Source organism: Lachnospiraceae bacterium JLR.KK008 (assembly GCA_037015955.1).
Taxonomy (GTDB): domain Bacteria; phylum Bacillota; class Clostridia; order Lachnospirales; family Lachnospiraceae; genus VSOB01.
On sequence record CP143548.1, the window covers coordinates 2,337,990 to 2,395,239 of the forward strand.

At 48.9% G+C, this 57,250-nt stretch carries 59 protein-coding genes, 1 tRNA gene and 6 pseudogenes (1 of these 66 running past the window's edge); 23 read left to right on the forward strand and 43 right to left on the reverse strand.

All coding sequences use genetic code 11. The features are described from left to right. From addB to V1224_11670, 3 genes are all read right to left on the reverse strand, one after another. Window positions 1–2,244, reverse strand: the 5' portion of a protein-coding gene (addB, locus tag V1224_11660; protein WWR15133.1) for a helicase-exonuclease AddAB subunit AddB. It extends 1,164 nt beyond the left edge of the window; only the first 2,244 of its 3,408 coding nucleotides appear in the window; the start codon lies at window positions 2,242–2,244; its stop codon lies beyond the left edge, outside the window. Between the two features lie 100 nt (window positions 2,245–2,344). After that, window positions 2,345–3,691 carry an MATE family efflux transporter gene (locus V1224_11665; GenBank protein WWR15134.1) on the reverse strand — a complete coding sequence of 449 codons (1,347 nt, stop codon included), beginning with the start codon at window positions 3,689–3,691 and terminating at the stop codon, window positions 2,345–2,347. A gap of 70 nt (window positions 3,692–3,761) precedes the next feature. Next, window positions 3,762–4,361 carry a TetR/AcrR family transcriptional regulator gene (locus V1224_11670; protein ID WWR15135.1) on the reverse strand — a complete coding sequence of 200 codons (600 nt, stop codon included), beginning with the start codon at window positions 4,359–4,361 and terminating at the stop codon, window positions 3,762–3,764. Window positions 4,362–4,636: 275 nt separating this feature from the next. Between V1224_11670 and V1224_11675 the strand changes: the two genes are divergently transcribed. Continuing rightward, entirely contained in the window at window positions 4,637–4,921 is a 285-nt protein-coding gene (locus V1224_11675) for a hypothetical protein (protein ID WWR15136.1), read from the forward strand. Here V1224_11675 and V1224_11680 read toward each other — a convergent pair. Genes V1224_11680 through V1224_11690 form a run of 3 tightly spaced genes read right to left on the reverse strand, consistent with a single transcriptional unit; the run spans window position 4,907 to window position 8,766 of the window. After that, entirely contained in the window at window positions 4,907–6,304 is a 1,398-nt protein-coding gene (locus tag V1224_11680) for a PLP-dependent aminotransferase family protein (GenBank protein WWR15137.1), read from the reverse strand. The genes V1224_11675 and V1224_11680 overlap by 15 nt on opposite strands. Window positions 6,305–6,309: 5 nt before the next feature. Continuing rightward, window positions 6,310–7,065, reverse strand: coding sequence for a DUF2225 domain-containing protein (locus tag V1224_11685; protein WWR15138.1), 756 nt, complete (start codon window positions 7,063–7,065; stop codon window positions 6,310–6,312). Window positions 7,066–7,074: 9 nt separating this feature from the next. Continuing rightward, the gene (locus V1224_11690) at window positions 7,075–8,766 is read right to left on the reverse strand and encodes a glutamine--tRNA ligase/YqeY domain fusion protein (protein ID WWR15139.1); all 1,692 of its coding nucleotides are present in this window, start codon (window positions 8,764–8,766) and stop codon (window positions 7,075–7,077) included. A gap of 119 nt (window positions 8,767–8,885) precedes the next feature. Here V1224_11690 and V1224_11695 point away from each other — a divergent pair, with 119 nt between their 5' ends. From V1224_11695 to V1224_11705, 3 genes are read left to right on the forward strand one after another with little or no spacing between them, the layout of a single operon-like run. After that, window positions 8,886–9,743, forward strand: coding sequence for an EcoRV family type II restriction endonuclease (locus tag V1224_11695; GenBank protein ID WWR15140.1), 858 nt, complete (start codon window positions 8,886–8,888; stop codon window positions 9,741–9,743). Further along, entirely contained in the window at window positions 9,730–10,677 is a 948-nt protein-coding gene (locus V1224_11700; protein ID WWR15141.1) for a Dam family site-specific DNA-(adenine-N6)-methyltransferase, read from the forward strand. The genes V1224_11695 and V1224_11700 overlap by 14 nt, the downstream gene beginning before the upstream one ends. A 22-nt stretch (window positions 10,678–10,699) precedes the next feature. Then, window positions 10,700–12,163, forward strand: a complete 1,464-nt coding sequence (locus V1224_11705) for a hypothetical protein (protein ID WWR15142.1) — start codon at window positions 10,700–10,702, stop codon at window positions 12,161–12,163. 28 nt (window positions 12,164–12,191) lie between these two features. On the opposite strand, the gene V1224_11710 is transcribed toward V1224_11705, so the two are convergent. From V1224_11710 to V1224_11725, 4 genes are all read right to left on the reverse strand, one after another. Further along, on the reverse strand, window positions 12,192–12,530 hold the full coding sequence (locus V1224_11710; protein ID WWR15143.1) for a hypothetical protein: 339 nt from the start codon (window positions 12,528–12,530) through the stop codon (window positions 12,192–12,194). A gap of 268 nt (window positions 12,531–12,798) precedes the next feature. Further along, window positions 12,799–12,872: transfer RNA gene (locus V1224_11715), tRNA-Arg, on the reverse strand. A gap of 130 nt (window positions 12,873–13,002) precedes the next feature. Then, window positions 13,003–13,866, reverse strand: a complete 864-nt coding sequence (locus V1224_11720) for a hypothetical protein (GenBank protein ID WWR15144.1) — start codon at window positions 13,864–13,866, stop codon at window positions 13,003–13,005. A gap of 99 nt (window positions 13,867–13,965) precedes the next feature. Further along, complete coding sequence (locus V1224_11725; protein WWR15145.1) at window positions 13,966–14,874, reverse strand: MATE family efflux transporter; 909 nt, start codon at window positions 14,872–14,874, stop codon at window positions 13,966–13,968. Window positions 14,875–15,200: 326 nt separating this feature from the next. Here V1224_11725 and V1224_11730 point away from each other — a divergent pair. The 8 genes and pseudogenes from V1224_11730 to mobQ (V1224_11765) all read left to right on the forward strand — a co-directional run bounded on the left by V1224_11730 (window position 15,201) and on the right by mobQ (V1224_11765) (window position 21,422). Further along, window positions 15,201–16,184 (forward strand): annotated as a pseudogene (locus V1224_11730) (DUF6017 domain-containing protein). A gap of 22 nt (window positions 16,185–16,206) precedes the next feature. After that, window positions 16,207–16,425 (forward strand): DUF5348 domain-containing protein, encoded by a 219-nt coding sequence (locus V1224_11735; GenBank protein WWR15146.1) that lies wholly within the window; start codon window positions 16,207–16,209, stop codon window positions 16,423–16,425. A gap of 42 nt (window positions 16,426–16,467) precedes the next feature. Further along, entirely contained in the window at window positions 16,468–16,944 is a 477-nt protein-coding gene (locus V1224_11740) for a PcfB family protein (GenBank protein ID WWR15147.1), read from the forward strand. Next, window positions 16,941–17,237, forward strand: a pseudogene (locus V1224_11745) (type IV secretory system conjugative DNA transfer family protein). Before V1224_11740 ends, V1224_11745 begins: the two are co-directional and overlap by 4 nt. Before the next feature lie 54 nt (window positions 17,238–17,291). Next, window positions 17,292–19,136 (forward strand): recombinase family protein, encoded by a 1,845-nt coding sequence (locus V1224_11750; protein ID WWR15148.1) that lies wholly within the window; start codon window positions 17,292–17,294, stop codon window positions 19,134–19,136. Between the two features lie 87 nt (window positions 19,137–19,223). After that, complete coding sequence (locus V1224_11755) at window positions 19,224–19,391, forward strand: transposon-encoded TnpW family protein (protein WWR15149.1); 168 nt, start codon at window positions 19,224–19,226, stop codon at window positions 19,389–19,391. Between the two features lie 83 nt (window positions 19,392–19,474). Next, window positions 19,475–19,870, forward strand: coding sequence for a DUF3847 domain-containing protein (locus V1224_11760; GenBank protein ID WWR15150.1), 396 nt, complete (start codon window positions 19,475–19,477; stop codon window positions 19,868–19,870). A gap of 55 nt (window positions 19,871–19,925) precedes the next feature. Continuing rightward, entirely contained in the window at window positions 19,926–21,422 is a 1,497-nt protein-coding gene (gene mobQ, locus V1224_11765; GenBank protein ID WWR15151.1) for a MobQ family relaxase, read from the forward strand. A gap of 77 nt (window positions 21,423–21,499) precedes the next feature. On the opposite strand, the gene V1224_11770 is transcribed toward mobQ (V1224_11765), so the two are convergent. Further along, window positions 21,500–21,877, reverse strand: a complete 378-nt coding sequence (locus tag V1224_11770) for an SdpI family protein (protein WWR15152.1) — start codon at window positions 21,875–21,877, stop codon at window positions 21,500–21,502. A 563-nt stretch (window positions 21,878–22,440) separates the two neighbouring features. Here V1224_11770 and V1224_11775 point away from each other — a divergent pair. Continuing rightward, window positions 22,441–22,551 (forward strand): annotated as a pseudogene (locus tag V1224_11775) (type IV secretory system conjugative DNA transfer family protein). Between the two features lie 8 nt (window positions 22,552–22,559). On the opposite strand, the gene mobC reads toward V1224_11775, so the two are convergent. Both mobC and V1224_11785 read right to left on the reverse strand, forming a co-directional pair. Further along, on the reverse strand, window positions 22,560–22,889 hold the full coding sequence (gene mobC, locus V1224_11780) for a plasmid mobilization relaxosome protein MobC (GenBank protein WWR15153.1): 330 nt from the start codon (window positions 22,887–22,889) through the stop codon (window positions 22,560–22,562). A gap of 268 nt (window positions 22,890–23,157) precedes the next feature. Next, complete coding sequence (locus V1224_11785; protein ID WWR15154.1) at window positions 23,158–23,511, reverse strand: helix-turn-helix transcriptional regulator; 354 nt, start codon at window positions 23,509–23,511, stop codon at window positions 23,158–23,160. 189 nt (window positions 23,512–23,700) lie between these two features. On the opposite strand from V1224_11785, the gene V1224_11790 reads away from it, so the two are divergent. The 8 genes from V1224_11790 (at window position 23,701) to V1224_11825 (ending at window position 30,020) form a co-directional block, all read left to right on the forward strand. After that, entirely contained in the window at window positions 23,701–24,348 is a 648-nt protein-coding gene (locus V1224_11790) for a TetR/AcrR family transcriptional regulator (protein WWR15155.1), read from the forward strand. A gap of 108 nt (window positions 24,349–24,456) precedes the next feature. Next, on the forward strand, window positions 24,457–24,696 hold the full coding sequence (locus tag V1224_11795; GenBank protein ID WWR15156.1) for a hypothetical protein: 240 nt from the start codon (window positions 24,457–24,459) through the stop codon (window positions 24,694–24,696). Between the two features lie 14 nt (window positions 24,697–24,710). Then, window positions 24,711–26,396: an ABC transporter ATP-binding protein gene (locus V1224_11800; GenBank protein ID WWR15157.1), complete on the forward strand. Its 1,686-nt coding sequence runs from the start codon at window positions 24,711–24,713 to the stop codon at window positions 26,394–26,396. Between the two features lie 233 nt (window positions 26,397–26,629). After that, window positions 26,630–26,815: a hypothetical protein gene (locus V1224_11805; protein ID WWR15158.1), complete on the forward strand. Its 186-nt coding sequence runs from the start codon at window positions 26,630–26,632 to the stop codon at window positions 26,813–26,815. 101 nt (window positions 26,816–26,916) lie between these two features. Further along, entirely contained in the window at window positions 26,917–27,357 is a 441-nt protein-coding gene (locus tag V1224_11810; protein WWR15159.1) for a sigma-70 family RNA polymerase sigma factor, read from the forward strand. Beyond that, complete coding sequence (locus tag V1224_11815) at window positions 27,338–27,598, forward strand: helix-turn-helix domain-containing protein (GenBank protein ID WWR15160.1); 261 nt, start codon at window positions 27,338–27,340, stop codon at window positions 27,596–27,598. Before V1224_11810 ends, V1224_11815 begins: the two co-directional genes overlap by 20 nt. A gap of 417 nt (window positions 27,599–28,015) precedes the next feature. Next, window positions 28,016–28,243, forward strand: a complete 228-nt coding sequence (locus V1224_11820; GenBank protein ID WWR15161.1) for a transposon-encoded TnpW family protein — start codon at window positions 28,016–28,018, stop codon at window positions 28,241–28,243. A 100-nt stretch (window positions 28,244–28,343) separates the two neighbouring features. Then, window positions 28,344–30,020 (forward strand): recombinase family protein, encoded by a 1,677-nt coding sequence (locus tag V1224_11825; protein ID WWR15162.1) that lies wholly within the window; start codon window positions 28,344–28,346, stop codon window positions 30,018–30,020. 53 nt (window positions 30,021–30,073) lie between these two features. Here the strand turns inward: V1224_11825 and V1224_11830 are convergent, their stop codons facing one another. The 21 genes and pseudogenes from V1224_11830 to V1224_11930 all read right to left on the reverse strand — a co-directional run bounded on the left by V1224_11830 (window position 30,074) and on the right by V1224_11930 (window position 47,430). Continuing rightward, window positions 30,074–30,499 (reverse strand): MATE family efflux transporter, encoded by a 426-nt coding sequence (locus tag V1224_11830; GenBank protein ID WWR15163.1) that lies wholly within the window; start codon window positions 30,497–30,499, stop codon window positions 30,074–30,076. A gap of 105 nt (window positions 30,500–30,604) precedes the next feature. Next, entirely contained in the window at window positions 30,605–32,353 is a 1,749-nt protein-coding gene (locus V1224_11835) for an ammonium transporter (GenBank protein WWR15164.1), read from the reverse strand. Between the two features lie 179 nt (window positions 32,354–32,532). Further along, window positions 32,533–33,333 (reverse strand): tryptophan synthase subunit alpha, encoded by an 801-nt coding sequence (gene trpA / locus V1224_11840; protein ID WWR15165.1) that lies wholly within the window; start codon window positions 33,331–33,333, stop codon window positions 32,533–32,535. Beyond that, window positions 33,326–34,510 carry a tryptophan synthase subunit beta gene (gene trpB / locus V1224_11845; protein WWR15166.1) on the reverse strand — a complete coding sequence of 395 codons (1,185 nt, stop codon included), beginning with the start codon at window positions 34,508–34,510 and terminating at the stop codon, window positions 33,326–33,328. Before trpB ends, trpA begins: the two co-directional genes overlap by 8 nt. Window positions 34,511–34,563: 53 nt before the next feature. After that, window positions 34,564–35,271: a phosphoribosylanthranilate isomerase gene (locus V1224_11850; GenBank protein ID WWR15167.1), complete on the reverse strand. Its 708-nt coding sequence runs from the start codon at window positions 35,269–35,271 to the stop codon at window positions 34,564–34,566. Then, window positions 35,268–36,083, reverse strand: a complete 816-nt coding sequence (trpC, locus tag V1224_11855) for an indole-3-glycerol phosphate synthase TrpC (protein WWR15168.1) — start codon at window positions 36,081–36,083, stop codon at window positions 35,268–35,270. Before trpC ends, V1224_11850 begins: the two co-directional genes overlap by 4 nt. Beyond that, complete coding sequence (gene trpD, locus V1224_11860; GenBank protein ID WWR17478.1) at window positions 36,080–37,108, reverse strand: anthranilate phosphoribosyltransferase; 1,029 nt, start codon at window positions 37,106–37,108, stop codon at window positions 36,080–36,082. Before trpD ends, trpC begins: the two co-directional genes overlap by 4 nt. A gap of 278 nt (window positions 37,109–37,386) precedes the next feature. Next, window positions 37,387–38,154 (reverse strand): ATP-binding protein, encoded by a 768-nt coding sequence (locus V1224_11865; GenBank protein WWR15169.1) that lies wholly within the window; start codon window positions 38,152–38,154, stop codon window positions 37,387–37,389. Continuing rightward, window positions 38,151–39,707, reverse strand: coding sequence for an IS21 family transposase (gene istA, locus V1224_11870; GenBank protein ID WWR15170.1), 1,557 nt, complete (start codon window positions 39,705–39,707; stop codon window positions 38,151–38,153). Before istA ends, V1224_11865 begins: the two co-directional genes overlap by 4 nt. Before the next feature lie 292 nt (window positions 39,708–39,999). Continuing rightward, window positions 40,000–40,842 carry a PD-(D/E)XK nuclease family transposase gene (locus V1224_11875; GenBank protein WWR15171.1) on the reverse strand — a complete coding sequence of 281 codons (843 nt, stop codon included), beginning with the start codon at window positions 40,840–40,842 and terminating at the stop codon, window positions 40,000–40,002. Window positions 40,843–40,918: 76 nt separating this feature from the next. Next, the gene (locus tag V1224_11880) at window positions 40,919–41,101 is read right to left on the reverse strand and encodes a transposon-encoded TnpW family protein (GenBank protein ID WWR15172.1); all 183 of its coding nucleotides are present in this window, start codon (window positions 41,099–41,101) and stop codon (window positions 40,919–40,921) included. A 30-nt stretch (window positions 41,102–41,131) separates the two neighbouring features. Further along, window positions 41,132–41,989: an ATP-binding protein gene (locus V1224_11885; protein WWR15173.1), complete on the reverse strand. Its 858-nt coding sequence runs from the start codon at window positions 41,987–41,989 to the stop codon at window positions 41,132–41,134. Further along, window positions 41,986–42,767, reverse strand: a pseudogene (locus V1224_11890) (phage replisome organizer N-terminal domain-containing protein). The gene V1224_11885 and the pseudogene V1224_11890 overlap by 4 nt, the downstream one beginning before the upstream one ends. A 123-nt stretch (window positions 42,768–42,890) precedes the next feature. Further along, the gene (locus tag V1224_11895) at window positions 42,891–43,289 is read right to left on the reverse strand and encodes a cysteine-rich VLP domain-containing protein (GenBank protein ID WWR15174.1); all 399 of its coding nucleotides are present in this window, start codon (window positions 43,287–43,289) and stop codon (window positions 42,891–42,893) included. Beyond that, entirely contained in the window at window positions 43,270–43,440 is a 171-nt protein-coding gene (locus tag V1224_11900; protein ID WWR15175.1) for a hypothetical protein, read from the reverse strand. Before V1224_11900 ends, V1224_11895 begins: the two co-directional genes overlap by 20 nt. 161 nt (window positions 43,441–43,601) lie before the next feature. Continuing rightward, on the reverse strand, window positions 43,602–44,993 hold the full coding sequence (mobQ, locus tag V1224_11905) for a MobQ family relaxase (protein ID WWR15176.1): 1,392 nt from the start codon (window positions 44,991–44,993) through the stop codon (window positions 43,602–43,604). Window positions 44,994–45,105: 112 nt separating this feature from the next. Then, window positions 45,106–45,375, reverse strand: coding sequence for a DUF3847 domain-containing protein (locus tag V1224_11910; GenBank protein ID WWR15177.1), 270 nt, complete (start codon window positions 45,373–45,375; stop codon window positions 45,106–45,108). Window positions 45,376–45,453: 78 nt separating this feature from the next. Further along, on the reverse strand, window positions 45,454–45,987 hold the full coding sequence (locus V1224_11915; GenBank protein ID WWR15178.1) for a DUF5720 family protein: 534 nt from the start codon (window positions 45,985–45,987) through the stop codon (window positions 45,454–45,456). Window positions 45,988–45,992: 5 nt separating this feature from the next. Next, window positions 45,993–46,451, reverse strand: a complete 459-nt coding sequence (locus tag V1224_11920) for a sigma-70 family RNA polymerase sigma factor (protein ID WWR15179.1) — start codon at window positions 46,449–46,451, stop codon at window positions 45,993–45,995. A 10-nt stretch (window positions 46,452–46,461) separates the two neighbouring features. Next, window positions 46,462–46,911 carry an RNA polymerase subunit sigma-24 gene (locus V1224_11925; protein WWR15180.1) on the reverse strand — a complete coding sequence of 150 codons (450 nt, stop codon included), beginning with the start codon at window positions 46,909–46,911 and terminating at the stop codon, window positions 46,462–46,464. A 123-nt stretch (window positions 46,912–47,034) separates the two neighbouring features. Beyond that, a complete protein-coding gene (locus tag V1224_11930) occupies window positions 47,035–47,430 on the reverse strand; it encodes a sigma factor-like helix-turn-helix DNA-binding protein (GenBank protein WWR15181.1) in 396 nt (131 codons plus the stop codon). Between the two features lie 355 nt (window positions 47,431–47,785). Between V1224_11930 and V1224_11935 the strand changes: the two genes are divergently transcribed. Next, window positions 47,786–48,145, forward strand: a complete 360-nt coding sequence (locus V1224_11935) for a helix-turn-helix transcriptional regulator (GenBank protein ID WWR15182.1) — start codon at window positions 47,786–47,788, stop codon at window positions 48,143–48,145. Between the two features lie 49 nt (window positions 48,146–48,194). Here the strand turns inward: V1224_11935 and V1224_11940 are convergent, their stop codons facing one another. After that, window positions 48,195–48,371, reverse strand: coding sequence for a cysteine-rich KTR domain-containing protein (locus tag V1224_11940; protein ID WWR15183.1), 177 nt, complete (start codon window positions 48,369–48,371; stop codon window positions 48,195–48,197). A gap of 88 nt (window positions 48,372–48,459) precedes the next feature. After that, window positions 48,460–49,845, reverse strand: coding sequence for an MATE family efflux transporter (locus V1224_11945; GenBank protein WWR15184.1), 1,386 nt, complete (start codon window positions 49,843–49,845; stop codon window positions 48,460–48,462). A gap of 123 nt (window positions 49,846–49,968) precedes the next feature. Between V1224_11945 and V1224_11950 the strand changes: the two genes are divergently transcribed. Next, window positions 49,969–50,523, forward strand: a complete 555-nt coding sequence (locus V1224_11950; protein WWR15185.1) for a PadR family transcriptional regulator — start codon at window positions 49,969–49,971, stop codon at window positions 50,521–50,523. Window positions 50,524–50,591: 68 nt separating this feature from the next. Here the strand turns inward: V1224_11950 and V1224_11955 are convergent, their stop codons facing one another. From V1224_11955 to V1224_11985, 7 genes and pseudogenes are all read right to left on the reverse strand, one after another. Continuing rightward, window positions 50,592–50,945 (reverse strand): TnpV protein, encoded by a 354-nt coding sequence (locus tag V1224_11955; protein ID WWR15186.1) that lies wholly within the window; start codon window positions 50,943–50,945, stop codon window positions 50,592–50,594. 39 nt (window positions 50,946–50,984) lie between these two features. Beyond that, window positions 50,985–52,865 (reverse strand): annotated as a pseudogene (locus tag V1224_11960) (DUF4368 domain-containing protein). Window positions 52,866–52,959: 94 nt separating this feature from the next. Further along, a pseudogene (locus tag V1224_11965) lies at window positions 52,960–53,916 on the reverse strand (type IV secretory system conjugative DNA transfer family protein). Beyond that, the gene (locus tag V1224_11970) at window positions 53,903–54,298 is read right to left on the reverse strand and encodes a PcfB family protein (protein ID WWR15187.1); all 396 of its coding nucleotides are present in this window, start codon (window positions 54,296–54,298) and stop codon (window positions 53,903–53,905) included. The pseudogene V1224_11965 and the gene V1224_11970 overlap by 14 nt, the downstream one beginning before the upstream one ends. A 136-nt stretch (window positions 54,299–54,434) precedes the next feature. Next, window positions 54,435–55,139 (reverse strand): antirestriction protein ArdA, encoded by a 705-nt coding sequence (locus V1224_11975; GenBank protein ID WWR15188.1) that lies wholly within the window; start codon window positions 55,137–55,139, stop codon window positions 54,435–54,437. Next, a complete protein-coding gene (locus tag V1224_11980) occupies window positions 55,139–55,480 on the reverse strand; it encodes a hypothetical protein (protein ID WWR15189.1) in 342 nt (113 codons plus the stop codon). The genes V1224_11975 and V1224_11980 overlap by 1 nt, the downstream gene beginning before the upstream one ends. A gap of 202 nt (window positions 55,481–55,682) precedes the next feature. After that, a complete protein-coding gene (locus tag V1224_11985) occupies window positions 55,683–57,095 on the reverse strand; it encodes a ParB/RepB/Spo0J family partition protein (GenBank protein ID WWR15190.1) in 1,413 nt (470 codons plus the stop codon). Between the last annotated feature and the right edge of the window lie 155 nt (window positions 57,096–57,250).

A 57,250-nucleotide genomic window follows, 5' to 3' on the forward strand; every position in this document is an offset into this window, starting at 1 on the left:
CAGCGTGCTCTCCTCATAGCGAAAGAACGCTGTCTCCACAAGCATCTGCAATGTCCGTTTATATAACGGATGCGAGGCATATGTCCGGTATAAGGTAAAGAAAAAAGGCTCGTCCACCGGGTTGCCTTTGGCATATTCCCGGAGCTGCCGCGCCAATACGCCAAATCCGTCGTCTAAAACCTGAATCTGTTCCTGTGGGCTTCGCATCTGTGCCCCTTCCACCTGCAGATCCGGAAACATTTTTTTCACCGTCCCGATCAAATACGCCGGGCGCACCGCTTTCCCCTCCCCATTCACTCTCGTATAAGACAGATAGAGCCGCTCACTCGGTTTCGTCATATTCATATAGAGATACAGGCGCTGGATATACATCTGCTGTCTGGGCGATGGCGCCATCTCCCACTGCCCCTGCGCAAGAAACTCACGGTCCGTGTCGGAGATAATGCCGCCTCTGGCGCCGCTCTTTGGGATGTTGCCGTCATTGACCCCGAGAAAAAACAGCACCTTGATCTCTTTCAGCCGCGTTCGTTCCATATCTCCCACTACAATCCGGTCAACATTCTGTGGAATGGTACCTACCTGAATCTCTCCGAATCCTGCATCGAGAATATCCGCAAACTCCTGCAGCGCCATCTCTTCCTCCCCGATCAGATCATAAATCTGCTCCAACAGTTCCATGACCAGCCGATAGATCTGTCCGTATTCTTTCGCTTTCACAAGATCGCCTTCCGCCGAGAATTTCTCTTCAAAATGCGCCAGCTTCTCGTAAGCCCCGCTCTCCACAAGAAACGTATACAAATGTGTGACATAATCTCTGACAGTCTTCCCCATCCCGAGCAGAGGCGCAAGCCTGTCTGCCAACCGCTGCCTGACAGCGTTGATCTGCGCCAGTTCTTGCGACTCCTCTTCCGTAAGGCTTCTTCTGACGAACAGTTCCTGCCACCGTTTCCTGCCCCGGATCCCATAGCGCAGCACATAGTTTTCCAGTCTGTCGGTCTCTTCCATTGAAATATCCGCAAGCCCGCTACGCAGGAAATGAAAGACCGTTTCATAAGAAAAATCATGCAGCACTATTTTCAATGCGCTGCGGATATATTCAATAAACGGATTATGCCCGATCCCCTTTGTCGTGTCCACATAACAGGGAATCGAAAACCGCCCAAAGATTTCTTCCACATAATCCGCATAGGCTGACAGATCCCCGGCTACCACGGCAATGTCCCGGTATTGATAACTTTCCTCCCGCACCAGTCTTCTGATCTGCAGGCAAGTCTGGCGCACTTCCTCTCCGGGCGTTGCAGCCTCCGTCAGATGGATGGCCCCCTGTTCTCCGGTATAAACCCGGTTGCGATAGCGAAACAATTCCTGCTCCAGATGTGCCATACTCGGATTATCCCGGAAACGGGGAACCGGCCGACCGGTGAGCACAATATCCGCTTTACGCGGCGTCCCTGTCTCCTGCGCCAACCGGATCAGAGAACGCATCATCTTCCTGCTGAATGCAAAAAGCTGCTGCTCCCCTGTCTCCTGCTGCAAGTCTTCCCTGCCATCCATGATTACGGCCACTCTCACCTCTCTGGCAAGAGACAGCAGCTTCTTTATAATCTGATTCTGCACAGGCGTAAATCCGGTAAAGCCGTCAAATACGACGACACTGTCCCTGATCATAGCCGACCGCTCCAGTGCCTGTGCCAGAAGCCCGAGCTGCCCCTCCGTCGTCACAAACCGGTCGCCGATGGCATCCAGAAATGATTCGTAGAGCACAGCCAAATCCTGGAGCTTATAATACAGACTGCCCCGGGACCTGGCATACTCCGTCAGCTCCTGAAGCTGCACTTTACCAATGCCATACTGCATAAACTCTGAAATCGCTGACTTGACTTCGTGGATATAACCGATCTTTCTCATATGAGAACCGATCACCGTCAGCTTCTCCTCACAGTCCGCCGCAATCTTACGCAGAATCAGGCTCTTTCCCGTATCGTCCAGTACCGGGCGTCCCCCTTCTCCGGTCTCCTCAAAGATTCTGTGTGTCAGCCGCCCGAAACTGAGCACCTCGATATTCATAATGCCTCGATTCGGGTGTCTCGTCACCAGCTCCTTCTGCGTCTGCATCGTGAACTGATCGGGCACGATAATAAAAAAACGGGTGTTTTCTTCTTCCATGGACTGCCGGATAATATCCGCATACAGCCTCTCGCTCTTTCCCGCCCCTGAGCTGCCGATACAAAACTGTAATGCCATAACTGCTCCTTTATGATCCCTTCGTGCTTTTCTCCGCCTTTTGTACCCAACCGTTATTTATACAGACCCCATGCCCTCAGCGCATCAAATATAACGCACGTTATCTTGTCACGTTCCGCAGCCATTTCTTCTTTCTATAGCGGAAATAACAGAACGGAATCTTCACCAGCTCATCGCTCATGAGAATAAAATAGACTGCCTTAACCGGGAGCTCCCACACGAACGCCGCCAGAAACCCGAGCAGGATCGCCCAGCCCCACAGGATGCCCGCGTCGACAAACATCCCGAATCTCGTATCTCCGCCGCCCCGGAAGACACCAACAATACAAGTACAGGTTGCCGACTGGGCGACCACATAGTAGGACATCATAAACAGAAAACTATGTAAATAGTCTGCCGTAAGGCCGGAAAAGCCAAGTCCGTGCAGAATCAGAGGCCGCATCGAAAAGATGACGATTCCTCCGATGAGACCAAAGCAGACTGCCAGGCGGATAAAACGACCGCCGTAGACCTGCGCTTCCTCCTTTTTATTCTCGCCGATCGCCTTGCCGATCATAATCGCCGTGGCATTGCCGATACCGAACGCAACGACGGTGGCAAGCTGGCGCATTACATGCGAGATCGAATTGGCTGCCACAGCGCTGCTGCCAAGATGTCCGATAATAGCCGCCATCGCCGAATATCCGGCTCCCCACATAAACTCATTGACGACAACCGGACTGGCATATCTGATAAAATCCCGCAGCAGCCCTCTGTCTGTGTGCAGGAAACAGGATAACCGCAAGCGGATGACGTGATTGTGATAATAAGCATATACGAGCATCATCACAAGTTCCAGCATTCTCGCACAGAGCGTACCGACCGCCGCACCGACGATGCCGAGCTCCGGAGCGCCAAACAGACCAAAGATCAACACCGCATTGACGACAAAATTGAGCACCAGGGAACAGCCATAGACGACGGTGGAAATCAGCACTTTTTCGATGCTGCGGATCAGGTTCAGATAAGTCATACTGACCGCTACCATCGGATAGGTAAAAGCCACGATCTTCAGGTACTTAACGCCCTCCGCGATTACCTCTGGCTCGTCTGTAAAAATAAGCATCAACTGCTCCGGGAAGAAAAAACTGCCTAACATAAAAATAAGGCCTACGGCCAGTGCTAATTTCACAACGATACCCAGCAGCTTTTCGATTGAGGCCGTATCCCGCTTACCCCAATACTGCGCTGTCAGCACGGATACCCCCGACGCCGTTCCAAACAAAAAAAGATTAAAGATAAAAAACACCTGCCCGCCAAGAGAACAGCCAGACAGCACCTCTTCTCCCACCTTGCCGAGCATGATGACATCCGTTGCCGACACTCCTACATTGATCAGGTTTTGCAGCGCCATCGGCACGACAAGCGCAAATACTTTTTTATAAAATGTTTTCTTTTCCATTTCCATGTCTGCCTTTCCTCCCCTTTTTTGTCTTTTTATCTGTATGATCATTCACCGGTCATGACGCTCCTGTCCGTCACCGCATACACAGGTCTTCCAGTTCCTGCAGATACGCAATCGCCTCTTTATAATAGGCGTCCGGCTTGAAATGTGCTTCCTGTACCATCTCGGACAGCAGTCCGTTCAGTGTAAATTCCACGATCTTTACGATCTTTTCCCAGGAAACGCCCTCCACTTCCTGAAACACTACCCGGTTGTAAATATTATCGTATGCCTCCAGCAGCGTTTCCGCCGATTCCCTTGTCGCCTCGACCGCCTCCTGTGCATCTTCTCTCTCTGCCCGCAGCAAAAACATCTGCATATAAGGAAAATTTTTCATCGCCTCGGTCCTGGCACGCTGAATCTGCCTGCACAGATTGAAATAGTCTGTCTCCGTATTGTTGACCGAGGAAGTCATTTCCATCATCACATATTTTACACTATAGTCATAGATAAACCCGTACAGCCCCGTCTTACTCACAAAATAGTGAAACAACAGTCCCTTGCTGATTCCCGCCTCCTTCACCATCTCGTCAGTGCTGGCTCTGCGAAACCCGTTCTCTGCAAACACTTTCAGTGCTGCGTTGATCATCCTGTCCTGTTTTTCCTTTTTCAGATCAAAAAATTTCTCATTCACGACAATATGTGCGCTCCTCTTCCGTAAATTGACTGTTTGGGTCGATTTCTATCTTAACACAGTCAGTAACGACTTGCAAGGAAAATATAGGAAGGCTGCCGGCAAACACAGGAAGAAAAACGAAAAGTCATCTTTGCGGGCAGGAAGAAGAATAAAAAGTCACCTTTGCGATTGTCGCAAGAAATGTAACGGTTTCCTCGTATAATCTCTTTTCATTTTCATAAAATAATATTATAATAGGGATAAGTCATACAAAAGTGAAAGGAGTAAATCTTATGGCCAAAAAATTTGGAAAATTCCTTCTTCTTATTTCTACAATCGGGGCCGCATTAGCCGGCGCTTATTATTTTATGAAGAGTAAAAACAGCTCTCCCGCAGAAGAGGACGACGATTACGAAGATCTGGATGACGATTCCGATGAAGATGACGGTCAGAATGGCGGGGAGCGTTCCTATGTTTCCCTGAATTCCGGTGATAAGGCAAATGCAGAGAACGCTGATGACTCAACGGTAGAAGAATTTTTCGACGATGACGACGACGGTTCTTTAGATGCAATCTGACAAGATCCGGACTCCGCTCTCTATCTCATCTTCGTGAAGTCCGGCATACCCTAATATCAATGTAGGCTGCCAGTCCTCTGGCAGTCTTCCGATATAGGTATCTGACATTCCATATAATTTCATGTCTCTCTCTGCTGCCAGGCGCAGCAATTCCTGTTCTGTTTTTCCCCCATGGCAATGGAGAAGCAGATGCAGACCGGCATTTTCTCCCGATACCGTCACATGGTTTAAATATTTTTTGCAGCACAAAAGCAGTCTGTCATGTCTGCTCTTATATATTTTGCGCATTTTATTCAAATGCCGTTCAAAAGCCCCGTCGCGAATAAATTCATGCAGCACAGACTGATCAAGGCGGGATACGGTGGAAGAAAAGAACATGCACTGACTCCGGTAACGCTCCAGCAGACTCTCCGGCAATACCATATAGCTGACACGGATCGCAGGAGCGATAGCCTTGGAAAAAGTCCCGATATAGATCACCCTGCCTGCCTTGTCGGACGCCTGCAGTGAGGGGACAGGCTTGCCCCGGTAACGAAATTCACTGTCGTAATCATCCTCAATCAGATAGCGCTCCGCTCCCGACGAAGCCCATCGAAGCAACTCCAGACGCCTGCCGATCGGCATGACAATCCCCATCGGAAACTGGTGGGAAGGCATCACATAGGCCAGATCCGCGCCGCTCTCCTCGAGCAGATCCACCCGCATCCCCGACTCATCCATGGGCACCATCTTCACCTCATAGGCAAACGAACAAAAGATCCGGTATGCCCGCTTATAAGTTGGATTTTCAAGAGCAACTTTCCTCCTGCCACCCAGTATCTTCTCCAAAAGCAGGAGCAGATAATCATTTCCCGCGCCGATTATAATCTGCTGCGGCCTGCAGTTGACTCCCCTGGATGTATGGAGGTAATGGCAGATCGTGCTGCGCAGCTCCCTGTCTCCCTGCGGATGTCCCAGTGCAAACAATTCCTTCCGGTCATCAGTCAGCATCTCTTTCGTAATTTTCTTCCATGTGCCAAAAGGAAAACTGCCAAGTTCCACCACATTCGGAGAAAAGTCGTACCGAAACCGGGGCTGCTCTGCCTCGTCGCTCTCGCTCCTTCTCTCCATCCGACACTCCAGATCATACAGTTCTTCGATTTTACATACAAAAAAGCCTTTATACGGACGGGACTCAATATATCCCTCCGATAAAAGCTGTCCATAGGCAAGATCCACCGTACTTCTTGATACCTGCAGATATTCTGCCAGAAAACGAGTAGAAGGGAGCTTTTCCTGATACCGCAGCTTCCCTTCCCTGATCTCCTGTCTGATATGGTCGTAAATCTGCTCGTACAAGTGTCTGCCACTGCGGCTGTCCAGTTCCATAACCAGATCATTCATATTTATTATTGTCCTTTTGTACTTTTTACGATCTCATCTTTCAGATCACGGGCCCTGTCTTTGATCCTCGCGCCAGCTTCCCGGGAGGCAATAATGCCGGACACGAGCTTCATCGCCGCGTCATATTCCCCGTAGCGCAGAGAGAGTGCTGCGATCAGATAGTCCACCGTGCTCTCATCCATACCGCAGAGCGGGTAGTCTTCCTTCAGGTTGGCCTGTTCAAACCCTCCCTTGGCGCTTCGCAGATATTCATCTTCCTGTTTTGCCAGTTCTTCCCGCTTCGCTTCCTGCCCTTCTTCCCCCTCCAGACTCTGCCTCCATGCCCGCAGCAGCCAGCCGCATCGCAGACAGATAAATGCCTTTTCGCTGTCATCCGCGTTCTTCGCCATACTGTTAATCAGCGCCATTTTATAGCGAAAGAAAGCATCCTCATAAGAATAAGTTGTTTTTGCCTCTCTCGGCTTATAAGCAGTACAGACCTTTTCCAGGATCTGGCGCTTCTGCACTTGCGTGACCGTATCAAAGTAACGTTCCAGGGCGGTATACCCACACTGAGGACACAGTACCACATCGTACTTCAACGTATTGACCGTTTCATAGATCGGACGCAGATCAATATCCGAACCGATCATCCTTGCTTTGGATGACTTCACCGTGGGATTTTTAAACTCTAACTCACAGATAGGGCAAGTGTGATTTTTCCCAAACACATACTGCTCGTCAGACGGACACCCGCCTGCATTTCCTGATACTTCTGACATTTTTCCCTCCTATTTTGGTAAAACATATGAACTCTTTAATGATACGATCCTGTTAAACACCGGTGCACCCTCCCTGGAATCTTTGTAATCCACGCAGAAAAATCCCTGCCGTACAAACTGGAAGCTCTCTTCCGGCTTTGCCTCCCGCAGCGCCGGCTCCAGATAACAGTCATGCAGCACCGTCAGCGAGTTGGGATTCAGATTGAGGCTCCCGTCCTCATTGTATACCCCCTTCTCCTCATCGATAATGTTTTCATACAGACGAACCTCCGCCTGCACAGCCTCAGACGCAGGCACCCAGTGAATGGTTCCCTTGACCTTTCTCCCTGTAAAACCGCTTCCGCACTTCGTCTCCGGGTCATAGGTGCAGTGCACTTCCGTGATCCTGCCGTTCTCGTCTTTGACACAGCCAGTACATGTCACAAAATAAGCGTGCATCAGCCTGACTTCGTTGCCCGGATACATACGGAAATATTTTCTCGGCGGCTCTTCCATAAAGTCATCTCGCTCAATATAAAGCTCTCTTCCAAACGGTACCTGACGGCTGCCAAGCGCCTCATTCTCCAGATTGTTGGCAACCTCCAGAAGCTCACTCTCTCCCTGAGGATAATTGTCAATGATCAGTTTTACCGGGTCCAGAACCGCCATCATCCGCGGACGCTTCATCTTCAGGTCTTCCCGGATACAGTATTCGAGCGCCGGGTACTCCGCGATTGAATTTGCCTTTGAGACACCGCACAGCTCGACGAACCGCTGGATAGATTCCGGCGTAAACCCTCTTCTGCGCAGGGCAGCGATCGACACCAGCCGGGGATCATCCCAGCCGTCCACGATCCCGTCTTCCACGAGCTTTTTGATATACCGTTTGCCGGTGACAACATTTTTCAGATATAATTTGGCAAACTCGATCTGCTTCGGCGGCTGCGGATACTCCAGTTCCCGCACCACCCAGTCGTACAATGGTCTGTGATCTTCAAACTCAAGCGTACAGATCGAATGTGTGATTCCTTCTATGGCATCCTCGATTGGATGTGCGAAATCATACATTGGATAGATGCACCATTTATCGCCCGTATTATGGTGTGCCATATGCGCCACGCGGTAGATGACCGGATCCCGCATATTCATATTGGGAGAGGCCATGTCAATCCTGGCACGGAGCACCTTTTCTCCATCCGCATAGACACCGTTTCTCATATTTTCAAACAGTTGCAGATTTTCTTCCACACTGCGGCCGCTCCCCGGATCTTCTCTGCCTGGCTCCGTCAATGTCCCCCGATATTCCCGGATCTCATCCGCAGACAAGTCGGAAACATAAGCCTTTCCTTTTCTGATCAACTTCACGGCTGCCTCATACATCTGGTCAAAATAATCGGAGGCAAAAAACAGCCGGTCCTCCCAGTCCGCTCCCAGCCACTGAATATCCGCCTTGATCGACTCCACAAATTCCACTCTCTCCTTGGTGGGATTCGTATCGTCAAACCGCATATTAAACTTGCCCTGATATTTCTGTGCCAGTCCGTAATTCAGGAGAATGCTCTTGGCATGTCCGATATGAAGATAACCGTTCGGCTCCGGCGGGAAACGGGTATGCACCGTATCGTACACTCCTTCCGCCAAATCTTTGTCTATTATCTGCTCAATAAAGTTTTTGGAAACAGGTTCCTTCTCTTTATTTTCCTTTTTTTCTGCTTCTGCCATTTCCTACACTCCTCATGATTATTTATTCAAAGACTTGATAAGTAGTATAACATATTTTTTCCATCTGTCATAGATGCAAGTGTCTGTGATATAATAAAAAATGAAAGGATTCCATCATAATGAAAAACGAACAGGAAAAACGTATCTTTATCAAAGAATTAAAAAGTTTTGCAGCGTCACTGAACGCTCAGATCACGCGAAACAATGAATGGACGATTCGCGGCTTTATTGATATTTTCAAAAACATCTATACGCTTTCTTCCGATACAAAGATCATCTCAAAAGTTCTCGAATTACATCTGTTCCCATACTTTTTGGCATTTGCACATAATATCGGATATGAAATAGAATTAGCTGCTCATCAAAACTGGTATCCGGATCTGACCTTTGTACATAAATGTAAGCCGGAAGTTAAATTCGCTGTTGATCTGAAAACAACTTACCGTGACGAAGAATATCCCGGATTTTGTAACGGCTTCACACTTGGCTCACATGGGAAATATTTTGTCAGCCGGACAAGTACTAAAAATATTCAATATCCGTACAGCGATTATCATGGCCACTTTTGTGTGGGTATTATCTACACAAGATCTGTCATTGATAAATTGGAAGAAACCAGACTCTATACGATTGACGACGTGGAAAATATCCCTGCAGTCATCCATAGCTTTACTTTCTTTGCAGAAGAAAAATGGCGCATCGCAAGCGACAAAAGCGGCAGTGGCAATACTGCGAATATCGGCAGCATCCAAAAAATTGATGATATTCTTGCCGGAAATGGTGTCTTCGCCAAAGCAGGCGAAGAATTGTTTGACGATTACTGGGCAAATTTCGGAAAAATGGAAATTCCTGATGCCGCAGGCGGGCACAAAAAATTATCCTCGTTTGCGGAATATTTGAATTACCGGAGATTACCCGCAAGTTTAAATAATCCCAAAGCTCCAAAAAGGAAAGGCATAGCGCATGACAACAGATAAAATATACGTCCCGCCAATCAAAATACAGGGTATCAAAACCAAGCTGGTACCTTTCATCAAAGATAACGTTTCTCTCTCAGAAAAAACAATATGGATTGAACCATTTATGGGATCAGGAGTCGTCGGCTTTAATATCGCTCCGGCCACCGCAGTTTTCGCAGATACAAATCCACATATTATAGAATTTTACAATCAGATCAAAACTGGAAAAATTACTGCTTATATTGTCAGGCAGTTTCTGGAAGAAGAAGGCCGGATTCTTTCCCAAAAAGACGATCGCTATTATTATGAAGTCCGCGACCGCTTTAATGAAACGCATAATTCACTGGACTTTCTCTTTTTAAATCGTTCCTGTTTTAATGGTATGATACGATTCAACAGAAATCTTGCATTTAATGTCCCTTACGGACACAAACCGCAGCGTTTTTCAAAAGCATACATTACCAAAATAGTAAATCAGATCGCTCATGTTGAAGAATTATTGAAAAACAACGACTGGACTTTTCTATGTCAGTCTTTTGAACAGACAATACAGGCCGCGGACCCCGGTTCCTTTATTTATTGTGATCCTCCCTATATTGGCAGGCATGTCGACTATTATGACAGTTGGAATGAACAGTCGGAACTGTCCCTGTGTCAAGAACTTCTGGCCTCAAAAGCCCGTTTCATGTTGTCCACATGGGATCATAATGCGTACAGGCAAAACGAATATATAGAAAAAGTCTGGCATTTTTGCCATAAAAATACCCAAAAACATTTTTATCATGTTGGAGCAAAGGAGACCAACCGAAATCCTATGACGGAAGCTCTGCTGACCAATTATGCCACAGCAGAAAATAAAAACCTCCTTTTATCCGGTTACCGGCAATTATCATTATTTGATTCTGTCGATACTACTATCGTAAAATCAAAAGATATTTTATCATATAAATAAACACCATAAAGGATACCCTGCTATGAACAAATTAAAAAAATGGCTCAGTCCCGATCTGTTATTTTATATCATTGTCTTTGTTTCGATCATTATTTTCGTCCTGCTCCAGCCGTTCGGCGATCCGCCGGATGAGGTAAATCGTTTTAAAGTTGCCCAGTTCATCTGCCGTTACGGCAAACTGCCTACCGGAGAAGAGTTTGAAGTCGCAATCGGAGGCTACGGCGGTTCCTACGCCTTCCAGCCCATCCTTCCCTATATCATACAGGGGCTTTTTATGCGTTTTCTGACTCTCTTTACCCGTGAAAACCTGATGCTCCTGCTGGGCGCCCGTCTCGTAAATGCGGTCTTTGGTCTGACCATGGCAGTCTATGTGCGCAGACTCTCCCTTATGCTCTTTACGGACAGGCTGACCGGATGGCTGTTTTGTTTTCTCACCATGTTCCTGCCACAAAATCTCTTCCTGCATTCCTATGTGAACACAGACTCCATGGCATTGATGTCCGGCGCCATGATTTTATATGCCTGTGCCTGCGGCTGGCAGTATGATTGGCGGCGGCGGGATTGTCTCACACTGTCCGCAGGGATTATCTTCTGCGCTCTTTCATACTATAACGCTTATGGACTGATCGTGGCTGCGATTCTGCTCTTTTGTTTTTCTTATATGAAAAGTGTCAAAGGGCAAAAAAAACGCCGTCCCTCTGTGAACTGGCGCTCCCTCATACAAAAAGGACTCTTTATTTCCGTCATTGTGCTGCTCGGTATCGGCTGGTGGTTTGTGCGCAACTATCTCATACACGACGGCGACCTGCTGGGACTGAATGCCCGGATGGAAAATGCCATGCGCACCGCCCTGCCCGAATACAATCCGGCACTGCGAACTACAATCGCAGACACTGGTATGCCTGTCTGGGATATGGTCTTCCACACAGACTTCCTGCACTTCCTCTGGAACAGTTTTGTCGCCAGATTTGGTCCGATGACGCTGCCGACACTGCCCTTCCTGTATATCTGGTATTACCGGATCTTTGGCTTTGGCTGGCTCTTCAGCCTGATCCCGCGCAGATGGAGTAACGGCTTTGCCCGAACCGGCGGTTACTTCCACAGCGGTATGCAAAGCGGCTTACCGATCGAAAAAAACAGGGCCTTCCCGACCCTGTTCCATCTTCCTCTGCTGCTCTCGATACTGATTACGGCAGGACTTTGTATCTATTACTCTTACACGAACGATTATCAGCCCCAGGGGCGTTATATCATGCCCATGCTTTTGCCGTTCATGTACTTTATTTCTCTCGGCTTCCACAAACTCGTAAGTTTTCTGGAAGTCTGCCTGCCTTTTGCCGTATTACAGAAATGGTGCCGTCCCATTATTCTCGGGGGACTGATGATATTTCTGACAGGCGCACTCATACTCACACTTGGCTGCATCGTCATCCCCCATTATCTGACAACTGTCAATTTCTGGAACGCAGAGTGGATCGCGCTGTAAAAGTCAGGACAAACAATAAATCCTCTCATTACTGCCAGTGATATGCGCAGCAGCCTTCATATGCGCTGTGAGGCAGGCAGACATAGCCGTCATGGACATGTTCCGTGATCTCCGTACAACCTGCTACATTACACACCGCATGACAATGACCGTCTCCTACCGTATGCGCGCAGTAATAAACACCGTCATGCTCATGGATTCCTGCGATAGAGCAGCCTTCCACCTCGCATCTCGCATAAGCAGGCGCAGCCTGTGTCCTGTAATAGCCACAGCCATGCCCGTGTCCACGCCCATGATGCGCCATGACAACCATCGGCGCCTGCAGCGCAGCGAGAATGACCAAGGCAGTCAAAATTACTTTCTTCATACGAATACCTCCGACCTTTTCAACAAATCTGTTACTGAGTTCTCTTTCCTTCAGTGTAACACAAATTTATAGAAAAGCAATGAGATTTCTGAAGAAAGCCAAAAAGAATCGCGCATCCGCAATTCACCGCGCACAAGAGACCGCCTCAGTAGTAGTTTCCACTCCGCAAACTGCGCAATTAGATTTTTATCGTATAAGAAGAACTTCCGAATACAATAAAAAATAACGGAAATACTGTCTGACCAGCATTTCCGTCATCTTCTCACTACGTGCGTTAGAGGATTCGAACCCCCGACCTTTTGGTCCGTAGCCAAACGCTCTATCCAGCTGAGCTAAACGCACATTGTCGCTTATCGGTCGCGACAGTGATATTTTATATGTTTATCCAACATTTGTCAAGTAGTTATTTGAATTTTTCCAAATCCTGCTTTTGTTCCTGCCCTGCGCCAGGAACGTATAGACTGTCCTGTCGTCAAAGCTGCGTATTGACGACCAGTCCTTTCAGATCCTCATCCATCAGTTCCGCTTCTTTCTGTATTTTTCGAAGCTGCTTGTCGATGTCGCTGCTCTCTGTCACCACATCGTTGACCTCACTGGTCGTTTTTTCCTGCTCCTTCATGGCCTCTGCTTTCGCCGCCTCGACCTGATCCATGATCTGCGCCTTGTTCTCTTTGAGCTCGTCAAGTTTCTCCTGCTCTTTTTCTTTCTCTTCTTTCTGTTCCTGAGCATTCTCGATATTTTCGTCGTACTTCTCCTCGATCTGCTCCATCGCCGCTTTCACAGCCATGCCAACGATCTCATCGGAACCGGCAGCAAGCACTTTTTCCTCCTGATCGACGGCCCATGACATACTTCCTTCATATCTCTGCGCCAGATCTGCCTTTTTCGCACTGCGGATACTCGCGTTCTCTGACATCTCCCGGCGCTGGGCATCGGCAAGATCCCCCTGCGCAGTCTGTACCCCTTCCCGGTAAGTGCGCAGCGTATCCTCATCCAGATCTTCCGGCGCTTCTTCAATGTATTCTTTCAGCTCATTGATCCTCTCCAGCGCTTCTTTCTGATCGGCCCGCGCGGTCTCGATCTTTGACTGACTCTCTTTCAGCATGTCATCCTGCTCCAGATCCCGCGCAAACTTATCTTTTAACACCTGCGCCGCTTTATCGCGGATCTCTTTTTTCTTCTTTTCAATGGCATTCTCACCGTTATCACGCCCGAGGTCTCCGGCAAAGATCGTCACATCTCCTCCCTTTGTCTTCGTCACCCTGTCGTCTCTCTCCCCGTTGTTCTCAATGCCAAAGGACACAGTAAACATACCGTTATTGTTCTCAATCTTCATGGCAATCCTCCTCCCCGGATATAAACACAAATACCTATTATTTTTTATATCGTCATTCTGGAAAAATTTATGAGAGGTTATCAGACTTTTATCTGCGTTTCATTCTTGTTTCACTATTCCTGTCCGTCGCCATTTCCCGGTGCGGTACTGGGCGTAAGAGATGGCCCAGTTCACAAACCAGCCGACAGGAATGGCATACCAGACCATGGCAATGCCAAAGACCGGGGCCATCGTCACAGCGATCACCACCCGCAAAGCCAGATTCGCCAGGTTGGCAACCGTAAACATTTTCATGTCACCCGCCCCTCGCAGCAGTCCGTCCACCGCCATCTTAAATCCGATCAGACAGAAAAACCAGCCGATAAAGATCAGATAATTTTCTCCCGTGGAGATTGCCGTCTCTGTTCCGCCCTCTCCCAAAAACAGTTCGATCAGCGGTCTGTGAAAACATTCCAGCCACAGACAGAGCAAGACCGCAAAAAATACGACCATCCGGTTGGCAGCCCGATACCCTTCCACAACGCGTTCCTGCTTCTGTGCTCCCATATTTTGCGCTGTGTAAGAAGACAGTGCATTGCCGATACCGCTCATCGGCACGATACAGATTGACTCGATCCGCATTCCGGCTGAAAATCCGGCCAGAGCCTGAGAGCCAAAACTGTTGACGACCGACTGCACAAGCATCATTCCAATGGAAATGGTAGACTGCTGGAAGATCGACGGCAGAGCGATTTTCGTCATTGCCGCCAACTCCTGCCTGTCATAGAAGCGCCCTGACACATTTCCGCCAAGACGCCGGATCTCACGGAGAAATACAAGCAGCGACAAGACCGCGGAAATCCCCTGTGCGATCAGCGTCGCCCAGGCCACTCCCGCCACGCCCATCTGCAGTTCCGTCACCGTATAAAAGTCAAGCGCGATATTAAACAGCGAAGAAAAGATCAGAAAAAAAAGAGGAATCCTCGATTTGCCAAGCGCGTTAAACAAAGAAGAAAACACGTTATACATGAATAGAAAAGGCAGGCCCATAAAAAGCTGACGTTAGATAACGATACTTTTGAAAACACTGAAAAATCAAGGTTTTTCGAGCGACGGACAAGCAGGGTATTGTACTAAAAACTGAATGCGACGCAGAAGCGGCGTTTCTTACTCTCTATACGGGAGAACAGGAACGCCGCTTTTTTCATGCCCTTTGTTACGCAGTAGGGGCAGAAAAAGCCTTGCTACAAGCGGTTTTCCGGGCGCGTATCCGGCGCGGCAAGGGATTTATACCTTATCCCCCGAAACCGCGCTTCTACTGCGTAACAAATCCACAGCAAAAGGAGTGATTTACTATGGCAGTTTTCCGGGTGGAACGAAACAAGGGCTATACCGTAATGAGCAACCACCACCTACGCAATAAGGAGCTTTCCTTAAAGGCAAAGGGGCTGTTGTCGCAAATGCTGTCACTCCCCGAAGATTAGGACTACACCTTGAAAGGCTTATCCCTTATCAACCGGGAGAAGATAGACGCTATCCGCGAAGCCATTAAGGAGCTTGAACGCGCCGGGTATATCGTCCGTTCAAGGGAGCGCGACGAGAAAGGACGTTTGCGGGGCGCGGACTATGTGATATTCGAGCAGCCGCAGCCGCCTACGCCGGATTTACCTACATTGGATAATCCAACATTGGATAATCCAACACAGGAAAAACCAACATTGGAAAAACCTACGTTGGAAAATCCAACGCAATTAAATAAAGATATACAAAGAACTGACTTACCAAAAAAAGAAAAATCAAATACGGATTTATCAAGTACCCATTCCATTCCTATCCTTTCCCCTAACCCCTCACCTTGCGGGGAAGCGGCTACGCCGCCGGAACGGAAAAGAACGGAAGCGGCAGCACAGAGCGCAGTAGAGATATACCGGGAAATCATCAAGGACAATATCGACTACGACATTCTCAAACAGGACATGAGATTTGACGGTGACAGGCTTGACGAGATTGTAGACCTCATGCTTGAAACGGTATGCACCGCAAGGAAGCGGGTACGGATTGCGGGGGACGACTACCCGGCAGAGCTTGTGAAGTCAAAGTTTATGAAACTGGACGGCGAGCATATCCGCTTTGTGCTTGACTGTATGCGGGAGAACACAACCAAAATCCGCAACATCAAGCAATATCTGAAAGCAGCCCTTTTCAATGCCCCGTCCACTATCGGCAACTACTACACTTCCCTTGTCGCCCATGACATGGCAAGCGGCGCACTGTCACCGAAGAAGCCGCAGTACGGCGACCCGGACTATTATTCATTCAAACCGGGCGAAAGCCTGTAAACAGCAAAAGGAGGATTTTATTATGGCACAGAGAACAGGAGCATTGGTATTTGACGAGCGCACCGACCGTTACGACATTCGTTTTGACCTCAATACTTACTACGGGGGCTTGCATTGCGGCGAGTGCTTTGACGTGTTCGTGCGGGGCAAGTGGAAGCCTACCCGGATTGAGTACGGCGACAACTGGTATCTTGTGGGTATCAGAGCCGAGGACTTGAACGGGCTGCGGGTGCGTATCTGACCGCCCCCCCCATAAAGAAACGCGAAAGGAGGACGCGAGAAATTGCAGGACGAAGTAAACAAAAAGACCATAGCCCTTTACATCAAGACCGGGAAGCTGACCGCGCAGGCGCTCCAAAAGGCAATGAAAGCTATTCTCTCAAAGGGCAAGAAAGAGCTTTCCAAACCGCCACAGGGCAAGCAGAGCTTAAAGCAGCTTATGAAGCAGAACGCGGGCGTTTCCAACATTGAGATTACAAAAGACAATATCAAGGCTTTTGAGAGTACCGCAAAAAAGTACGGTATCGACTTTGCGCTGAAAAAGGACACGACGGAAAGCCCGCCCCGTTACCTTGTTTTCTTCAAGGGGCGGGACGCGGACGCGCTGACCGCAGCCTTTAAGGAGTTTTCCGCAAAGAAGCTGACACAAGATAGAAAGCCCTCAATCCGAAAGCTGCTCTCAACCCTCAAAGAAGCTGCACAGGGCAGAAACGCGGAACGGGCGAAAGTCAAGAACAAGGACAGGGAGGTATCGCTATGAAGCCGGAAATCAAGAAGTTGCTTATCCTCAATCTCCCGTATCTGCTCTTTGTGTGGCTCTTTGATAAAGTGGGCGCGGCTGTCCGGCTCTCCCCCGGTGCGGACGCGAGCGCAAAGCTGCTACATCTTGGGGACGGTTTTAGTGCCGCCTTTTCCAGTATTGCGCCGAGCTTCCACCCGGCAGATTTACTTATCGGCATTGCGGGGGCGGTCATTGTCCGGCTGATTATCTACGTCAAGGGCAAGAACGCGAAGAAGTACAGGAAAGGCATGGAATACGGTAGCGCACGTTGGAGTGCATAATCTTAACTGTAAGCAACACCTATATTGACGCAGGAGGATATGCACATGAATGATTACAGCAAAATCACAGCCCTTTACTCCCGCTTATCCGTGGGGGACGAGGACAGGGACGGCGGCGAGAGCAACAGCATACAGAACCAGAAGAAATTTCTGGAAAGCTATGCCAGACAGTTAAAACTGACCAATATCCGGCACTACATTGACGATGACGAAAGCGGCAGGTTTTTTGACCGTTCTGCCTACTCCCGTATGATAGAGGACGTGGAAAACGGCAAAGTCGGCGTGTGCATTATGAAAGACATGACCCGTTGGGGGCGCGACTATCTCCAAGTGGGAAACGCTATGGAGATTTTCAGACGGAACAACGTGCGCTTTATCGCGGTAAACAACGGGATAGACAGCGAAAAGCCCGACACATTGGAGTTTGCGCCGTTCATCAATATCATGTCAGAGTGGTACGCAAAGGACATCAGCAAGAAAGTGAAAACGGGCATTAAGACCAAAGGCATGAGTGGCAAGCCAATCGCAACCGAAGCCCCCTATGGTTATGTGAAAGACCCCGACAACAAGGATTTTTGGTTGATTGACGAAGAAGCCGCCGAAGTTGTCCGCCTTATTTTCCGCCTGTTTCTGGACGGGAAAAACCGAAACCAAATCGCCGTATATCTGAAAAATGAGCAAATCCCGACACCCACATTCTACATGAAAGACCGTGGGCGGGGAACGGCAAAAAGCAGGACGCTGAACGAGGAAAACCGCTACAAATGGAATAAGGCGACCTTGACCCGTATCCTCACAAGGCAGGAGTATTGCGGAGATGTAGTCAACTTCAAGACCACAAAGCATTTCCGCGACAAACGAAACCACTATGTAGACAGAAGCCAGTGGCAGATTACCGAAAATGTCCATGCGCCGGTTATCGACCGCACCGATTTTGAAAACGTACAGCGGATTTTGGAAAACGCCCCCGTCAGGCGACCAAACGGGGACGGGGAAATCCACCCTTTGTCGGGATTGCTTTTCTGTAAGGACTGCGGCGCAAAAATGCACATACGGATAGATTACAGGAACGGCGGCAAACGGCACGTTGCCTTTTGCAGTGAATACCACAAGGGGAAAGCCAGAAACCCGAAGTGCCATTCCCCGCATATCATGGACGCGGATTTACTCATGCAGACCGTTTCGGAAGTGCTGAAAAAAATCGCGGAATACTCCATCAGCAACAGGGCGGATTTTGAAGCCTTAGTGAAAAAGAGCCTTGACGTACAGCAGACCGACCGGACGAAGAAACAGCAGAAGCGCGTACCACAAATCACAACACGGCTTGAACAAATCGAAAAGGTTCTGGATAAGCTGTACGAGGATAACGCCCTCGGCACTATCCCACAAGACCGTTATGAGCAGATGTCGCAGAAGTATTCAGAAGAATACTATACACTGAAAGCGGAGCTTGCGGAAATCAAAGACCAGTTGTCCGCTTTTGAAAACGCGGGAGGACGGGCGCAGAGGTTTATGAAGCTGACAGAACGGTATGCCGACTTTGCCGAACTCACCCCCGCCATTCTAAACGAGTTTATCAGCAGGATTGAAGTGCATGAGCGCGACCAGAAGCGGGCGAGATACGCCATACAGCATATCGGGATATACTTCAACCATATCGGAAAATTTGAGAACGAACTGACACAGCTTGCAGAGCCGACAGAGCAGGAAATCAGACAAATGCGGGAGGAAATCGAAGAAGCGAAAAAGGAAAAGAGCCGCGCCTACCACCGTGAATATTCCAGAGCCTACCGCGCCAGAAACCGCGAACAGCAACGGGAGTACAACCGTATCAAAGCGCGGGAATATCGGGCAAGGAAAAAGGCGCAAGCCGCCGCAACCGCACAGTAAAACAGCTAAACCGAATAACTGACAGCAGAGAGGGATTTTCCAATTACGGGAAATCCCTTTTTCACGCCTAAAGAAAGGAGCGACCTATTGACAGAAAAGAACAAAACCCCCACCCCGCCCCGAAAGCCGGACGGTATCATCACAACGCAGAGGAACGGGCAGACCATTGTTGCGGAGTTGTTTTTCAACCACAGCGGCACAGAAACATTCCGCGACAAGCTGCTGAAAATGATACTAGCCGATAAGCAGGAATAAAACGGGAAACCGATTGTCTGTAAAAATCCATTCCATTCCTATCCTATCCATTCCACACAAAAATCGAAAGGAGCGATTGACGCATGGCAAAGACCAAAGCCGAAAAAATCACGAGCATTGAGGAAGAAATCCGACAGCTTGAAAACAGGCGCAGACAGCTTGTGCAGGAGCAAAAGGCGCAGGAGCGCAAGGACAGGACAAAACGCCTATGCCGCCGCATGGGGCTTTTTGAAAGCCTTGTCCCCGACAGCATACCGCTGACAGAGGAACAATTCAAGACCTTTCTTGAAAAGACCGTAGCCGCCGACCACGCCCGCCGCATACTGGACGAATTGACCGCCCAGTATGCCCCCACAGCCCCCGCACAGGGCGCGGAAACGGCGGCACAGGGTAACACGCCGTCCGCCGCCAGAACCACCCATACAGCCCGCGAGGGCGGCGCAGACGCGGACGCGGACGGGGGCGCGGCACAAGGGTAACGGCTTACGCCCCTACCCTTGCCAAAAAGCAAGGGCGCACTTATATACCACATAAATGTGGTATGTGCGGTCTTGCAGACGGCGTTTTGTGCCTGTCGGCACAAAAGGAAACGGCGGGAGTTACCCGCAGAAAGGAGCGCGGCGCGTGGCAATCTACCATTGCAGTATCAAAGTCATATCCCGCGGCAAGGGCAAGTCCGCTGTTGCCGCCGCCGCTTACCGGGCGGGGGAAAAAATCACAAATGAGTTTGACGGAATGACCCACGACTACACCCACAAGGGCGGTGTCGTCCACACTGAGATTTTATTACCCGACCACGCCCCCGCTGAATATACGGACAGGGCGGTTTTATGGAACGAAGTGGAGAAAATCGAGAAAGCGAAGAACGCCCAACTTGCACGGGAGATTGAAATTGCCTTGCCCCGCGAACTGACGAGGGAGCAAGGCATTTCCCTTGTCCGCGAGTATGTGGAACGGCATTTTGTGGCGGCGGGAATGTGCGCCGACGTATGCCTACACGACACAGGCGGCGGCAACCCCCACGCCCATATCATGCTGACAATGCGCCCTTTTGACGAGCGCGGCGAGTGGGGAGCGAAGCAGAAAAAGGAGTACATTCTTGACAGGGACGGGAATAAAATCTATGACCCCAAAAAGCGGCAGTACAAATGCAAATCCATTCCCGCTACCGACTGGAACGAACAGACCAAAGCGGAGGAATGGCGGGCGGCATGGGCGGAACTCTGCAATCAGGCATTGGAGCAGAACGGACACGCGGAGCGCGTAGACCATCGCAGTTATGAACGGCAGGGGATAGACCAGATACCCACCGTCCATTTAGGCGTTGCCGCTTCCGCTATGGAGAAGCGCGGCATCCGCACCGAGCGCGGCGACCTTAACCGCGAAATCGAAGTGACTAACCAGAAGTTACGGCAGTTAAAGGCGCGTATCTCCAAACTGCAAAACTGGTTAAAGGAAGAAGCCGAGAACACCGAGCCGCCCACCCTTGCCGACTATATTCAAGGCATACTGTCACGCAAGGTACAGACGGGAAAACCGGGATATTCCCAATCCCTCTATAACCTCAAAGACGCGGCAAAAATGCTGAACTTCCTGCAAACCAACAACATCATGGATATGACGGGGCTTGATGAAAAATTCAAGTCCATGATAGGGGAACAACTGGATATTCAAGGGAAACTGAAACCCGTTGAACGGCGGTTAGGCACTCTGAAAAAGCACTTAGAGCAAGCCGACATTTATTTCAAGTGTAAGGGAAAGAAGCCGCTGACCGAAGCCGAGCAAATCTTATTCACAACAGCGAAAGATTATCTCAAAGGCATAATGAACGGCAAGACCACAATCCCGACAAAGACATGGAAAGAAGAATACACCAAGCTGACCGCCGAGAGGAAAACGCTTAATCAGCGGTATCTTGCATTGAAAGAGGAAGTGAAAGAAGCGGAGAAAATCAGAAAGAGTGTTTACAGTATCTTGCGGCAGGAACAGCGGGAACAACAGCCCCACAGAAAGCAGGATATGGAGCGATAACAGACAGGGCGGCGGGATTGTCAATGCTTGCCACCGCTGCCCTGTTTTGGACTTTTATTAGACCGATAAACTGGAATTTATCTTCGTACTCCCTCTTCAGTAAACGTTCTTTTTAAGGCGTATTCTGTTGGGAAAATAGCTAATACTAAAATCAGACATTGTGTTGTACATAGAATCGCCGCAACCGTTCCAATTATATTCTCTGAACTATGATAAAAAGGAAAATGGATAACAACTGATGGTATCAAAATAACCCAACCAATTTTCCGCCATAAGCGGCCACAATGCGCCTGTGCAAATTTCCATGTGTCTATATTTTTCATAGAACGTGCTGTTCGATAACCGATTATTCCATTGATTTTTTTAGGAGCATGTTTCCACATCATATTACCAGCAATAATCATTGTGATTGGAATAAGTAAATCGCAAACAAATATGAACCACCAAAACCACATATATTTCCCTCACTTTCATAAATCCCAATTTATCGGTTTGTACTGGGGGAAATTATAGCATACCCAATTACGAAAAGCAATCCCCCGTTCTACGTCCGTTCCGACTATCCAGACCGTCAAGGGACGAGTAGTATTTTTTCGCAAAGAGCGCGAAAAAATCTCCACTCTTAAACCCTTGACCGTCTGGATTTTTGCCGTTGCCATTTCGCCGCCGAAAACGGGGAACAGGATAAAAAAATCCTGCCCCTGTTTTCGTCTGCTCCATTCTAACGGCAAAACCGTCTGCACTACTTCGGCGGCGGGCGGTAGGTTATGCGGTGGCTCTGCCCCCGCGCCCCCGACCTCTCCCAAAGAACAGAATGGAGTGTTACGCAATAGGGCTTGAAAAGGCTTGATTTTTAAGGCGTTTCAGACACGAAAACCCACCGGGCAAGGGTTTTATACTACCCACCCGCGAAAACGGCTTCTAAATGTCCACAGGCGCGTTTTATACCCCTTTTTATACCCCGTTTCCCGCCATGCCGAAAAGTTTTCTGTCAATAACTTAAAAAAGCACTTGACAAAACGCTTCATGGGGCAACGCAAAAGACATAGAGCCGTACACAGACCCGGTATTTGAGAACAATATCCCCCTCACGCAGACGGAACGGCTCACCATGAACAGCCGCCCGAAGGGCTTTGCTTAGGGTGCTTTTAACAGGCTTAATCTTTGTAACCGCCATATCTCCGCAAGCACCCCCTTTATTTCCTCTATGTCCTCTTGGTATGCGTTTCCCGTCGCGTTCACGCGGCGGGCTATCTGGTTGACGTTGACCCCGATTTTCTGTATCTCTGCGGTCATTGCTTTTATATCGGCGTGGTCTATCTGAATGATATACCCGTCAATGGCAATCTTCCGCAGATATGCCGCCATGTTCCGGGTGGGAACGAGCTTCATTTTTTCCAGTATTAAATCCCGTTCCGCTTCCGTCACTCTGAATTTGATTTGCACCGTCCTTTTGCGTCCGTCCATGTGTTCGCTCCTTTCCTTTCCGTTCCGAGGGTTTGGGACACTTCCCAACAAGCAATTTTCAACCGACGCGCCGCAGCGCGGGAGGGGGAAAATACGGAAGTGGGTACCCGCTTCCTATGCTTGCTACGAATGTTTTTATCCCTTATGCTCTTATCCCCTACTACGGAGAATAAACAATTTTGCCAAACTTACGCAAAAGAAAAACGCTGCAATCTCAAAAAAGATTACAACGCTTTCTAAATCCTGTTCAATTTTAAGTCGGACATTCCTATTCGCCCTCTTTTTCGACTTCGGAAATCTCTTTTGCCGTTGCGGTCACAATCCGTATGCCTGTATCGCTCATACCGTCAAGGAGCGCGTCAAGCTGCCGCCGCTGCGTGTTCTTCTCCGGCGGCGTTTCCAAAAGGAACTGGTCTACGGATATATTGTAGCGGAGCATAAGCTCAAAGAAAATCTGTAAACTTGGGTGCTGCCCCTTGTTCTCAATGTTCGCAAGGTAGCGCGGCGAGATAAACATTTCGTCGCTTACTTTCTTGCGGCTCTCCTTGCGCCCTGTCCGCGCCGCCTTTATCGCTGCTCCAAAAGCCTTGAAGTCGTATTTCGGTACTGGTCTTTTTGCCATAGTTATTCACTCTATTACATTTTACTGTTCACCTTTTCCTTTGGATATGTCTACACTGTTCTATTAGTTAGCCAAAATAAATCATATTTTTCTGCCTTACAATTAAATACCGGCTGAATGTATCTTGACAAGCAGACGCAAAAAGAATATAATACATACCAAACGAATGAAATGGAAGGTGGTAGATACATGGCACGTAATAAATATCCAGAAATAACCGTTGAGAAGATATTAGAAGTGTCACAGCGGTTATTCATGGAAAAGGGGTACGACAATACAACTATTCAAGATATTGTAAATGAACTTGGCGGATTGACGAAAGGAGCAATTTATCATCATTTCAAATCAAAAGAAGAAATTATTGACGCATTAGGGGGGAAACTCTTTTTTGACAACAATCCATTTGTTACCGTACAAAATCAGAAGAACCTAAATGGTTTAGAAAAAATGCGTGAAGTCATTAAGTTAAACCACGCAGATAATGATAGGACTGAACTTGGAAAACAGAGTATTCCTCTTTTGAAAAATCCCCGCTTGTTGGCTGAACTGGCTGATACAAACAGGAAATTGATTGCCCCTCTTTGGTTGCAGCTTATTCAAGAGGGAATAGAGGACGGCTCTATCCAAACCGAGTATGCAAAAGAACTATCTGAACTTTTGCCATTACTTACAAATTTTTGGTTAATTCCCTCTGTCTATCCTGCAACCCCGGAAGAACTGCTTTCAAAGTTTGCATTTATCAAATATTTGTTAGATAGTATGAACTTGCCGATTATTGATGATGAAATTTTCGGTATGGCACAGAATTACTTTGAACACTTAAACGTAGCCGAGTAGATAAAATTGCCTTGCAAAAGGCAGTTTTATTTTCAAACTATACATTCATTCGTAAGGTATTATTTTTAAGCATATACATACCGTCTTAATGTATGAAAGGAGAATACTATGTCAAACTTAGACCAAAAAATCGAAAATGCTGCAAACAAAATTGAAGTTGTCGCAAATGAAGCATGGAAAAAGCGGTCATTCCGCATTGTATCCAAGTCTATATCTGCTACGGCAGAAATCGGACTGATGATAGGGGCTGCACATTTATCCGAAAAAGGCTATAAATCAGCTGCCACCTGCCTGTTTGGTTTAGGGGCAGTAGGACTTGTCTGCGATTTACTTTTTAACAGAAAATAGGAGGACACCGCTATATGATACGATACTTAAAACAATACAAATTCTTGCTTTTCCTTACCGCATTATTTACTGCAATCAGTTCTCTATCTTATGTATTTATTGCTATCTTATTGCAACAAGTTATGGATATTGTAGATATGGGCGATATGGACGGCTTTATCAGAATACTACTCTTTTCTTTAGCTTACTTTACACTTATGGGAGTATTCATGTACCTGCAATCTTTGTTTAGCAAAAAATTTGTCTGTAAAATTATGAAAGCTGTCCGTTCTAAAACCTTTATAGGAATTGAACGGCACACGATTGAGGACTACTCTAAAAATAATACTGCTGATTATTTATCCGCAATTACGAATGATGTAAAAATGATTGAAGATAACTATTTACTGCCCCTGTTGCAAGTTATCCAGTATACGATTATTTTTATAGCTTCCCTTGCTGTAATGATTTACTTTGACATTATCGTTACAGTCTGCGTGATTATCGCAATCGCTATCATGCTTGTTGTACCCAGTCTATTCGGAGGACTACTCTCCAAACGACAGGATAAATATTCTGATATGCTATCCGATTTTACAAACCATGTAAAAGACCTGTTATCCGGTTTTGAGGTTATCAAGTCTTATCGAATGAAAAAATATGTTCTCTCACGATTTGAAATAAGTAACGAGGACACTATAAAAGCAAAATATTCTGTTGACAAGGCGATTGCGGCAAATGAAGCGGTTTCTATGGTGCTTGCGCTTCTTGTTCAAGTGGTTGTTGTTTTTCTTTCTGCATACTTCATTATCATTGGTCGTATCAGTGCAGGAGCCTTGTTAGGCATGGTACAGGTAAGCAGTAACCTTGCAAATCCATTATTGATTATATTTAGCAATATTCCCAAAATCAAGAGTATAAAACCAATTACACAGAAGCTAAATAACCTTTCAGATTACAAGGAACAGAACACAAATACAAAAAAATCACCCTCTTTCAAAAAAATGATTTATGTAGATGATTTGCATTTTTCCTATGATAAGGAAAACGAAGTCATAAACGGTATTTCACTATCCATTGATAAAGGGAAAAAATATGCTTTTGTCGGTAAGAGTGGGTGTGGAAAGTCTACATTTATTAAGCTGATTGCCGGATATTACTCTAATTTCAAAGGTGATGTACTATATGACGCAGACAGTCTTTCCGTTTTGGATATTGATAAAATAACTGCGCTATCGTCGGTCATTCATCAGAATGTTTATATGTTTGATGAGAGCATTTTAGACAATATTTGCCTACACGAAGATTTCAGTAAAGAAGAATTGCAATCCGTATTGTCTGATAGTGGTTTATCACAGTTTATTGAGCAAGTACCAAACGGACTTAAATATCACGTTGGAGAAAATGGAGATAACCTTTCCGGCGGACAGAAACAAAGAATTGCCGTAGCAAGAGCTTTAATTCGTAAGAAGCCACTGTTGATTTTAGACGAGGGTACGTCTGCTATTGATATGCAAACTGCGTATGATATTGAAAGCAGGCTATTGGCAATATCTGATTTAACGCTACTTACTATCACTCATAATATGAGCAGCGATATTCTTACACTCTATGACGAAATTGTATTTATGGCAGACGGCAAAATAATTGAACATGGCACATTTGAAGAACTTATTACTAAACACGCTGCATTTTATGACTTCTACCAACTAAAGAAGTAGGTATCTTTAGAGGAAAGTTTTTTTGAACTGTACACAATCCTTAAATAATATTATCTGCTCCCTTAACGGGGAAAGAAAAAAACCGTTAGAGGAGCAGATATTTTTGTATGCCTTTTTACGCAATATCTAATCTATCGGCGGTTTTGAAATATCAAAGCCGCCGTTTCTTTTTATCTTCTCAAGAAATGACGCGGTATCACTGTTGAAAGCGGCGGCTAAAGGAGGTAGCCGCCATGAAGCAAAAAGCATATCGACAAAATCCGACAGTTATTGACTTATCAAAAAAAGCCCGCCCACCACCGGGGGAAACTACGCTTATATATATGAACTGTCTAATCATCTGGATACTGCTTACAATGCCTATGCGCCCGTCCGGGCTTTTCGGACGGGCGCATTTTGTACGTTCAAAAAATTTTTGAAGAAATTTCAAAAAATCTTCGGCGTTTTTGAAAAACGCCGTATTGCCCCGCGAAAAGGGGGGAAGCACCACCAACTTTCCAACGAGAAAGGAGGTGAGAATGTGGAACCTAATAGCAGGGAGTTTTACAAACAGTGTGCTTTTCAGAAGTTTTGTAATACGGTATTGCACAATGAAGCTTGCGACACCCATAGAGAACTTCGCAGACACAAGGCAAAGGAAGTGACCTTTTCCGACATGACCTTAGACGAAGCGCGGCAGCTTCATACGTTTGATGAATATTTCAAACGTGAAGCCGCCGAAACAGTCTTTGAGAAAGCCGGGAAGAAAATCACGCCAAAGCTGCTTCTTGAAGCAATCCGTACTTTGCCGGAAGAAAAGCGCAAAGCCATATTGCTGTATTACTTCGAGGGAATGAACGATACCGAGATTGCGGAGCTGTTCAACACGTCGAGAAGCACGATACAGTACAGGCGGACAAGCTCTTTTGAGAAATTAAGAAAATATCTGGAGGAAAATGCTGATGAATGGGACGAATGGTAACGAACCCGGCTACCCGGAAAATGCCCTTGTTCCTTATCCTGTCATTGTGGCAGCGACAAAGGGCGACCCGGACGCCATGAAGATTGTCTTGCAGCATTTCAGCGGCTACATAGCCCGCCTCTCCATGCGGAAGCTGTACGACGAGCGCGGGAACGTCTATTTTGGCGTAGACCACGACATTCGGGAACGGCTGCAAGCAAAACTGATGATGGCTGTCCTCACCTTTAAGGCAGAGGAATAAACCGCAGCGGCGGCGGGACGCTTTCTCTCTCCCCCTTTTCCGTTCCGCTGCTGACGCGGCAGCAAAGCCATTCTGAACCTTGACAAAGAAAGCGGCGCAAGATAACGGCGGCGCAGCATAGGGCAAATCGGATACGTTCCTTTTGCGCCGAGCCATACGGCGGGTGCGCCATGACGCTATTTGGGTGAGGTTATCCCCGCCCGGACAGCCGAGCGACCAACACCGCGCCGGAAAGCAAGTGTAGCGGCTTGCGGGCGACGACACGCAGAATATACAATGATACTTCCTTACAGCCACAGTCCGAGCGTTAAGAGCGTCGCAGGCAATGGGTAGGGCGGCATGAGAACCATGCCGGGGTGAAATTCCCATGAGGTTATGCTAATAACCGTCCGATTAAAGCCTTTGTTTTATTGAATAGTGGACTTGCTGCTATTCATAGACTGTATTATATGTTTGCGAAAGAAAGGGGGATTTTCTTTGACGCAAAACCAAACGCCCGTTACCACAACGGAGCATAAAATAGGAAAAGTTACTTACCTTGTATGTTCGTCCGCAAGTGAACGCGCAACGGACACACTGGATAAAAAGATAAAAAAACTCATTCGCAAAGACATGGAACTGAACCCCGCAAACGCCCGGAAATAGGGCGTTTCTTCACATTTTATACATGACACAGGCAGCGGTATGTGGTATAATATAGACAGTACAAATACCATGCTTGTCTGTCGTCGGAAAGGAGGACAAAATGTTACAGACAGACAAGATTACCGCTTTATATTGCAGATTGAGCCAGGAAGATATGCAGGCCGGGGAAAGCGAGAGCATACAGAACCAAAAGATGATTTTACAAAAGTATGCTGACGAACACCACTTTTTCAACACGCGCTTTTTCGTAGACGACGGATTTTCCGGCGTGAGCTTTGAGCGTGAGGGGCTTCAAGCCATGCTGCATGAAGTTGAAGCCGGGAACGTGGCGACCGTCATAACAAAAGACCTTTCCCGTTTGGGACGTAATTATCTGAAAACCGGGGAGCTGATAGAGATTGTCTTTCCCGAATACGAAGTACGCTACATTGCCATTAACGACGGTGTAGACACCGCAAGGGAAGATAACGAGTTTACCCCTCTGCGGAACTGGTTCAACGAGTTTTACGCCCGCGACACTTCAAAGAAAATCCGGGCTGTCAAACAGGCAAAGGCACAGAAAGGCGAGCGCGTCAACGGGCAAGTGCCTTATGGGTACATAGCTGACCCCAACGACCGCAACCACTTATTGCCCGACCCGGAAACGGCGCACATTGTAAAACAGATTTTCGCTATGTATGTGCGCGGCGACCGTATCTGCGAAATCCAGAACTGGCTACGGGAACATGAGGTATTGACTGTTGCAGAATTGCAGTACAGGCGCACAGGAAGCCACAGGCACCCCCGCCCACACCCGAATTGTATTTACAACTGGCCGGATAAGACGCTCTATGACATTCTGGCGCGTAAAGAGTATTTGGGGCATACCATTACAGGCAAAAGCTACAAGGTATCTTACAAATCAAAAAAGACGAAGAAGAACCCGGAGGAAAAGCGTTACTTTTTCCCCAACACACACGAACCTTTGATTGATGAAGAAACCTTTGAGCTTGCACAGAAACGGATTGCCACCAAACACCGCCCTACAAAGGTTGATGAAATTGACCTGTTTTCGGGACTTCTCTTTTGTGGGGACTGCGGCTATAAAATGTATCTGCAACAGGGAGCCGGGACACTGGAACGCAAACACGCCTACACTTGCGGCAAGTACCGAAACAGGATAAGGACTGGCGAGCTTTGCACTACCCATTATATCCGAAAGAGCGTCCTTAAAGAACTTGTCCTTGCTGATTTACAAAGGGTACTGTCCTATGTGAAAGAGCATGAACAGGAGTTTATCGAAACCGCCAACGAGTGCAGCGCAAAGGCAGTACAAAAGACGCTGACGCAGCAGCGGAAAGAGCTTGACAAGGCACAGAGCCGGATTAGCGAGCTGAATATCTTATTCCGCAAGCTCTATGAGGACAACGCTTTAGGGAAACTTTCTGATGAACAGTTTGCTTTTTTGACTTCCGGCTATGATGAAGAAAAAAAGACGCTGACCCGGAGGATTGCGGAGCTGTCACAGGAAATCGACAACGCCACCGAGCGCAGCGCGGACGTGAAAAGGTTTGTTGCACTGGTACGCAAGTACACCGCCATTACCGAACTGACCTACGAAAACGTCCATGAATTTATTGACCGTATTCTTATTCACGAACTAGATAAGGAAACGAACACCCGCAAAATCGAAATCTTTTATAGCTTTGTCGGCAGAGTTGATACAGGCGACAAGCCTACCGAAAGTATCTCCTATTTCAGACAGATAGGAGCCGACGTAAAGAGTTATGCTATCTAACATACATCAAAAAGAGGTAAGATAACACCCTCTGCAAAAAAGGTTACGTTATCTTACCTCAACAAATAAATGCTCAGATATTCCACCGCAATATCCAGAACATCTTCCGGCGTGTTCAGCCAAATCATAATATTCCTTCCGGACAGCAGACCGATGCCGCCCAGACAGACGCTGATTATGAGAAATGTCAGAATCGCAGTGAATGCCGCAAGATTCATCCTGTCATAATCTTTTGCGCCAAAATATCTGCTTACCATGACGGAGGCACCAATCCCTCCGCCGATGGCAATGCAGATAAAAATATTCGTCAGCGAATACGACGCCCCGACCGCCGCCAACGCCTGTTCACTCACATACCGGCCCACTACAGCGGAATCAACCATTGTATACATCTGCTGAAACAGATTTCCTATGATCATCGGCAGTGAAAACAGTATCAGCGCATACAAGGGCTTTTTTTGTACCAGATAGTCATCCATACCGCCCTAATCTCCCTGTACCCTCATTATTTTTATTATAATCCGTCATACAGGGAAACACAATCCAAAAAATGCCCATCTCCTGCAATTATCAAAATCTTAGGGTCATTCCACGTCCTGAAGTGCCGCGTAATCCTCTTCCCCGGTCCGTATTTTCACGACACGCGCTACCTGATATACGAAGATCTTGCCGTCGCCGATCTGTCCCGTGTACAGCGCCTTCTTGGCCGCTTCAATCACATTTCCAATCGGAATCTTGCTGACGACGACTTCAATCTTCACCTTAGGCAACAGCGTGGCATCCATCTCAACGCCGCGGTATTTTTCACCCGCACCTTTCTGGATGCCGCAGCCCATGACCTGCGTCACAGTCATCCCTGTCACACCCAGCTGATTCATCGCTTTCCTGAGCTGCTCATAGCGTTCCAGTTTCGCGATCACCACGACTTTATAAATGCCTGTGGCAGGTCCTGTTATCGCCGAAATGACCGGTACGGCCGTATCCCTCACCACTTTCGATGCGTTTTCATAATCCTCTGCGCCCAGATCGGTATTTTCATTGACTTCCATAGTCATAGTGTTGGAGACGTCCATAATGCTGAAACCGGAGTAAGCGGATACGAGCCCGTGCTCCTTGGGATCCAGTCCAACAATCTCCTCTTCCTCTGTAACCCGCAGACCAAAACAGACGCGGATGATCAGAAAGGATAGTGTGATCGTCACCGCAGTCCAGACGGCTACGGCCCCAAAGCCGACCAGCTGAACGACCAGCTGCCGGGCGCTGCCGCCATAAAAAAGTCCCTTAATGCTGTCGTTGCCGGGCGCCGATGTCGTAGCGAACAGTCCTACTGCAATCGTGCCCCAAATACCGTTCAGGCAGTGTACCGCCACTGCGCCAACCGGGTCATCCACCCGAAATTTATAGTCGAGCACCCAGACACCGAATACAACCAGCAATCCTGCTATCGCACCAATCACGCAGGCGCCCAGACAATCCGTCACATCACAGGACGCTGTAATCGCTACCAAGCCGGCCAGAGACGCATTCAGACACATGGAAACGTCCGGTTTGCCATACCTGATCCAGGTGAATATCATACACACAACCGTTGCAATGGCCGGAGCGACTGTTGTAGTCAATGTAATTGAGGCGAGCTGTGCCACACTTGTAGCCGCTGCTCCGTTAAATCCATACCAGCCAAGCCAGAGAATAAATACTCCGAGGCAGCCAAGCGGAAGATTATGTCCCGGAAACGCATTGACTTTCGTAACCGTTCCCTTCTCATCCCTGACAAACTTGCCAATCCGCGGTCCGAGAATCGCCGCCCCAATCAGAGCAGAGATACCGCCCACCATATGGATGGCACAGGAACCGGCAAAATCATGGAACCCGATCCGAGACAGCCAGCCACCTCCCCAGATCCAATGCGCCTCGATCGGATAGATCACCGCCGATATAATGGCAGAATAAATACAGTAAGATAAAAACTTTGTTCTCTCCGCCATGGCACCGGAAACGATCGTAGCCGTAGTCGCGCAAAAAACCAGATTAAACACGAAATTTGACCAGTCAAACTGTGCATAATTCGTAAAAATATCAAAGCCAGGACGGCCGATCAGCCCCATCATATCCTCTCCGAGTAACAGGCCGAAACCGACAAGAATAAAAACGACTGTACCGATGCAGAAATCCATCAGATTTTTCATCAGAATATTGCCAGTGTTTTTCGCCCTTGTAAAACCTGCCTCCACCATGGCAAATCCGGCCTGCATCCAGAACACCAGCGCAGCTCCGATCAGGAACCAGACGCCAAATACTTCACTACTGACGACACTTCTTATTTCTTCTGTCATAATATTTCCTCCTCGTAGTCTGTGTTCATACCGCCGGCCGTGCGATAATAAAAAAGACGCTACGGATATTCCATAGCGCCTTCGCCTTTACGACTCCTAGTCTATCATCGGCTGTCCCGACTGTCAATCGCCGTTCCTGCCAAATAATACTTTCAAATTTTAGTAAATTTTGTCAATGCTCACAACATAGCCGCTTTCATACGTCCGAGGAATTCCGTTACATAGGGCACACAGTCCCGGCCATACTTCCCGACGATTTTCATTACCGCAGAACCAACGATGACGCCGTCCGCCTGCTCCGCCATCTCCCTCGCCTGCTCCGGTGTGGAGATGCCAAAACCCACGGCAGCCGGCACCTTTGTTATCTGCCGCACCTGCTCTATCATTCTGCCAACGTCTGTCGTAATCTCACTACGCATTCCAGTCACGCCAAGCGACGAGATACAGTAAACAAAGCCTGCCGCCTCCCCGGCGATCACACCCACCCGCTCCCGGGACGTAGGCGCGATCAGTGAGATCAGTTCCAAACCATATTTTTTGCACGTCGGTTCGAAGTCTCCTTTTTCTTCAAAAGGTACATCGGGCAGGATCAGCCCGTCGATGCCGGCTGCTGCCGCCCTTTTCATAAAATGCTCCGTACCTCCCTCCACACCTCCTTTACTTGTATTCCCATATGAATAAATGACATTTGCGTAAGTCATAAACAAAAGCGGAATCTCTACCGTCTTTCTCAGCTCACTCACCAGCGTGAAGATCCGGTCTGTCGTCGCTCCACCTGAGAGCGCCCGCATATTTGCCGCCTGGATCACCGGACCCTCCGCCGTCGGATCCGAAAAAGGAATCCCCAGTTCGATCAGATCCGCCCCGGCCGCAGCTGCCTCCTGCACAAGACTTTTTGTCGTCTCCAGATCCGGATCCCCACATGTAAAAAATGGGATCAACGCCTTTTTACCGCGAAACGCGTCCGTAATTCTACTCATAAATATCCTCCCCTCTGTATCTGGCAATGGCCGCGCAGTCCTTATCGCCCCGGCCTGAAATATTGATCACCATAATCTTGTCTCTGTCCATCTGCGGCGCCAGCTTCATCGCATGGGCGATCGCATGGGCGGATTCAATCGCCGGAATAATACCCTCTGTCCTCGAAAGAAATTCAAAGGCCTCAACCGCTTCCTCATCGGTAACTGCCACATACTGCGCCCGTCCACTGTCATAGAGCATCGCGTGTTCCGGTCCGATGCCCGGATAATCAAGCCCGGCAGAGATCGAATAGACCGGTGCGATCTGTCCGAATTCATCCTGGCAGAAATACGATTTCATCCCGTGAAAGATACCCAGTCTTCCCGTCGAGAGCGTCGCCGCCGTCTCAAACGTATCGATGCCCCGTCCCGCCGCCTCACAGCCGATCAGCGCCACGGACTGCTGCGGAATGAAATGGTAAAAAGCGCCCATCGCATTCGAGCCCCCACCGACGCAGGCCAGCACACAGTCTGGCAGTCTTCCTTCCTTCTCCAGGCACTGTGCCTTGATCTCGCTGGAGATAACCGCCTGAAAGTCCCGGACGATCGTTGGGAATGGATGAGGCCCCATCACGGAACCGAGTACATAATGCGTATCCGCGATCCGGTTCGTCCATTCCCGCATCGTCTCGGACACGGCGTCTTTCAGAGTGGCCGTTCCCGTACTCACGCCGTGCACTTTCGCACCCAGCAGCCGCATCCTGTATACATTGAGCGCCTGCCGCTTCATATCTTCCTCTCCCATAAACACTTCGCATTCCATATCCATCAGCGCCGCTGCCGTCGCCGTGGCCACACCGTGCTGCCCTGCCCCGGTCTCTGCGATCACACGCGTCTTCCCCATCCTTTTTGCCAGCAGCGTCTGCCCGAGCGCATTGTTGATCTTATGAGAACCTGTATGGTTCAGATCCTCTCTCTTTAAATAGATCTTCGCCCCTCCCAGCGCTTTCGTCAGCCGCTCCGCATAATACAGTCTCGACGGCCTGCCCGTGTATTCCTGAAAAAGCGTCGTCAACTCCTGCTGAAACGCCGCGTTATCTTTATATTGTTCATAAGCCTCCTCCAGCTCCGTGACGGCATTCATCAGCGTTTCCGGTATATACTGCCCGCCGTGAATCCCAAATCTCCCTTTTGACATCTCATTCTCCTCCTAATTGCTGCCTCTTTCAGACAATCGCATAACGTATACTGTCAGCAATTTCCTGTTGCAACCGCCTGCATGACTCTTTTTATTTTCTCTCTGTCCTTGCGGCCCTCTGTCTCCACACCACTGGAAACATCCACCATATACGGGCGATATGTCCGTATGATTTGCGATATATTTCCCGGTTCCAGTCCCCCTGCCAGAATATACCGCCGGCCGATTCCGACCAGAAGACGATGATCAAAGCACTCTCCCGTACCGCCGCCGTTGTCGAGCAGTATTTCATCAGCCGCCGACCGCTCCGCCTGTCGCAGATCACCGCGCGATCGAATTCGAAACGCTTGCCAGACCGGAATATCCGGCAATTCCTCCTTCAAACTGATGATCTCTTCCTTCGTCTCCTGCCCGTGGAGCTGTATGACTTGTATGGCTCCCGCATCCACACAGGCTTTGATTCGCTCCGGGTTCTCGTTTACGAACACGCCCACCGCCGGAATCCGTTGGTCAATACGCCCCCGCAGTGACAATGCCTGCGGCAGCGTCACATAGCGCGCACTGTGACTCCAGAAAATAAATCCGATATAATCCGGCATAAATTCATTAACCGGACCGGCATCCTCTATCCTTCGGATGCCACACAGCTTGATCCCTGTCCTACGCGCAGTCCCGATCCCGACTCCAAGCCTGTTCGCCATCTGCATTCCGCTCATGCTTATGTCTCCGCTCCCCGCTGCAATCTCCGTTTCCCGTCTCACATATTTCCCTGCTTTCCTCTTTCTGCCGCCTTCCGGTAACGCGCCAGTGTAGTTTTTATGTCTTGCGCACGCATAAGTGACTCCCCGATCAACACTGCGTCCGCTCCCAGCCCGGCCAGCCGCTCTATATCCTGTGCATCCCTGACACCGGACTCTGCCACAAAAATAACTTCCTCCGGCACCAGCTTTCGCAGTCTGACGGCGTTCTCGAAATCCACTTTAAAATTTTTCAGATTCCTGTTATTGACTCCGATCAGTCTCGCTCCGGCAGCCAACGCGCAACGTATCTGCGCTTCGTCGTGCGCCTCCACGAGCGCGCTCATCCCCAGTCTGTCACAAACGGCCAGATAACGGCGTATCGTTTCCTGATCCAAAAGTGCACAGAGCAACAGTACCGCGTCCGCTCCCATTGTTCTGGCCTCATAGAGTTGATACTCATCAACCGTGAAATCCTTGCGGAGCATCGGCAGCAAAATCGTTTCCCGTATATCGCAAAAGATCCTGTCTGAACCGAGAAACCATTTCGGCTCTGTCAGACAGGAGACCGCGTCCGCCCCTGCCTCCTCATAGTCCCTCGCGATCTCCTGACAGGGAAATGTCTCCGAGATCACACCTTTGGACGGCGACGCTTTCTTCACTTCACAGATAAAAGACAATCCCTGTCCGCGTAGTGCCTTTTCGAACCGAAAAGACGCTGTCGCTTCCTTATCTGCCATGTACAGTGCCTGCTCTCTGATCACTTCCTGTGCCAGTTTCTCCTTTGCCTTTGCTGTGCGAATGCGGGCGTATTCCGCTAATTCTTCCAAAATCATCGCGTTCCTCCCATCCCCTGTCGGTTAGACTCTCTGATCAGTACTTCCAGCTTTTCTTTTGCCGCACCGCTATCGACCAGCTCGGCGGCTCGTGTGATACCATCTGCCAGACTCTCCACGACTCCACCGATATAGAGACCCGCGCCAGCGTTCATCAAAGCTGCATCCCTCTTCGGTCCCCGCTCCCCATCTAAAATAGCCCTTGTAATCTCCGCATTCTCCTGCGGTGTTCCGCCCAGCAGGTCATCCTTCGTACATCTCGAAAGTCCAAAATCCTCGGGACAGATCGTATATCTTTCAAACTCACCAGCCCTGATCTCACAGACACTGGTAGGCGCTGAGAGTGAGATCTCATCCAATTTATCCGTCCCGTACACAGCCATTCCCCGTCTGACACCAAGATTGGAGAGCACATGAGCCATCGGTTCCAGCAGTTCCTCACAATAAGTGCCAAGCACCTGTCTGTTCGCGCAGGCCGGATTGGTCAGCGGTCCCAATATATTAAAGATCGTCCGGATACCCAGCTCTTTTCTCACCGGTCCGACATATTTCATTGATGTATGATACTTTTGTGCGAAAAAGAAACATATGTGTATCTTTTCCAACAGTTCCACACATCTCTGTGGCTCCAGATCAATGTTCACACCTAGCGCCTCCAGGCAGTCTGCCGCCCCGCTGCGGGACGATGCCGCCCGATTTCCATGCTTTGCCACATTGATTCCGCCCGCCGCTGCGATCAAAGCGGCTGTCGTCGAAATATTAAACGATTTTGCTCCATCGCCGCCTGTCCCCACAATCTCCAGCAGGTCCATATCATGCTGTACAGTGAGCGCATGTGAACGCATGGCAGCCGCACTGGCCGTAATCTCCTCGATTGTCTCCCCTTTTACTTCCAGCGCCGACAGGAATGCCGCCGTCTGCACATGACTCGTCTCCCCGCTCATAATCTCATGAATACAGGCATTCGCCTCCTCATAAGTCAGATCCTGTCTCTCGATTAATTTTGCCGTTGCCTCTCTGATCATCATTGTCTCCCCCTTCTGAGCCGCCGCACAATACTCTTATGCGGTCTTCCGTTGATGCCCGCTCCCGTACAGCGATAGAATCGCGCCTGCGCTCCCTCCCTGCATTTTGGCGGACTGTCAGGTGAATATTATCCTCCTTGGGAGCCACCAGTTTCCCGCTTGAGAGCCACCTGGAAGTTTCCACCTTGAGAGCCACCCCGGACACAAGATATAGTAGTACTGCCTCTGTTGCTTCAAAATACAACAGAGGCAATAACATGTATAGCTTATTCAGACGATCATGATTCTATTTCGTCAACAAGCTTTTTCAGTTTCTTTGAATCATACAGCTTTCTCAGGTTTGTTTCATTTGTAGGGATTTCATAGGCATTATGGATAATCCTGTCCATGATGGAATCTGCCTGCGTTCCGCCGCCGAGCCTGCCATGCCATTCATCGACAGGATACTGTCCGACAAAGACGGTGGAATGATTCCCGCTGCGCTGTTCAAACAGCTCATAGAGGTTCTTGGCGTCTTTTTCGGAAATTTTGTAATTAAGCCACTCATCAAGGATAAGGATCTGATAGTTGCCGATCCTTTTCCTGTATTTTGTAAGCTCCCTGAGGTTGTCGTTCTGATTCTCAAAGTTACGCATCAGGTCAGGCATCCTGATATACAAAACCCTGTAAGTTTGTCTGCACGCTTCCACGCCAAGGGCGCATGCAAGGTAAGTCTTTCCAGCGCCGGTCGGTCCTGTGATGACAAGATTTGTTGCATTGGAAACAAATCCCATTGTGGCCAGATTCAGGATCGTGGACTTTTTTATCTGTCTGGAATCGTAATCCAATGATTCCAAGCTTGCGCTAGGATATTTAAAGTAAGCATTCCTGATCAGTCTGTTTATGAGCCTGTTCTCCCGTTCCTGTATCAGTGTTTCCAGAAGCAGTTCCAAACGCTTTTCGTAGCTTAGATCCACAAGTTTTATATCTTTTTCCTGCATTTCTATGATTCTTGCAAGGTCGCTTAATTCTAATACCGATAAACTCTTTTTTATTTCAATGTTCATTTGTCGTCTCTCCTTTTTTTGTAATAATCTGCGCCTCTGACAATTCCGAATTTCTGATTGTTTTCCTTGAACTCTGTGAGTTCTTTTGCACTGTTTATGCTCCTGGCATGGGAATATATAGTCTTATAATAAGGCATATGGTATTGCCTGAGCGCTTTATCACATGCTTTTTCAAGGACTTCCGGTGTATAGATATCCGCTATGGAAAGTATGGCTCTTGCTGTCTGCATGGGTTGTTCTTTCACTTTTGCCTCGTCAAACATCCTGCGGATTACCTCAAATGTTTTGGGGCCTGTTTCCCTTGCTTTGTCACAGAGATCTTCCACTGACAGATTTTTTTTGAGCGGCAAAGGAAGATGGGCTTGCTCTGTCCGCATACCGTTTGTCATATGTTTGGAAAGTATCGGATGCTTTGCTATCTCTGTTCTGTTATAATAGATAAATACAAGATGGCTGTTAAATTTGATATCCACCTTGTATCCGATATACCTGTATGGAACGGAATACTGACCTTTGTTCCACCATATATGAGAGTTGCTGCCGACTTTATGCCCATAAGACCATTCACAGACTTCATAGGGAATAAGCGGCAGGGCTCTCAAGTATGGTTTTTCTTCCGTTTCAAAGATGCTCCGGCGGCTTCCGGGGCGCTTCTGGAAAGGCTTGTCATTGAATTCTTTTACCGCTTTTCGGATTCCGGCATTTAATGCGGCTAATGATGGGAAGGTATCATTTCTGAGTTTTGCGATAACAGCCGTGGCAATCTTACCCACACTCCCTTCCACACTTGCTTTCTGCTTTGGCTTTTTGACGCCTGTTGGCATGATAGCTACGGAATAATACTCGCCAAGCGAAAGATACGCCTCATTTAGTATGATCTCACCTCTTTTAGGATGTGAGGTCACTCCGGTTTTTAAGTTATCACAGACAACTTTTACCGGTGTCCCGCCAAAAAACCGGAACATGTTTACATGACAGGAAAGCCATGCTTTTTCATCCATACTGGCTGCGGCTTCCACATAGCTTATCTGGCTGTAGGGCATAGTTGCAACAAACAGGTATGCTGTTATACGTTCCCCGGTATCCGGCTCCGTATAGCTCATTGCAGGGCCGGACCAGTCAACTTCAATCTCTAATCCGGGTTTGTGTTCTATGTGGCTCGTATAGTTTTTATCTGCCGTAAATTTCTTATAATTTTTAGCAAATGTTATATAAGAACATGCACGTGCCCCGTCTTTCTCACATCTGGCACAGTATTCTTCCCAAAGGAGCTTCTCTGTGACGCCTGTCTTCTTTAATTCCTTATGGACGTAAGAATAATCAACCGGTGCATATCTGGGCTTATATTTAAACTTATCCGGATAAAACAGTCCATAGAGTCTGTCGTCATCCCATTCAGAAATATCATCCCACGATCTGCCTGACTGTAAAAACAATGCCTGAACTTCGGCGACGGTGTTTCTGGATACACCTAAAACTTTTGATACCTCCCTTGCGCTTAGATTTTTTCCCAGAAGTTCGAGAATGCTTCTGACTTTTGTCTTCTTAAACATAAAAAGACCTCCTTATAGATTATTTGGTGATACTGCATTTGCAGTTCTCCAGAAATAACTATAAGGAGATCCATAATAAAATCAAATATACATGGCAGCACAATATGTTGTGGTGGCTCTGAAGGTGGAAAATATCCATTCCGGATGGCTCTCAAGCGGGAAACTGGTGGCTCCCAAGGAGGATAATATTCAGTAAAGGACTTTTTAATCATATTCACAAAAAATTTACATTTCAGGGCAAAAAAATAGAGCCAGGAACCTGTTTTTTAGATTCCCGGCTCTATAACGCTGCCTATGTGCTTCTATCAGCTTTCAGTTGTTTGACCTCTTCAAGAGAAAGTCCTGAAATATTAACGATTTCCTCTAAAGCATATTTGCCAGCCGCCAACATACGGAGCGCAACTTCTTTCATTCCCTCTTTCAATGTCTGATTCCTCATATCTTCCATAGCACGGCACATAATCTCGATTCCCTCCTTGCTCTCTTTGAAAAATCTCACCCTGTCCGCCAGTGTCCCATAATACATATCCGCTGCGTCTATGCAGGAGAAGTCATGCATTAACTTCCCGATTGGCGTATCTCCACGGTAAGCGCCATTTACATACAGTATGTGCGAACCGTCCTCAAATCTTTCCCCGGTTCCTAAAAAGCACCGCTCAATCGGATAGAGCGGCAGTCCTTTTCCCATTACGTCATTCTCTGTGATAAAGATTACCCACGTTTCCGGCAGCTTGTCGAAGTCCTCGCCTTTCTTCAAAAGGTTTGCGTCCATCATGCTGCTGTTGTACCTTGCTCTTTTTCTCCCGGCTCCTTTGTCGGAGCGCTGTACTTCTACATTCAGTTTTGCCCCTGTGCTGTCCGTAGCCAGGATATCCAACCTCACTGAACGGTTCAGCAGGTTCTCCACAAATACCTGGGTGCGGACGTCCAGCACCTTTAAATCCGGTTTTTCCAGAACAATCTGCAATACCAGTTCTATGCTTGCCGTATCTCCCTCAAAACACTTTGTGAGGAAGTCATCATCAAGCAGGCGAAAGCCTCTTAGCCTCTGTAAATCTTCCTGATGTTTCTGGTCTATCTGTTCCGTCACTGTCAATCTTCCCACCTGCTTTCCCTTCTGTTTTCGTATCTCCATACTACCATAAACCTCCTGATTTTACAAGCCGGGAGCCAGCGCATTTCTGATTCCCGGCCTGTTTCTATTATCGTTTTTACATCTGCTGTATCTCATTTTTCAGCATACGCTTGATTTTGTCGCTCATGGTTTCCCTGCTGGTCTTACTGAAATGAACCCTCACAATGTAGGTAGTCCGGCCAATCTTCTTCACCAGTGCGGGAGCGTCCTTATCTGGTGGCGTGGTGGTAATGTCCTCTGTGATTTTCTCGCTGCCCATAAATTCTCCTTTACATACAATCAGGTTTTGTTATCCCTTACTCACAATCTCTTTCGCCGCCGCTTTGGTCGCTCTGGCTCCTTCCTCCCGGAAATTTTTACCGGAAAAAAGAATCGGCGCACACCGTTCCAGTATGCGGTCATAAATCCTTGCGTGGACAATGTCTGGCGGGTTCTTGATTTCTTCCAGTTTCAGGTTTGTTGTGACAATCAACGGCTTCTTACTCCGATATCGGCTGTCAATGACGGTGAACATCTGCTCCATGGCATACTCGGTACTGCGCTCCACGCCTAAATCATCAATGACAAGCAGGCTGTAATCGTCCAGGCTGGCGATAAAGGCCGCCCTGTCCTCGGCAAACACGCCGGTCAGCCGGTTCAGGATAGACGGGAAATTTGTCATCAGCACCGGCACGTCACGGTCAAGCAGGGCATTGGCGATACAGCCGGCAAAAAAGGATTTCCCGGTTCCCACGTCACCAAAGAGCAGAAGGCCGGTATTGTCCCGGTATGCCTCCTTCCAACGCTCCACATAGGAGTGCGCTTTCTCCATGACGGGATTCTGGCCGTTATCATTGGCGAACGTGTAATCATAAAGGTATCTGTCCTGAAGCCCCTGTGCCTTCCGGCGTTTGATACGCTCCATGCGTTCCCTCTGTTCCTCCATGGCTTTCCATTCCTCCTGCGCCTTCTGCTGGCAGGGGCAGAGGCAGCGGGGCATGAAATAGCCGGAGCCTCCGAACCTCGGTACAACGGTCTGGCGGCTGCCACGGCATTTCTTACAGTGGATAAGCCCGTCAGCCGGTTCTATGTATTCGTCCCCGGCAAGCTCCATATCCCTGGCGGCTCTGTCTATGACCGCCCGGACTTCTGCGGTAATCTCTATCATATGGTTTCTCCTTCCTCCACGCTGTAATCCCGGTTACGGGCAGGCGGTTCCTCCTTCTTTTTGTCAGCCTTCGCCCAGCGCCGGATTGTGGCGGCATGGTTTTTATATCCTTTTCCACTGGATTCCATGTACTCGGACAGCCGCTCAATGTACCGTTCCCAGAGAGAGGGGAGTTCCGTCTGGAGTTCTGCCAGTTCTGCAGGAGATAGAAACACATTCCTGTATCTCCCATAGGCGTGCGCCCCGTCCCCCTCTCTATTCTCTATACTCTTATCTCTAATCTCTTTATCTCTATACTCTTATCTCTAATCTCTTTATCTCTATACTCTAATATAGGCGGACATTTGTCCACCCGGCCATTGGACGGACAAATGTCCGCTTCCCCGGACGGCAGCAGGTTCTGGCGTTTCAGCCTCATGCGCTCCTTTTTCTTCCGCTCCCCCTCGCTGGACGACTGGCCGATCAGCAGCTGGATATCGCTCATGTAATAGGCTCCGTCCGTCAGTATCTCCACAAGGCCAAACTCCTGGAATATCTTCAAAGCCCGTTCCACCGTGCCTACCTGATGCCGGGTAAAGGTGGCTATGGTCTGCACGGTATGGGGCAAATAGTCATTCAGCAGGAGTACGCCGTTGCTTTTCAGCGACATCAAATACATCTTCAGCAGGAGATTGGAGTACAGAAGGCCGTCCTGCATACTCTCCAGGATGACCATGGTTTCGCTGTTATAAAAATTCTCTTTTAGCTTGAGATAATAAAATCGTCGGTTCTCTGTCATTAAAGTTGCTCCTTTGGTTCAGAATGGCCTTTTGGGGGCTCTGTACGCATTTTAAAAGGGCTTTTGGAGTGTCGGTGATAAAAAGTATTGCCTCCCCTCCGACACGCTCCGAAAGTGCTTGATTTACAAGGCTTTTTCCGCTCCTAAATGCGTAGAATCATGGTATCTTTTCCGCTGTCGTTCTGCCTCCTTCCTCCGGCGCACCCTGGCGGCACATTCCCTACAGTATTTCGCCCGGTTGGAGCCGGGCAGGAAAAGAGCGCCGCACTCGCTGCACCGTCTGCTTTCCAGCCGGTGGTAAAGCGCCGTTTCCAGCTGGTGGTCTAAGGGCAACACCGCCACACGGAACCAGTGGCAGAGCAGGGAGTGGGAAATGCTCTGGACACAGACGCACCCCTCCCCCTCGTCAAGCACGATACACTGGCCATTGTCGTAGTTGCAGCACTCACGCACCAGCCGCCTCGCCCTGCGGTACTGCCGGTAGTCCATGGCCGGGATTCGCTCATGCCGCCTGTTTCCCATATCTCACCTTACAGCGGCACAAAGGCGGCTGCCCCTCCCTGAAAAGGAAAACCGGCTCCGGCGCTTTCGCCCCCGTAGGCGCTGGCGGCGTGGGCGGCACGGGTATCTTTATGGTGATGGTGATTGTCATGGTGATAAACTGCTGTGTCATAATTCCTGTTCCTCCTTCTTTCTGGCTGGTTCATTTTCCGTCCTGGCCAACTGTTCCGCTGTCTTTTTCAGATTCTCCACCGCCTTGATGTCCTCCCGCATGGCTTTCATTTTCTGATACTGTACCGATTTCTCCGCTTTCAGGCGGTCGGCCTCGGCCTGTCATTTCTTCGGGGTGATTTTTTCGCCGTTAGCTTTCAGCTTTTCCAGATACCGGACGGCGGCCTCATATAACGCCAGTTCCGCACTGTGCTTCTGTTCAAACTGCTCCTTTTTCTTTCCCGGCTTCATCTTGTCGAACTGGCGGCGGGTTCCTTTATTTCTTTCGCATTTTTCCCACATGAAGAGATGTTCGTCCAGCACTTTGATACGCCGCTCTGCGGTGACGATCTTTCCACGCAGGGCATAATATTCTTTGTTCATGGCAGCCACTTTTTCATAAAGTTGCTCCATGGAAGTGATGTGGTTGCCGTTCAGGAAATTGAACAGGGCGGCGCTTTCTTTCAGGTTCTTTATCTTCCCATACCGGGAGCCGGGTTTCCCCGCTGACAGCTGCACCTCATAAAGCTGCGCCATGATACTGTCTTTTCCTTCCGGTTTCCCCGCCTGCTCCTTTGTCCATTTATAGAGCCTGGCAATCCGTGCCTTAATCTCCTTCAGCAGCTTATTGTCGGCGGCAATCTGGCGGTTGATGTTTCCCTTCTCCGTGGCAATGCCTTTTCGCTCCATCTGGCTGGCGGCAACTCCCAGATGGATGGAAGGTATCTTGTCAATGCCCTGACGCTCATAGGAACGGTGGTCGATCCGTTCCGGCCTGCCAGCAGCCTCCAACGCTTTGTTGGCGTAGGTAGCCCAGGCAGCCCTCCACTTCTCTACATTTCCCTTGTCGTTCCAATCAGTGGTGTCCTCCCGGTGGCTCTTCCAGCCGCCTTTGCCGTTGGGGATTCTCTGGCCGTTTTCGTCCAGTTCGTAGACCTTCCGGCATTTTGCTCCCCACTGCCCGTCCTCCTTTAGCGGCCTGATAGTGAGCATGACATGGAAGTGGGGGTTGCCATCCTTCTTGTCATGGATAGAGAAATCCGCACACATACCGGCAGCGACAAAAGTATCTCTGATGAAAGAGCGGGCAAGCTGTAACTGTTCCTCCCGGTTCAGTTCTACCGGCAGGGAAATCTCTATCTCACGGGCAAGCTGTGCGTCACTGGTCTTTTCAACCATCTCCACACTGTTCCAGAGAGTATTGCGGTCTTGGAACTCCGGCGGGGCATGGGGCGGCAGGATAATCTCGGAATAAACAACGCCCCGCTTTCTGGTGTAATCATGGGTAAGCCCGTCCCATTCGTTGGTCATTTTCGTTCCGCTCCGGTAAGCGGCAGCGCCTACGGCAGACTTGGCCTTGCTGCGCTTGATAATCTGAACGGGCATATGGAAGATGGCTATGGTTGTTCGCCTCCTTTCGGCTGGGATAAATTGGCTTCGCTGGAAAGGGCAGACGCAGAGCGGGTGTCCTTTCCGGCGGAGCATACAAGGGGTTTGGGGAGTGTAGCTCCCCATTGCGTCCAGAGGACGCCACGCCCCCGGCACACCCAAAGGGCGTCCAGAGGAGGGCGCACGCACCGGAACGGTGTATAAGTGCGCCGTTGGATTTTTGAGATTGTTGCGCACCTTAGCTTCTAGGCTCGTTTTTCAGCAGCCACATGACTTCCGGCAGGCGGGAAATAGCAGATAAAAACGCCTTGACTTCCTCGCCGGTCATGGCGGTAGTGGCAGGGAAGATACTTTCCATGATTGCCCCATGCTCAATCAGGCGGCGTGTCCTGGCTTTCCGTTCTGCGTCCGTTTTCCGGTTCAGGAGAATCTTCTGGCGGTTCTCCAACTGGCGGATTTCTGTCTTTACTTTTTCCTGCTGGGCTTTCAGCTTATCTATATCTGACATTTGCAATCACCTCCTTTCAGACGGCAAAAAAGACAGCCGTTTCCGGTTGCCCTGCTGTGATTTGGATTCGGTTGTCTGTCACCGTTCCTGCGCCGGCGGCTTCTTATCCGGGTAGAGTTTCCCGGCCATAACAGCTGCATGGTTCCTGATTCTGATTTCTCCCCGCTTCTCACTGGCTCTGGCGTTTTTGTAGCCCTCATCAGAGAGGAAAAAGCGGTATCGCTCTCCGGGAAATCCCACCGGACTGTCACTGTTTAGAATATCCACCGTTACCATGTGTCTTGTTTTCGGCAGGAACCGCTCCATGCCTGCCAGGTCATGCCCCAGCAGAACCGGCTCCCCCTTCCCGGCTTTGGCGGCGGCAAGCCTCTGGCGGATAGAATTATCATGTTTTTCGATAAAGGCCGCCCGGTTATCCGCAATAAACTGGCTGCACTCTGGCTCTGTCAGTTTCTCCAGTTTCCGTATCGTGTTCTCAACAATCACTTTTGACAATAAATCGTCTTTCTTTTCCAGAACCGGCACAATCTCTTTCAGCCCGGCAAGGGTTTCTTCCTTCGTTGGCGCGGCATACTGGTAGAGCGTTTCCAGTTCGCTTTTGGTAAAATTCATTTCCCTCATTCCCTCCATTTCTTTTTCTCAAAATAGCCCCGCATTCGCTTTAATCCACTCTTAACAGTCTGCTGTACCACCGATACGCTCACGCCTTCCTCTGCGGCAATCTCAATCAGTTTTTTGCCAAGTATGTAGCGGGCATGGATACGCCTTGCCTGTATTTCTGTCAGATTCCCCATGGCCTCCGCCAGAAGTTCCAGCGTGGCAAGGTAAACCTGCTCTTCCTCACGTTCCACAAGAATTTCCTCCGGGGATTTGACGGTAAAATCAAAGGCGCAGTTTTCAATCCCGTCCTCACAGTCAAGGGAATAATACGCCTTGTGATACCAGATTTTATGGGTGCGGTTGTTTTCTTCCCTCCGCATAAGCAGCAGAGCCTCGGCCACCTCGTCCGATACCTCAATAAATGTGTCCGTGACAAAAAGCGGATAATAATACTTTTTCAGGTTGATTGTCTGCATAGGCCATACCTCACTCCGTCTGCTGGCGGCTGTAAAACTCACGCATATATTTCAGCCCACGATGTACGGAACGGTTTACCACGCTCTTGTCAACGCCTTCCTCTTTGGCAATCCGGGTAAAATCTAATCCCCTGATGTAATAGCCTTTAACACGTCTTGCCTGCATGGGAGTAATAACGGAAAACGCCTCGTCCAGCATGGCAAGCAGCTTTTCATGGGCGGCCTGTTCCTCTTTCATCAGGATAATCTCTTCCGCTGACGGGCTGTGTTCCAGTGCGTACTTCTCCGTCCATTCAAAAGCGTCCAGGGAGTAAAATGCTTTGTGGTAACGTGTCCGGCGGTCATAGTTGTACATCTCCCGGACAGACTGCACCATGACCTCGGCCACTTCGTCCGATACCTCCACAAACACGTCCCCGGTGTAGTAGGGATAACAGTACCTTAGATTGATTGTTTTCATGGCTGACCTCCTAAAATGCGGAGAGGACAGGCAGCGGTTTCCTGCCTGTCCTCCCCGGAAATGTGATAGGGAAAAAGTTCCCTTCACTGGTTAGCCCGAAATCGGTCAATCGTAGGGTCTGTATCAGAAAAATTTTTTGATTTTCTTCCGTACCGCTTCAATGCTGTCCTGTATGGCAGCTTTGGAGCAGTGGCAAAGCCCGGCAATCTCGGCATAACTTAAACCTTCCAATGCGTAGAGCAGGAACCGGCGGCGCTGCGCCTCGGTGCAGAGCGCAAGGGCGGCCTTAATCTCCAGTATGGTTTCTTTCCTGCATACCCACTGTTCCGGCGTCTGGTAGTAGCAGGAGCGCCCTTCGGTGAGGACTATGTACTCGTCAAACTCCCGGCTGTCCCAGTGCCGCCGCTTCTCATGGGCAAGGTTTTCTTCCTTGTGGTCGGCTCTGTTCAGGTACTCGTATACTTCGACTGTGACCTCTACGGACAGGGCTTGTCCGTCTATGTTGATGGTGACTTCCATCTTCCTTTCCTCCGTTCAGATTTTTTGCAAAGCTTCCTGAACGGAGTAGGGCGGGGAACGGCAACCCACTGACTGTTTCAATCGAAAATAGCAAAAGGCACACAGACAGATAAGAAAATCTGCAAGTATGCCTTTAAAATAACTTCTTTTGGTGAACCGTAATTCACTTACAATCCCGTGGTGGTTTTCAGCTAAACACTGAAATTCATACCGAATATATCAATTTTTAAAATTGTCCTATCTTTCAAATCACATCTCCTTGGAAAGATATGTACTTTGGTTTATATAACTGCGGAACCGTGTTGAGTTCAAATGAGATAAAGTGTATTGTAAAATACTTATGAGGTGAACCGCCATGCAAGAATTTTCTTATCCATTGGGGGATGCCATTAAAAGGGCACGGGGAGAACTGGGTCTGACGCAAAGTCAGGTAGCTGAAAAAAGCGGCATTGACGCACGTACCGTAATGAACATAGAGAACTACAAGGGAAATCCTAAAATGGAAGTCCTATATCCTTTGGTTCGTGCGCTCAAACTGGATTCCAGAGAGATTTTCAATCCTGAAATGAAAAGGGAAAGCCCCGCAATCCGCCAGCTTCGATTTATGATTGAGGAATGCAGCGAACAAGAGTCTGCCGCCCTTATCCCAATCATTGAATCTGTTTTATCTGTACTAAGGGCAAAAGGTGCCATTGAAATTGAATCTGATACATAACATGAAAGAGAGCCTGCGTCCCCATACCAAAGGAAGCAGGCTCTCCGCATTATGCGTCTGGCTCTTTGCTTAACGTCATTTTTAGCTGTACTACATTGATTTTGATTTCTTTCCTGCATTTCGGGCAGAAAAGCGGAAAGTTCAAAAGCACCGTGTCCCCATACACCTTCGTCCTTGTTTTACCTCCACAAGCCGGACAGTGAATCCATAAGGATTTATTTTTCATTACATCACACTTTCTTGATACCAATTCCTACTCTGCGGCTTGCGTCTGGTTTTAGAAATCAGCATACCTTACCCATTTATGACAGTTCCTATTTTTCCGGTGTTCCTGATTGCAAAGCCATACGGGATTCTTCAGCGGACAGTTTTTTATGAAGATTCAAAGCCATAAAAACAGTGATAATGGCGGCCAGAACATCAGCAACCGGCTGGGAGTAAATGACACCGTTTAATCCTAAAACTCCTGGCAGAAACCAGATAACCGGCACAAAGCAGATTCCCTGTCGGCAAGCGCCAAGAAAGCAGCCCTCCTTCGCCTTTCCCATTACAAGAAATAAGAAGGAGTACACGGTATAAAATCCAAAGAGGATAAATGACAGACCATTTGCCCGTAACGCTGCCGCACCAATCTGAATCATTTCGGTATCTCCTTTTGTAAACAATGCCATAATCTGTGACGGGAATATAGCGGCTATCAATCCAAAAACCACACAAAATATGGTTGACCACAGAACAGAGGTTTTAATCGCTTCATATAAGCGACTAAATTTTTTTGCTCCGTAGCTGAATCCGGCGATTGGCTGAAATCCTTTCAAGAAACCGAAAACAATCAAGGTTCCCATAGACATAATTTTTGTAAGCGGCCCCATGGCGGCAAGGGCAGAGCCGCCATATTCTTTTGCCCCATTGTTTATCATACTGATAGACATACTGGTCAGAACTTGAAAGAGTAATGTGGGAATCCCTATTTTCAAAATTTCAGACATTATTTCCTTTGAAAAACAGCAGTCTTTCATGCGAAAATGGAATATGCTCTTTTTCCGGAAAATATAGCACAGGTAAACCACCGTGGAAATCACCTGAGAAATAGCCGTGGCAATGGCTGCGCCGGCAACTCCAAGATTCAGGACGTAGATAAAAATGGGGTCTAATATCACATTCAGGACAGCGCCGGCCATTAACGCACACATGGCTGTCTTTGCAGCTCCCTCACTGGACACGATATTATTCATTGTGACATTGAAAACATTAAAAATGGAAAACGTGATGTAAATGCTGGTATAGGTAATCGCATAAGGCATAACGCTTTCCAATGCGCCTATCTGATTTAATATTGGTTTCAGAAATATGACGGAGCCTATAATAACAATCGCTCCAATCAATACACTGCTGTATAAAGCTGTACTGGCTACCTTATCAGCGGTATCTTTATCCCCTCGCCCCAACAGCCTGGAAAGATATGCCGCCGCCCCGTTCCCGAAAAGCAGCCCCAGGCCGACAACAATCTGCCCCAAAGGAAAAGCTACTGTAACCGCCCCCATCTGATCCGTACCTAATCCACCGACAAAGTAGGTATCTGCCAGATTATAAAGTGCATTAATCAGCATACCTATCATGGTTGGCAGTCCCAGTGCCAAAAGAGCCTTTGGTATTGGCACAGCCCCCAGTAGTTCCATTTTCTTGCTTTGCTCGTTCATGTCGTTTTCTCCTTTCGCTTGACTAATACTATTATTTATACTACTATAAATTATAATAGTTGCACAACAGAGAATATATTACTATAATTTATAGTATCTGTCAAGTATCAAAGGAGAACGAATATGGCCACAATCGACCTAATTGTACTGGGAATTTTAAAAAGGGAATCTTTAAGCGCCTACGATATTCAAAAACTGGTTGAGTACCGTAACATATCCAAATGGGTAAAAATCAGCACTCCTTCAATTTATAAAAAAGTCCTTCAACTGGAAGAAAAAGGATTTATTAAAAGCCGTATTGAAAAAGAGGGAAAAATGCCGGAAAAAGCCGTCTATTCTCTAACCCGGCAGGGAGAGCAGGAATTTGAAAAACTTATGCTGGAAATTGCCGCAAAGTCCATCAACATTTATCTGGATTTTAATGCTGTGATTGTAAACCTGAACAGCCTCTCACAAGAAAAACAGAATGTATGTCTGGCAAATATTGAGAACAACATCAAGCAATTAAAATCCTATCTGGAAGAAAACTTTCTTGCAAAGGAAAATATACCGGACGTTCCTGAAAACGGAATGGCAGTTCTGCAGCAACAGCTTATTCTTGCCAGGGCAATCGAAACATGGATTTCTTCTCTAAAGAAAAATGCCAGTAATTCTGACCTGTACAATACAGAAACATGATTCTATCAGCGCCAGACAAAGAGAGGCGGAAGGATACCTTTCTTCTGCCTCTCTTTGTTGTTCCCTGTTTAATTGTAAATCAGTTCATGCAAAATGATTTCCTCTGCCTGCGCCTTACAGTTATTTACCAGCCCTACCCATTTCATCTGGTCGGCTGCTTTCAGTTCCTCGGTCACACCGGCGGCCTTCATCAGCTGCTGCATAAGAATATCCATTCGCTCATTGGCAGTCTTGTCAATCTCCAACAAATGGGGATAGAGTTTTTCCGTCAGGAGCAGGCTGGTATACAGTCCTTTCCGGTGTTCTTTCAGATAGCGGAGCCTCATGCGCCCATACTTGTCGATTGGCGTGTCCGGCTGCTCTTTTAATACCAGATTCGGGAGATAGTAATCTCCAACTTTTGTATAAGTCAGTCCATTCATGTGTATGCCTCCTTGCCTTTTCTGTGGTATGCCAGCCGCCTACATAGCGGCTCTGGCTGGCATTGGTGCTTTCTGGGGTTCTTTCTTTGGCAGGCTGCTGGCCGGGATAAACACGCCTTTTTTCATATCCTCGGCACGGATAGCGGCTTTCTTCGCCTCGATTTCAGCCTTTTTCTTTGCTTTGATTTTATCCTCATACCGTTTTTGTGTCCCATTGGCCTTGCGTCGGAGATATGCCTGGTGCAGCTTGTCCTTGCGTTCCTCTTTCTTCCGCTGGGCTTCTAGTTCCTCCGGCGTGAGGTTCACTTCCCCGAAGTGGGGCGGTATGTACTTTCCTACGAAATTGAAGTAAATCTCAACCTCCTGCGTAGTTTCAATGCTGCCTTTCCGGTCACGCTCATGGACAAGGATTTTCTCCACAAACTCATTCAGCATGGTGGTAGTCAGGTTGTCAAAATTCTCATACTTGTCAACAAGGGCGATAAATTTCTCCGCTGATTTCCGGCTCTGCTCATATCCGGCGATTGCTTTTTCCAGTTCAGCAATCTCGCCGGAAAGGGATTCCTGCTCCTTTGCGTACTGTGCGTCCAGGGCGGCATATCTTGCGTCCGGCAGCTTGCCCAGCACATTGTCCTCATAAATCTTGCATATCAGTTTTTCCAGTTCCCCGGCCCGTTTCTGTGCCGCCGCCAGCCGTTTCCGCTTTCTGGTGATGTCGCTGGCCTGCTGCTCGGCCTAGGTTTCCTGAACCGCTTTGATAAACTCTGCCCGGTCATTTCTGGAATACTCCGCAATCGCCCGGAGCATATCGGAAACCAATGTCAGGACAGCGCTTTCGTTGATTCGGTGCTGTGTGGCGCAGAGGACGCCGACCGGAACCTTGCTATATTGGGAGCAGGTATACTGTGAGATACGCTTGCCGTTGTTGGTGCGGTGGACGTACATCTTACCGCCGCAGTCGGCACAGTAGAGCAGGCCGGTGAGCGGGGCGGCTTCTCCCCATCCGTCCGGGTAACGCTTCACATTGGAGCGGATTCTCTGCACATTCTCAAAAGTTTCCGAGTCAATAATAGCGGTGTGAGTGTCCTCAAAGATTACCCATTCGTTTTCGTCAACGTAGTGGCTTTTCTTGTCCTTGAAATGTTTGCGGGTCTTGAAATTGATGGTGTGGCCTAAATACTCACGCTTTTTCAGGATATTAACGATAGTGGAAGAACCCCAGCCATAAGGATCTTTAAACGTTTTGGACTGATTCACGCCCTCCCCATAATGGGAGAGGTGCAGGGAAGGTATCTCAATCTTTTCCTGTGACAGCCGGTTCGCAATCTGGTAGGGGCCGTATCCGTCCAGGGTCATAGCGAATATGCGGCGCACCACGGCAGCGGCTTCTTCGTCCACAATCCAGTGTTCCCGCTTTTCGTCCCATAAGTAGCCGTAAATGACAGTACCTGTCAGGTGTTTGCCGCTCATGCCTTTTGCCTTGAATACAGATTTAATCTTGCGGCTGGTATCTCTGGCGTAAAATTCATACATGATGTTCAAGAACGGGGTAAAATCATTCTCTCCGTTGGCGCTGTCCACCCCGTCATTGATGGCGATCAGCCGGACGTCTCTCTGACGCAGGATTTCCATGACCTGGCCGACTTTGAGATAATCACGCCCCAGGCGGCTCATGTCTTTGATGATGATTGCCTCCACGTTCCCGGCCTCCACTTCCTCCATCATGGCGGTGAATCCGGGGCGGTCGAACCGGGTTCCGGAGATTCCATCGTCCGTGAAATGGGTCGGGTTGGGAAAACCGTTGCGTCGGGCGTAATCTTCCAGCATGGATTTCTGGTTGCTGATGGAGTTACTCTCACCTTGGAGTTCATCGTCACGGGAGAGCCTCTCGTACAGCGGGGTAATCTTGGTTTTCGTCATAGCGTCTGCCTCCTTACATGAAATATGCTCTAAATGGGTTCTTCACTAACCATGAGAAAATCTCGTGATTAAGAAGTCATTTAGAGCATATATCACCGCTGGCTAATTTGTATTTCTTATACTGCTTGACCGCAAAGCAGTCCGGCTTTCGCTTTTCCAGCCCGGAAAACATATAGTCCACAGCGTTCATAAAATCCTCGTCATCTTCTTTTACTTCCATCTCGGAAATCATATCCACTAAAGTGTTCATGTTCCGATCCTCGGCGGGGCCCTCAAAAATGATATAGGCGATTAGGACGCAGTAGAGCAAAGTCTCTGATTTTGTCCAGAACGGGTCGCCCTCCTTGCCTTCGCCCTTGGTGTTGGAAATGAGGGCATCCACAAACTTTAGGATGTCGGCTTCGTTTCGGATATAGGCCAGCGGGTTATAGTGCATGGACTTGGAAAAGTCGATGGAATTAAAAACCTTGACTTTATACCTCTTTTTCTTTTGGAGGAAACAGCCCACCTGGGACAGCACCCCGCCCTTGGGATCGACCACCACGAAAGAGGAATGAGCCTGTAAAAGCTGGGGTGTAAGCCAAAAGCGGGTTTTTCCCGAGCCGGAGGAACCGATGACACAGCAATTTAAGTTCCGGGCGTTGGCCGGGATTTTGGGCCGGGTATTCATGGTGAGAAACTCCGTCCCGGTAAGAATAACATTGTTTTCAAACTTCGGATCGGCAAAAGGGCGTATATCTTTTTCATTTCCCCAGCGGGCACTCCCGTACTCTTCATCCCGCCGAAATTTCTTTGCGTTCTTGCTTTTTACATAGATCAGCAGGCGAAAGCCCGCCGCCCCTACAATGCCAATGAGCCAGTCAAAGGGATGGAGCCCCGGGGCGAAATCGGCAAAGGCCGGGCCGATGGTTAAGCCCAGCCCCATGAGCTTATGGGCGAAGTCCGCACCCGCCGCCAGACGGTAGGCCGTCCCCATTTTCAGACAGGCCCACAAAATGAACAGATACGGGATGTTGGGAATAAGATATTTCTTGATCTTATCGTTCTTCACGAACCACCTCCTTTGCCCGTTCTTTCGTTTTGGGCTTTTCTTTGGCGAGCTGATCCGCCGCCCGCTTGAGCTGTTCCCGGATGGGGATGCGGCTGGATTTTGACTTTCCAAGCAGTTTCCGGGAATAGCTTTCAAAACAGGCGGTGATGGCGTCCGCCTGCCCAGCCTTGAAAAACAGCAGGTATTTGTCCGGCCCGGTCTGGTAAAACGCATAATCCACATTGAAACGGCGGGCCATGCGGTCAAAGAGGGCGGGAGACTCCACCTCAATACTGTTTACATTGTCCCCGTGTCCCATGAGCTTTTTTACACTCTGCCTGCCGTGGGGCCGCTGGGCCGCCCTATGCCGTTTGGCAATCTGGCGGCCCGCCGCCTGGAGCACATAAGCCAGCCCCCGGGCCGTCAGTTTTCCGGCCCGGACGGAAATCGCTATGGAGCTCCGGGAAATTTCTTCGTCAATCAGTTACACCGCCTCCTTTCTTGGGCCGCCTTGGGACAAAGTGTCTCGAAGTGCCTTGTCAGCGTTCCTCCCGGCCCTTTTCAGTCAGCCGCCGGAATCCCTCTTTTGAGGAACCGTCAATCACCTCCTTGTAGGCGGCCATCTGCTTCCGGATGGAAAGCTGGGGAAAAGAAAAAACCTTGTGCCCGGCGGGAATGTCCTTGGTATCGTGATAATATTCCTTGAAATCGCCGCTGGTCTGGACGATATAGCCGCCCAGGGCAAAGTGTCCGCCCTCGTTGATGGATATATCCCGCCCGTATGCCCCATAGTCAAAATAGTCTTTCAGTTCTGCCGGGATAGGCAAGTCATCGGCCCAGTAACGGCCCAAGTCCTCCTCCGTTTCAATATCCGGGTAAAACTCAAAGCAGTCCAGATTTTGCGCCAGGTTGATAATGTCCGCCACGCTGGAAGTATGGGCGCCGATGTTCAGAGCGGCCTCGAATTTTTCCAGCTCGTCTTGATCCAGCTCCGAGAGCAGGCAGGCCAGGTGGTTTAATTCGTCCAGATTTTCATACTCGCCAAGGTAGTCATAGAGCCCCAGCACATCGCCGTCAAAGCTGGTAATGAAAAATTCCTCGTACCGTATGCCGTCCACCCCGATATGTTTTAACAGGGCCTGCACCTCCTGGGGGCTGGTGGGAAATTTCAGCGTTTCCCCCACCAGCTCCCCCTCGTTGTATTTCCCAAGGTTGGTGATGTAGGCTTCAAACAGGGACGGCATCAGCGGTGCCCTTGTTCCTTGACGGTCAAAATGCCCTCAAGGGTGGTGGCGGTGATCCCCAGCCGCTGGGCCACGGCAATATCGTTTTTCATAGCCTCGGTCATGGTGTGTCCGCAAACCACCAGCACATGGGAGCGGCGTAAGAGGTCACGGCCCATGTCGATGCCGCTTTTATGCTCCTCGGGTACTGCGTCATTGAGGAACAGCGGCAGATAGAGGGTAGGACAGATCGGGGAAAAGCCCGCCTCATAGACTGCCCGGCAATACTGGACGGCCAATTCCGCATTTTCGCTGTCGCCGCCAAACCATGCGGCGGTAATATAAGCAAGGGGTCGCTTCATAAGTAAAAACCTCCTATTCTATCATGTAATTGTTCAACCCTAACCCCCCCCCGCCCTTTCCCAATCTTGGGAAAGGGGGGCGGCTCTGGAGGATATACCCCCGCCGCCTGCCGGGGAAATAGCACAGCCGGCGACGGGGGATATATACCACCAGAGCCATCGCAAGGGGCAAAGCCCCTCGGGACAAAATGTCTCGAAGTGATTACTTGTCTTTTTCCATCTTTTTCGGAGCTTTCGTAAGCTGGGGCGGCTGTTTCTGTTTCCACTCGTCCAGCAGGCCCATGATCTGCTCCTTCATTTTGGCGGGAGTAACCTCCTTGCCGAAATACTTTTCCAGTTCAGCGGTTGAAATAATCACGCCTTTATCCTCCTTTTTCTTTTCTGATAAGATGCCGTCAATCACATCCCCGTTGAGCTTTCCCTCCTTATCCAGCTCCCGGAGCCGTTTTGCCTGGGCTACCGAGGGGGAGGACTGCTCGCCGTCAATGGAAACGGCAACAAGCCTTTGATTTTTCGGTTTGATGTAGGACAGCTCCACGGCGGGCATAAAGCCAAGCCCTTTCTCGTCCACCTTGTTCAAGAGCTCCGGGACAAGGGAGTTCAGCCGGATATAGCGCATGACTTTTTTATAGTTCATGCCGTTGTTTTCTCCGACAATCTCAACGGAGCGTTTTCCGATGTCCCCCTCGGCCACGCCATCCAGACGGCCTCCCTGGTGCTTGATGGCCTCCATTTCCAGATCCAAAAGTTTTGCAGGCTCGCTGGGCAGGGGCTCCCCACGCTGTTTGTTGCTGTTTTTCATTTCCCGGACAGCCTCGATGTCCGTCATGCTGCGGACGATACAGGGGAGATCCTTTAGCCCGGCCAGCTCACTTCCACGGTGGCGGCGGTGGCCCGCCACAATCTCATAACCGTTGCCGTCCTTTTCCGGGCGGACGGTGGCGGGGGTCATAACACCATGCTCCTTGATCGTCCCCACCAGCTCGGCCATTTTTTCATCGTCCTTTACCTGGAACGGGTGATCCCGGAAAGTATGGAACGCATGGAGATCGGAAAGTTTCAAATAAACCAGCTTTCCCTCGTCAATGGGACGGGGCGGGGCGGCGGGCTCGGGAGCAGGCGGCTCCGGGACAGCGGCCTCCCGGACGGGAGCACCCTTTGGGGCATCCGGGGCTTTGCCGTCACTTCGGGACACTTTGTCTCGTTTGGGCGGCTTTGCCTTTCCGGAGGCCGTTTTATCCTCCTTGGGCGGGCGGCCCTTGCGTGGCTTTGTTTCCTCCTTGCCAGCGGGCCCCGCTTTTTCTTCTTTGGGCGGACGGCCACGCCGGGGCGTTTTCGGCTTATCGCTGCCAGCGGCGGGAATTTCCTCCTTTCCGTCTTTACCCGCCGCCTCCTTTTCCACCTGGGCCCGGGCCGCCTGCCGCTTTTCGCCCATCAGCTCATTGATCTTGTCAAAGGATACCACCACATCGCCTGGAGCGGGCTGGGCAAGCCCGGCCTGTTCCTGCTGGGGTGCGGCGGCCTGTTCCTGCCGGGGCGTGGGTGTGGCGGCCTGTTCGGGAGCCTCCGGGAGTTTTTCACTGCCGGGTCCTGTGTTCAGTTTTTCATCTGCCATTCACTAACCTCCTTTTTTGTGAAAGTTGCATAAATTTAGGGGTTAAATTTCTGTAATTATTTTTTGCCTCCTTTCCGTCTATCCACGCAAAAAAGCCGCCCGTTTTTTCATGCCGGACGGCTTTTAGCGTAATGTGATAGATCAAATATTATTTT

Coding starts and splice junctions, on each gene's coding strand:
- V1224_11665 (WWR15134.1), bottom strand. CDS start 3,691: ATGGAAATGGAAAAGAAAACATTTTATAAAAAAGTATTTGCGCTTGTC.
- V1224_11675 (WWR15136.1), top strand. CDS start 4,637: ATGGCCAAAAAATTTGGAAAATTCCTTCTTCTTATTTCTACAATCGGG.
- V1224_11680 (WWR15137.1), bottom strand. CDS start 6,304: ATGAATGATCTGGTTATGGAACTGGACAGCCGCAGTGGCAGACACTTG.
- V1224_11685 (WWR15138.1), bottom strand. CDS start 7,065: ATGTCAGAAGTATCAGGAAATGCAGGCGGGTGTCCGTCTGACGAGCAG.
- V1224_11690 (WWR15139.1), bottom strand. CDS start 8,766: ATGGCAGAAGCAGAAAAAAAGGAAAATAAAGAGAAGGAACCTGTTTCC.
- V1224_11695 (WWR15140.1), top strand. CDS start 8,886: ATGAAAAACGAACAGGAAAAACGTATCTTTATCAAAGAATTAAAAAGT.
- V1224_11700 (WWR15141.1), top strand. CDS start 9,730: ATGACAACAGATAAAATATACGTCCCGCCAATCAAAATACAGGGTATC.
- V1224_11705 (WWR15142.1), top strand. CDS start 10,700: ATGAACAAATTAAAAAAATGGCTCAGTCCCGATCTGTTATTTTATATC.
- V1224_11710 (WWR15143.1), bottom strand. CDS start 12,530: ATGAAGAAAGTAATTTTGACTGCCTTGGTCATTCTCGCTGCGCTGCAG.
- V1224_11720 (WWR15144.1), bottom strand. CDS start 13,866: ATGAAGATTGAGAACAATAACGGTATGTTTACTGTGTCCTTTGGCATT.
- V1224_11725 (WWR15145.1), bottom strand. CDS start 14,874: ATGTATAACGTGTTTTCTTCTTTGTTTAACGCGCTTGGCAAATCGAGG.
- V1224_11735 (WWR15146.1), top strand. CDS start 16,207: ATGGCACAGAGAACAGGAGCATTGGTATTTGACGAGCGCACCGACCGT.
- V1224_11750 (WWR15148.1), top strand. CDS start 17,292: ATGAATGATTACAGCAAAATCACAGCCCTTTACTCCCGCTTATCCGTG.
- V1224_11760 (WWR15150.1), top strand. CDS start 19,475: ATGGCAAAGACCAAAGCCGAAAAAATCACGAGCATTGAGGAAGAAATC.
- mobQ (WWR15151.1), top strand. CDS start 19,926: ATGTGGTATGTGCGGTCTTGCAGACGGCGTTTTGTGCCTGTCGGCACA.
- V1224_11770 (WWR15152.1), bottom strand. CDS start 21,877: ATGTGGTTTTGGTGGTTCATATTTGTTTGCGATTTACTTATTCCAATC.
- mobC (WWR15153.1), bottom strand. CDS start 22,889: ATGGACGGACGCAAAAGGACGGTGCAAATCAAATTCAGAGTGACGGAA.
- V1224_11785 (WWR15154.1), bottom strand. CDS start 23,511: ATGGCAAAAAGACCAGTACCGAAATACGACTTCAAGGCTTTTGGAGCA.
- V1224_11790 (WWR15155.1), top strand. CDS start 23,701: ATGGCACGTAATAAATATCCAGAAATAACCGTTGAGAAGATATTAGAA.
- V1224_11795 (WWR15156.1), top strand. CDS start 24,457: ATGTCAAACTTAGACCAAAAAATCGAAAATGCTGCAAACAAAATTGAA.
- V1224_11800 (WWR15157.1), top strand. CDS start 24,711: ATGATACGATACTTAAAACAATACAAATTCTTGCTTTTCCTTACCGCA.
- V1224_11805 (WWR15158.1), top strand. CDS start 26,630: ATGAAGCAAAAAGCATATCGACAAAATCCGACAGTTATTGACTTATCA.
- V1224_11815 (WWR15160.1), top strand. CDS start 27,338: ATGAATGGGACGAATGGTAACGAACCCGGCTACCCGGAAAATGCCCTT.
- V1224_11825 (WWR15162.1), top strand. CDS start 28,344: ATGTTACAGACAGACAAGATTACCGCTTTATATTGCAGATTGAGCCAG.
- V1224_11830 (WWR15163.1), bottom strand. CDS start 30,499: ATGGATGACTATCTGGTACAAAAAAAGCCCTTGTATGCGCTGATACTG.
- V1224_11835 (WWR15164.1), bottom strand. CDS start 32,353: ATGACAGAAGAAATAAGAAGTGTCGTCAGTAGTGAAGTATTTGGCGTC.
- trpA (WWR15165.1), bottom strand. CDS start 33,333: ATGAGTAGAATTACGGACGCGTTTCGCGGTAAAAAGGCGTTGATCCCA.
- trpB (WWR15166.1), bottom strand. CDS start 34,510: ATGTCAAAAGGGAGATTTGGGATTCACGGCGGGCAGTATATACCGGAA.
- trpC (WWR15168.1), bottom strand. CDS start 36,083: ATGATTTTGGAAGAATTAGCGGAATACGCCCGCATTCGCACAGCAAAG.
- trpD (WWR17478.1), bottom strand. CDS start 37,108: ATGATCAGAGAGGCAACGGCAAAATTAATCGAGAGACAGGATCTGACT.
- V1224_11865 (WWR15169.1), bottom strand. CDS start 38,154: ATGAACATTGAAATAAAAAAGAGTTTATCGGTATTAGAATTAAGCGAC.
- istA (WWR15170.1), bottom strand. CDS start 39,707: ATGTTTAAGAAGACAAAAGTCAGAAGCATTCTCGAACTTCTGGGAAAA.
- V1224_11875 (WWR15171.1), bottom strand. CDS start 40,842: ATGGAGATACGAAAACAGAAGGGAAAGCAGGTGGGAAGATTGACAGTG.
- V1224_11880 (WWR15172.1), bottom strand. CDS start 41,101: ATGGGCAGCGAGAAAATCACAGAGGACATTACCACCACGCCACCAGAT.
- V1224_11885 (WWR15173.1), bottom strand. CDS start 41,989: ATGATAGAGATTACCGCAGAAGTCCGGGCGGTCATAGACAGAGCCGCC.
- V1224_11895 (WWR15174.1), bottom strand. CDS start 43,289: ATGGGAAACAGGCGGCATGAGCGAATCCCGGCCATGGACTACCGGCAG.
- V1224_11900 (WWR15175.1), bottom strand. CDS start 43,440: ATGACACAGCAGTTTATCACCATGACAATCACCATCACCATAAAGATA.
- mobQ (WWR15176.1), bottom strand. CDS start 44,993: ATGGGGAGCTACACTCCCCAAACCCCTTGTATGCTCCGCCGGAAAGGA.
- V1224_11910 (WWR15177.1), bottom strand. CDS start 45,375: ATGTCAGATATAGATAAGCTGAAAGCCCAGCAGGAAAAAGTAAAGACA.
- V1224_11915 (WWR15178.1), bottom strand. CDS start 45,987: ATGAATTTTACCAAAAGCGAACTGGAAACGCTCTACCAGTATGCCGCG.
- V1224_11920 (WWR15179.1), bottom strand. CDS start 46,451: ATGCAGACAATCAACCTGAAAAAGTATTATTATCCGCTTTTTGTCACG.
- V1224_11925 (WWR15180.1), bottom strand. CDS start 46,911: ATGAAAACAATCAATCTAAGGTACTGTTATCCCTACTACACCGGGGAC.
- V1224_11930 (WWR15181.1), bottom strand. CDS start 47,430: ATGGAAGTCACCATCAACATAGACGGACAAGCCCTGTCCGTAGAGGTC.
- V1224_11935 (WWR15182.1), top strand. CDS start 47,786: ATGCAAGAATTTTCTTATCCATTGGGGGATGCCATTAAAAGGGCACGG.
- V1224_11940 (WWR15183.1), bottom strand. CDS start 48,371: ATGAAAAATAAATCCTTATGGATTCACTGTCCGGCTTGTGGAGGTAAA.
- V1224_11945 (WWR15184.1), bottom strand. CDS start 49,845: ATGAACGAGCAAAGCAAGAAAATGGAACTACTGGGGGCTGTGCCAATA.
- V1224_11950 (WWR15185.1), top strand. CDS start 49,969: ATGGCCACAATCGACCTAATTGTACTGGGAATTTTAAAAAGGGAATCT.
- V1224_11955 (WWR15186.1), bottom strand. CDS start 50,945: ATGAATGGACTGACTTATACAAAAGTTGGAGATTACTATCTCCCGAAT.
- V1224_11975 (WWR15188.1), bottom strand. CDS start 55,139: ATGCCGTCCCTGTTTGAAGCCTACATCACCAACCTTGGGAAATACAAC.
- V1224_11980 (WWR15189.1), bottom strand. CDS start 55,480: ATGAAGCGACCCCTTGCTTATATTACCGCCGCATGGTTTGGCGGCGAC.
- V1224_11985 (WWR15190.1), bottom strand. CDS start 57,095: ATGGCAGATGAAAAACTGAACACAGGACCCGGCAGTGAAAAACTCCCG.